A 57671-nucleotide genomic window follows, 5' to 3' on the forward strand; every position below is an offset into this window, starting at 1 on the left:
TTAGCCTTGGCCACCTAGCCTAACAGCTTCAAACCTGTTATCAAATGAAATCATCAACTTACTCAAACATAGTGAAACATCTAATTCTTGACTAAGGTAAGGTGGCTAACTTCATTATAGAACTTTCATTCTGAGCGATTCGAAAAAAAATTTTAAAAAATTGCACAAAAACGCTTGACATGATTTTGAGCACATGCTAGAATAATGTCAGAAAGTTAATCAAACAACTTTCGCCCCTACTATACAAGGAAAGGGGGTGAGGCTCTTGAAAAGGCAAAAGAAAAGAGATGTTGACCATCTCAAACTGATTGAACTTGCTACTGCAATAGCTAGATTCTTTCAAATCGTTGCCCAAATCATTTTGGAGATAATAAAACATCTCTAAACCTCACAAAGCAGGCGGAACCTCTTCCGCTTGCTATCCTTGTAAATATTATATCATAAGAGGTAAACCAATGCAAGAAAAGAAACGACCAAGAGGACGACCTGCAACAGGAAAGGTTAGAAATAAAAATATAACCATTGCAGTCACGGAACAAGAACGTGAAACTATTAAAGGATACGCTAAAGAAAAAGGCATATCTCTAACAGATATATTACTAAATGCAGTAAATAAAAAAGTCTAGCAAGTGCTCCATCGCCAAACTTTGCACAAACTAGACTGAACACCTCACACGCTAAGCATGTAAGATACTAATATTGTATCATGCGTGCTTGGTCTAGTCAAGTACGCTTTTTGCGCACCTCAAAAAGAGAAAGAAGGTACAAACTATGAAACATTTAACAAACGCTATCAAAGCAAAAGAAAACTTCTACAACCTAGCAACAGAACATAGAGATTATCCTGTAAAACAAATGCTAACCACTTATTTCGAAACATTTGACAACGAAATGAAAGCCTATTTTGATGAAGTTGCTGACCACGGCAACGAAGAGGAACTACTTGAAGAGTTCTATGCATATCTAAGAGATTTATCACAAATGGCTAAAGCACTATACGCATAAGAAAGAGGTAAATATCATGACAAACTTAACAGCCGAATTAATCGCAATGAACGAACGTATTAAAGCATTTAACGCTAAACATCAAACTTGAGGATAAAATCAAGGAGCTTGAAAAAGATAAGAATGATGTTCTCAAACGTGAAAGCAATACACGAGCTGGTTTTGTTTACGTTATTTCCAATATAGGTTCATTCGGTCAAAATGTCTACAAAATAGGTATGACAAGAAGATTAGAACCGATGGACCGTATTAATGAATTAAGTAGCGCTTCTGTTCCGTTTCCGTTTGATGTCCATGCTCTGATCTTTAGTGAGGACGCTCCTGCTCTAGAGAATACGCTTCACAATTATTTCAGAGACAAAGAAGTGAATAAAGTTAACCCACGTAAAGAGTTCTTTAAAGTTGACTTGCAAGAAATTAAAGAACTTGTACATAAAGAATACAACAATACCGTACATTTTACTGATTTAGCAGTTGCGGAACAGTATTACGAAAGCATAAAATTAAATTCTGAATAACAAAAAATCCCCACACTTCCAACCGACCAAAGCCGAAGTGCAGGGTAACCTAATAAGCAAAGACCAGCTATCAGCCGGACCTTTTGCGTACTCTATTATATCATATCAAAGGAGGTGATGCCAACATCCTAGCAGTAAAATTCCTTGTCCAGAGGGTAACAAACTGAAAGGAAATTAAAAATGAAATACAATAAAACAAACTACCCAAATATCTTTTGGTATGAAACTGCCAAAGGGAAAAGATACCACATCCGCCGTGGGTATTACCTAAACGGCAAGAAAAAAGAGGCCAACAAAAGCGGTCTCAAGACGATTGCTGAAGCTCGTGCAGCGCTTGCCGAAATCGAACGGCAAATTGCTGAGAATGAGTTTGACATCAACAAAAACCTTACTTGCGACCAGTATTGGGAAATATACTGCGAAAACAGGCTGAAAACTGGTCGTTGGGGACCAGATACTGAATATGTTAAAAATAATGTGTACAACTATCGGTTTAAGCCACGCTATGGCAAAACGAAATTGAAAGACATAAATAGGAATGAATACGAGGAATACATTAACTCGCTATTGAACGACCTTAGAAAACATACAGTTGTCCAACTTCATGGTATCTTTAATGCTATGATGAACCATGCAAAGAATAGTAAAATCATCAATGACAATCCTATTGACAAAATTGATATTGGATCAAGTGCGAAACAACCCAAAAATAAAAGACTCCCGTTGGAAAAATTTAAAATTTGGGATAAAACAGCAAGAGAAATTTGCGATGATTATCAATATGCGATAATCCGCGTCACCTACCACGGATTACGTCGTAGTGAGGATACCGGAATCCAACTCGGAAGATTAACCAAACGTGAGGACGGGCGTTACTTGCTTGAATTAAAAGAATCTCGTACTGAAAAACGCCCAAATGGTGGTGGCATGAAAACCGAGAAATCAAGTCGATATTGTCTATTTGACTTGGAAACTTCTCAATATTTAGACAAAGCTATTACAGAATCACACCGAATCGCCAGAAAGCACGGTCGGATATTAGGCCCTGATGATTTTCTTTTTATTTCCGACTATAAATGGGGGAAATCACATCTTAAAGGTAAGCCAATCCGTATCTCATATGTAAATAATTTATTCTCTAGAGTTAGTCAAGTTTGTGGCATCCATGTCACACCTCATATGATGAGGCACTTCTTTACGACCCAGGCACAAATTGCCAAAGTACCCATTGAACACATGGCCGCCGCTCTCGGCCATTCAACTAGCTATATGACTCAAAAGTACACCCATATCCAAGACGAGGTAGCAGAAAGTATTTCCGATAGCTTCATGCGGGCAATAAAATAGCCGGGAAATTCCCCGACGAATTCCCCGACTGTTTTTGATTTTAGATACATTTAGATAAATATTCGACCTCTAAACCACGATTACAATAACGGGAAAACGTTGATTTTATCACATCTGAGCATATCTAAAATTCTTAAATCTATTATAACACATTTCTATATAAAACCTTTCCGAAACTGCACATTTTTTGGTATAATAGAGGTTGCGTTAACGCAACAAAGATAAAAGGAGGGCAAAGATATGAAACAAATTTTTCTATCAACCATGACTGATTTAGAAGAAATCCAAACCTTTGAACCAGGGGCTTGGATTAATTTGGTCAACCCCTCCCAGAGCGAGTCTATGGAAGTGGCTGAACACTATAAGATTGACATCGCTGACCTGCGAGCACCGCTCGATGCGGAAGAATCCTCTCGTATCACCGTCGAAGATGACTATACACTCATCCTGGTCGACGTCCCAATTCTTGAAGAACGAAACAACAAGACATATTATATTACTATTCCTTTGGGAATTATTCTAACAGATGATGCGATTATCACGACTTGTTTGGAACCACTGCCACTGTTTGAGCAGTTTATCCATCGTCGTCTACGGAATTTCTTCACTTTCATGAAGTCTCGTTTCGTTTTCCAAATTCTCTACCGCAATGCTCAACTCTACTTGTCAGCCCTACGGACCATTGACAGAAAGAGCGAAGAGATTGAGAAGCAACTCCATGAGGCTACTCGAAATGAAGAATTAATTGTACTCATGGAATTGGAAAAAACCATCGTCTACTTCAAGGCTTCCCTCAAAACCAATGAGCGTTTGGTCAAAAAACTTGCTAGTTCCTCACGTCTACTCCGTAAGTATGAAGAGGATGAGGATTTGCTTGAAGATACCTTGGTCGAAACCCAACAGGCCATTGAGATGGCAGACATCTATGGTTCCATCCTGAACTCTATGACCCATGCCTTTGCTTCTATCATTTCTAACAACCAGAATACCATCATGAAAACCTTGGCATTAGTGACAATCGTTCTCTCTATCCCAACCATGGTCTTCTCTGCATACGGTATGAACTTTAAGGACAACATCATTCCTTTTAACGATATTCCCTATGCTTTTTGGTGGATTATCCTCTTCGCATTTGCAATCAGCCTATCACTTACCTTCTACTTCATCCGTAAGAGATGGTTTTAACCTAAGGAGATTAACATGTCATTTACAGAAATCAACGGATTAACAAAAAAGAACCAAGAATTTATCCATATTGCGACCAACCAACTGATTAAAGATGGAAAGTCTGATAGCGAAATCAAAGAACTCTTGGAAGAAATTTTACCAACTATCATTGAAAAGCAAAAAACCGGCGTGACTGCCCGCAATCTCTATGGAGCACCAAGTGAGTGGGCTGCTAGTAAGACAATTTCTGAACAGGAAAAGAAAGACCAAGTGGAATACAATGAAAATCCATGGTTGATGTGGCTAGATTCTAGTCTTGTCATGCTTGCAATTATTGCTGGTATCAATGGTTTGATGAATCTTTTTGGCCAAGGTGCACAGTATGGGCTATTAACCTTATTTGTCATCGGTTTCGGTGTTGGTGCAGGGATGTACTTGATGTACCATTTCGTTTACAGAGAACAAATTAAAACTGGGCAACGTCCTAAATTGCTGAAAGCTATCGCTTTTCTTGGACTTGCTACGCTGGCTTGGTCAGTCGTTTTCATTCTAGCAGCACTGATTCCAGCCGCATTTAACCCAGTTCTCCCTCCGCTTGTTACTATTCTTATCGGAGCTGCTGCTTTCGGTGCACGCTACCTCTTGAAAAAGAAATATAACATTCGCAATGCTATGTCCCCAGTTCAATAATAAAACAAAGCGATTGGAATATTCCAGTCGCTTTGTTTATCTATACAGTCCAGCTATCAAATCGCCCGAGAACTTTATTCGATGTCACTTGTCTATGCAATCTACTGAAACAGTCAATACTGTTATTGCGCTTTTCGCATTTCTAGAGCGCAAGAAAAAATCGCCACACAGGGCGATTTTTTTAATCTTCGTTTACGAATGGTAAAAGAGCCATAACGCGAGCACGTTTGATAGCTGTTGTTACTTTACGTTGGTTTTTAGCTGAAGTTCCAGTTACACGGCGTGGAAGGATTTTTCCACGTTCAGAAATGAAACGGCTAAGAAGCTCAGTATCTTTGTAATCAACATATTCAATTTTGTTAGCTGCGATATAGTCAACTTTTTTACGGCGTTTGAAACCGCCACGACGTTGTTGAGCCATGTGTGTTCTCCTTTATATTATTAGTTTCAGACCTAGAATGGTAGGTCATCGTCTGATATGTCCATTGGATTACTTGTTCCAAATGGACTTTCTTCTCGAGCGAAGTTTGGTGTAGATTGTGCAGGCGCTTGATAAGGCGAGTTATAGTCATTTCCTCCAGCAAACGAGTTGCCAGCTGAATAGCCTCCACCTTGACCTTCACGGGCAGTACGGCTTTCCAAGAGTTGGAAACTTTCTGCAACTACCTCAGTAACGTAGACACGTTGCCCTTGCTGATTGTCATAGCTACGAGTCTGGATACGACCTGTAACACCAATCAGAGCACCTTTCTTAGCCCAATTCGCCAAATTCTCAGCTTGTTGACGCCAAATGACTACGTTGATAAAGTCCGCTTCACGCTCACCATTTTGATTTTTAAAATTGCGGTTAACCGCCAAAGTAAAAGTCGCAACAGCTTGATTAGACGGAGTATAACGAAGTTCTGCATCACGGGTCATACGACCAACCAATACTACATTATTAATCATACAACACCTTCTTACGCGTCAAGTTTGACAATCATGTGACGAAGAATGTCGCCGTTGATTTTTGACAAACGGTCAAACTCTTTAAGAGCTTCATCGTTGTTAGCTTCAACGTTAACGATGTGGTACAAACCTTCGCGGAAATCTTTGATTTCGTATGCAAGGCGACGTTTTTCCCATGCTTTTGATTCAACGATAGTTGCACCGTTGTCAGTCAAGATAGAGTCAAAGCGTGCTACCAAAGCGTTTTTAGCTTCTTCTTCAATGTTTGGACGAATAATATAAAGAATTTCGTATTTAGCCATTGATATGTTCCTCCTTTTGGTCTAATGACTCATGGTCTAGCCACGAGTAAGTGAGGGATACTCACAGAAAATAATTATACCATAATATAGAAAATGTGCAAGAGAAAACAGTTTTCCGAAAACATTTTCACAAAAAATAAAGACTGCCCAAACAAAGGGCAGCCCTATGGATTAAGCTACAATCGCTTTTGCTACTTCTTCTGTTGTCATGCGTGAGAAATAGTGTGTTGTATCGATTTCTTGGAGTTTCGCTAGGACATCTGCGTATTCGTAGCGAGTGCCTACCAGCAAATCTTCAATATCCGATACATCACCAATACCGAAGAAGTCTCCATAAATCTTGATAGATTCTATGACAGATTTTTCAGCCTTGATGTAGGTTGTGATTTTACCAGCTGGGTAACGTACGCTACGCTCCACAGTGTATTCTGGTGTTTGACCGTAGGTCCAATCCCATGTCGCAAACTGGGTATCACGGATTTCTTGGATACGAGCCAAATCATCATCAGTCAACACATATTCATCCATTTCTGGATATTCTTGCTTCATCTGATTGAGGATAGCGTCCTTGAACTCCAAGACTGTCATCTTCTCTGGTAATTCGTTGTTGATGTTGGTTACGCGGGCACGGACTGACTTGACACCCTTGGATTCAATCTTGTCCTTGCTGACCTTGAGGGCACTTGCGAGGACTGACATATCCACATCAAAGAGCAGGCAACCGTGGTGCATCATGCGACCTTTGGCATAGGCTTGGGCGTTACCACAGATTTTCTTGCCGTCGATTTCCAGGTCATTACGACCAGTAAAGTTAGCCTCTACGCCGAGTGTTGCAAGAGTATCGATAACGGGCTTAGAGAAAGTTTTAAAGTCAAATGCACCTTCTTCAGATTTATTTGAAATAATGGTGTAGTTGAGATTGTTTAAATCATGGTAAACCGCTCCACCACCGGACAAACGGCGAACGACATGGATACCATGAGCATCTGTATATTCCTTGTTAATTTCTTGGATAGCATTCTGATGCTTACCGATAATGATGGCAGGCTCATTAATCCAAAGGATAAAAATTTCGTCGATATCTGTTAATTCCTTGAAGGCATAGGCTTCTAAGGCAATGTTGTAGGCTGGGTCATTGCTGTTATTTACAATATATTTCATGCAAAACTCCTTTATTGTTAACTAATTTTTATTATAGTGGAAACGATAACAAAAGGCAAGTATTGAAACTCTTCTTGTCCATTCTTGAATTTTCTAAAAAATGATGGTAGGCTAGGGAAGGAGGTTAACATGAATAAACGCTTAAAACTATTCTGGCAAATTTATATTATCTCAAGTATCTTGGTTCCTTTTATGTGGATAATCAATCTTCCCATCATTTGCTTTATCCTTCCTCTTTATTTGACCTGGAAAAACATCTGTCATTTTATGGCACTCTTGAAAAAGCAATTAAAAGAATACGTTTTCTGGGTCAATGATAGCTTGATATTCTTTTTTGGAATCGTACTGAGTTGGCTAGCTCTTGATGAAGCCCAAGTTGTTTACGTCGATTGGACAGAAACCTTAGTTAATAGACAGATCCACAGCCCCATTCAAACAGAAGCCTGGTCAGGGCAGTTCTTCCTGCTTCTTATGGGTCTTTTAGCTTATTTAGTGCTGAACATCAACCAAACTAAGCTCCTCTCCCCTCTCCTAACGGCCCTCCTCATCAGCTGCCTGTATCCAAGTTTTGTCTTTGCTATTTTGTGGACTATTCAACTTTCTAGTTTGATCGAAACAGATTTACTCACCTACAGCTATCTGTGTTTGGTCCCCTTCAATATCTGTCTTATTTACAGTCGGACCATTTTACAAACCATTCAATTATGGCAAGAAGATTTAGCCAAGCAGTGCAATCCACGCTTTCCTAGACTTTCTGTTCTCCTGCAAAGAAGCCTTTCTCTGCCAATCTGGTTGCTCTTCTTCAGCCTGCCCTATCTTGCAGTTCTTGGCTCTTATCTCATTCTCTTTGGTCAAAAACCTGACCAGCTGCTTCAAATGTGGTCAGAAACCAGCGATTGGGCCTTATCGGAAAAAGTCTCCCCACCAAACACCTTCTATGACGAACACTACCTTTGTACAGTGGGGGCCGCTGGACACCGCAAATTGGTCAAACCCATTCGCATGGGAGAACGCCATGGTCATCGTGTGGTGGTCAACCGTCAGCTACAAATTGCCAATGCCTTTGAACAAATTTTAGAAGAAAGATGTCCACGCCTGCATCGATGTATCCGTTCTAACTACGATCGATATGGCTATCCCATTTCCAAACATATTCGCACAGCCTGGCAGGCAGATCTGATCTACTTGATGATGAAGCCAGCCGAATGGCTATTCCTCATCGTCATCTATCTGCACGATCGTAAGCCAGAAAATCGGATAGCACGTCAGTATTTACCTATAAAAAAATGAGAAGCTGAAGATTATTCAGCTTCTTTTCAATAAATTTTATCCCACATCCGCCCCGTTTGTAGCGATGACTTTTTTATACCAATCAAATGATTTTTTCTTAGAGCGTTTGAGAGTGCCATTTCCCTCATTGTCCCGGTCAACATAAATGAAACCGTAGCGTTTTTTCATTTCGCCAGTTCCAGCAGAAACTAGGTCAATACAGCCCCAAGTGGTGTAGCCCAAGAGCTCCACACCATCTTCGACAATGGCGTCGCGCATAGCTAAGACGTGTTGACGGAGGTAGTCGATACGGTAATCGTCTTCCACATAGCCATTTTCATCTGGCGTGTCAACTGCTCCCAGACCATTTTCCACCACAAAGAGTGGCTTTTGGTAGCGATCCCAGATAGAGTTGAGGGTAATACGGAAACCAAGCGGATCAATCTGCCAGCCCCATTCCGATGCGTCTAGGTAAGGATTTTTAATGGAAGCAAAGATATTGCCTGCTGTTTTTTCCTTCTCTGCTGGATCGCCAGATGCAACACGGCTAGAGTAGTAAGAGAAGGAAATGAAGTCCACCGTATGCTCTTTCAGGAGGGATAGGTCTTCGTCGGTCATTTCAATCTCAATGCCTGCACGTTCCCATTTCTTCTTGGCATAGTTTGGATAATAGCCACGCGCCTGAACATCGATGAAGAAATAATTTTCACGGTCTTCTTGCAGACCTTCCCAGACATCACGTGGGTGACAGGTGTGTGGGTAGTATTGACCTGCGGCCAACATACAGCCAACCTTGTTTTCTGGGTCAATTTCATGGGCCAATTTTGTGGCAATGGCAGAGGCAACAAGCTCGTGGTGGGCAGCTTGGTATTTGACCTGCTCCACATTTTCACCTTCTTCAAAATAGAGACCCGCCCCCATAAATGGTGCATGGAGAATCATGTTGATCTCATTGAAGGTCAGCCAATATTTGACCAAACCCTTGTAGCGTGTGAAGAGGGTACGGCACAGGCGTTCGTAAAATTCAAGCATCTTACGATTGCGCCAGCCACCGTAGGTCTCAATCAAGTGCATTGGACAGTCAAAGTGGGTAATGGTCACAAGGGGCTCAATGCCGTACTTGTGGCACTCCTTGAACAAGTCTTCGTAGAATTGCAGGCCTTTTTCGTTCGGCTCTAGCTCGTCTCCCTTAGGGAAAATACGGGACCAGGCGATGGATAGACGATAGGTCTTAAAGCCCATTTCACCAAAGAGGGCAATATCCTCCTTGAAATGGTGGTACATGTCAATGGACTCTTTGGCTGGGTAGAAATAGCCATCCTCAAAATCAAACATCTTCTTACGACCAGTGATAATAGCACCACGGTCTTCACCAATTGGAACTACGTCAACATTGGCAAGTCCACGCCCGTCCACATCATAGGCACCCTCGCATTGATTGGCAGCTGTTGCACCACCCCATAAAAATCCTTCTGGAAATACTTTTGTTACTGTCATCTTTTCTCCTTTTCCTAGCTTTGCTGTTGATAAAGAACCTCTCTGTTTACAGGGTCAACGACACTGACTAGGTCATACTTTCCATCTTCATAATCAAAGGTCAATATAGCACAATTACGCATCCGAACTTGCGGATAATCTGTCAATACCTGTCTGAAAAATTGGGCTATGGCAGCTCCATGACTAACTACTAAAACAGACTGATTGTCAGCTTCTTTCATGATGCCCCCAATGGTTTCGACCATTCGTTGTCGGACATCTTGATAAGATTCTCCTCCAAAGGTGACAAAGTAATCACCGTAGCCAATATCTCCTTGGAGAGGAGGGTTAAGATATTCCTGTTGACCCTCGAAGGCTCCAAAATCTTGTTCTTTCAAGCCTTTCAAACGAATACAATCCGTCCTTCCAGATACCAATTCGGCTGTGTCACAGGCACGTTCTTGGGTTGAAGAATAGATTTTATCGAACTCAATCCCTTGCTCTTGAAAATACTGGTGAGCAGCTAGTGCTTGCTCTTTTCCCAGTTCTGTCAAGGGAGAATCACAGGCCCCTTGAATCCGACCTTGTTGATTAAACCGAGTTTGTCCATGGCGCATTAAGTACAATTTTGTTGCCATTTTCCTCCTCCTTACAAATCAATCACTTGATTGAGGACAGGATTGATTACTTTGACTAAGCGAATCTGGTCCCCATCGCATTCTAACTGGCAAATGGCACAGTTGCTAAATCGGAAATCAGCTGGAAGTTCGATTTTGTGGTGCAACATAAAACCCCACATGGCTGCACCATGACTGACAGCCAACACCGTTTTTTCATCCTGTTCTGACACCGTCTCTTCTACCGTCTGAGCTACTCGTTGTCCGACTGTACGAATATCCTCACCTCCGAAAGGCACCAAGAGGTCTTCAAATGAATTGGCTCCTCTTCGAAACTTGGGCAAAAGCATTTCAGGTTGTGCTTCGAAAATGCCGAAATCCATCTCTTTGAGCCCTTTTAATTGCTGGACATTCTCCTGACCTGACACAATCTTGGCAGTATCTGTCGCACGTTCCTGTGTGGAAGAATAGACTGCACCAAACTGGACACCTTGCTCAGCAAAGTAATTCTTAGCCGCCTGTGCTTGCGCTCTGCCATTTTCCGTCAAAGGAGAATCGCAGACGCCCTGTACACGACCTTGGGTGTTAAAAAGTGTTTCCCCATGGCGCATCAAATAGATTGTTTTTACCATAGAACCTCCTAGTCATTCAAAATGCTTGCTCCATTACTTGCGATAAGGTCCTTATACCAGAAGAAGGAATCCTTCCGTGAACGGTCAAAGCTGCCATTTCCTTGGTCATCCGCATCTACATAAACAAAACCGTATCGTTTGGACATTTCTGATGTTGAAGCTGAAACCAAGTCCGTGCAGCCCCACCAGGTGTAACCCATGAGTTCTACCCCATCTTCGATGGCTTCATACATTTGTTCCACATGTTTGCGAAGGTAATCAATCCGATAATGATCGTGAATTGAACCATCCTTCTCAACCGTATCCAAGGCACCTAGGCCATTTTCAACAATGAAGAGAGGAACTTGGTAACGGTCGTAGAGTTTATTGAGTGTGAGACGGAGGCCGACAGGATCAATCTGCCAACCCCAGTCGGAGGCTTCCAGATATGGATTTGCTTCGCCTAGAATCAAGTTTCCTGCTGTCGCTTTTTGCTCTGGCGTTTGATTATTTGGATGACGGGTAACAGAGGTCATATAGTATGAAAAACTCATGAAATCCACGGGATGTTGTTTCAAAATCGCTTCATCGCCTGGTTCAAAGTGAATGGTGATATTATTTTCCTTAAAGAAGCGATTCATGTAACGCGGATACTCCCCACGCACTTGAACATCCGAGTAAAAAAGGTTAGATTGGTCTTTTTGTAGCGCGTGCATCATATCATCTGGATGACAGGTTGCTGGATAGGCTTCCATACGGGCCAGCATACAACCAACCTTGTTTTCTGGATCAATCTCATGAGCAACTTTTGTTGCTAAACTAGAAGCGACAAACTGATGGTGGACTGCTTGGTACATTTCGTCCAAGTGCAACTGACCATCTTCAAATAGCAAGCCGCCTGATAAATAACCAGTCATACCAAGGATATTGATTTCATTGAAGGTTAGCCAATACTTGACCTTGCCCTTGTAACGATTGAAAACTGTTTCTGCATAGCGAACGAAGAAGTCAATCACTTTGCGGTTCTTCCAACCGCCATATTCCGTCACCAGATGAACTGGGAATTCATAATGCGAAAGGGTCACCAATGGTTCGATGCCGTATTTATTGAGTTCATCAAAGACCTTGTCGTAGAATGCCAAGCCTTCTTCATTTGGCTCTAATTCATCACCTTTCGGGAAAATACGTGGCCAAGCAATTGAAAGTCGGAAGGTTTTAAAGCCCATCTCCGCATAGAGTGCAATATCTTCTTTATAACGATGGTAGAAATCTGACCCCCAGCGTTTAGGATAGAGCCCTTCCGTATCATTCATTGCAAATTCGAGCTTTTCTCGATTCATCGGAGTAGTGAACTCACTCCCCATCGATTTACGCTCCTCTGGTGAAACCGCACGGGATGTATCGGAAGTCGCAAAGCCACGCCCTCCTTCTCCGAATCCTCCCTCAAACTGATTGGCTGCTGTTGCACCTCCCCAAAGAAATCCTTTTGGAAATTGTTTTTCTGACATTACTTGGTTCCTTTACACTGTTAACTCAATTTGAACACCTTCAAATCCCAGCACACACGATTCGTAGTAACCATCTCCAGTTACTCTTGGCCCACTGAGAAGTGGGTAATCTGCTGCAACGAGTCGCTCTGTCAACTCATTCACAGCTTCCTCACTCCCTAGACTAAAGGCTAGATGAATGAGACCTAGATGATTGAGCTGGCTTGGTTTGTCTACCACATCGTCTCTGGTCATAATTTCCAAACGAGCCCCGTCTTCAAAGGTAAGAAAATAGGACTTGAAACTGGTTTTCTGATTATGGTAGAGTTGATTCGATTGAGCATGGAAATAGGTTTCAAAGAAATTACGCATACCTTCCAAATCCTGAGTGTAGATTGCTACATGTTCGATCCTCATGTTGTACTCCTTCCTTAAAGAAAAACGGCACATCGCCGTCTTTCCTATTCCACATCTTCACCATTGCTGGCAATGACTTTCTTGTACCAATAGAATGAATCTTTTGGTGTTCGGTCAAGTGTTCCATTTCCAGCATCGTCCATATCCACGTAGATAAAGCCGTAGCGTTTGCGCATTTCACCTGTTCCTGCTGATACTAGGTCGATACAGCCCCAAGTGGTGTAGGCAATCAAGTCTACGCCGTTGGCAATAGCATCTGCCATGGCATTAACATGGGCACGATGGTAGTCGATGCGGTAATCATCATGGATAGAGCCGTCTTCTTCCACCGTATCAAAGGCTCCCAAGCCATTTTCCACAACCATGAGAGGAATTTCATAGCGGTCGTACATTTTTTCAAGGTAGTATTGGAGTCCAGACGGATCGTGTGCCCAGCCCCAGTCAGAGTAAGTCAAGTAAGGGTTTTTGGCACCTGCAGAGAAGTTGCCTGATACTGTATCATCTGACTGGTGAGTGGTGACAACGGTTGACATATAGTAAGAGAAGGTGTACATATCGACTTTCCCTTTGGCCAGAACTTCCAAGTCGTCCTCCGCCATTTCAACTACTACATTGTGTTCTGCCCAGAGACGTTTGGCATAGGTGCCGTATTTTCCTTTGGCCTGCACATCGCCACAATAGTAGATGTTTTGCTCCCAAGCGTGTTGGTTGGCAAGAATATCTGCTGGGTCACAGGTGCCTGGGTAGAAAGTGATACCACAAATCATGTTTCCGATTTTATTTTCTGGGTCAATCTCATGCCCGATTTGAACAGCCTTGGCAGAGGCAACAAACTGGTGGTGGAGGCTTTGGTAAGCATCTTGGTAATCCTGGTCCGTCATATCATCACCAAAAAGGTCCAAGAACATGATGCCACCGTTGATTTCATTGAAGGTCAACCAGTATTTAACAAGGCCCTTGTATTCCTTGAAAATGGTTTCCGCATACTTGACATAGAAATCAACAAGTTTGCGGTTTTTCCAGCCACCGAAACGTTGTTCTAGGCTAAGCGGTGTGTCAAAGTGCCAAATGGAAACCAGCGGCTCAATACCGTACTTGCGGCATTCTTCAAAAACAGAACGGTAGAAATCAAGACCTGCTTGGTTTGGCTCTGCATCATCACCATTTGGAAAAATCCGTGCCCATGAAATCGACAAGCGGAAAACAGAATAGCCCATTTCAGCGAAGAGCTTGATGTCTTCTTTGTAGCGGTGATAGAAATCCACAGCCTTGTGGTTTGGATAATAATGGTCTTCTAGGACTGCATAGGTTGCCCCTTCTGGCAGATGTCCGCCAGCATGCCCCATAGAAGCATACTTGCCTGGCTTGCCATCCTTGTCAATGTAGGTTGTATAGCGAGGGCTGTTAACAGAACCTCCTGTTGTAACGTCTGTCTGGACCAAACCGCGTCCGTCTACATTATAGGCCCCTTCTGCCTGGTTGGCTGCAATAGCTCCTCCCCAGAGGAAATTTTTTGGAAATCGTGACATAAGTTTCTCCCTTATCTTTTTTCTGATAAATATAGTATAAACAGATTTGAAACCCTTTTCTTCTCAAATAATATGCTATAATGATACTATCCTATGAATTGGAGAATTGTATGCAACCACCATTGACGGATAACAACTTCAAACACGCTGTTGACTATGATAGTCAATTATTGCCTTACAAGTTTTATCACACCAGTGTCATGAACGGGATTCCTGATGTTCTTTTTCATTGGCATAATGAATTTGAAATCAACTATGTTTACGGAGGGACAGCTCGCTACCATATCGACTACGATTATTTCAATAGTCAGGCTGGTGATATTATCCTTATTCGGCCCAATGCTCCGCATTCCATTCACCCGATTGAGCAACGGGGGCACGAGACCGATACCCTCCTCTTTCATCTGGATATGCTGGGGGCTTCTCACTTGGACAAAACCAGCATGCTCTATCTCCAACCCCTGCAGACGGATGTCTTCAAGTGTGTTCCACGCATCCAAGCCCAAGACCCAGGCTATGCAGAAATCAGACAGTGCTTACTAACCATTTTCGAATTGGTCAGACACCAGCCACCCTACTTTGAACTACCACTCAAGAGCCGACTATTTGACCTCTTCTACCTACTCTACCGCCACCGCTACATTGTCCGAAAAAATACCGATGATATGTATCGGAAGAATGAAAAATTACGGTTGTTGATTGAGTACATCCAGCAACACTATGCGGACAACTTAACCATCGAACAACTGGCAGACCGAATGGGCTATACCAAAACTCACTTTATGACAGTCTTCAAGCAACAAACTGGAACTTCCTGTATGGAATTTATCATCCAAATCCGACTGCGAGCCGCTACCGAGCTCCTGACTAACACCCTCAAACCAGTACTAGAAATCGCCACCGAAGTTGGATTCAATAACCTGTCCAACTTCAACCGCCAGTTCAAGCAATACTACCACACCACCCCTAGCAACTACCGCAAACAATTGCGGAAGAATAGGGCCTATACCAATTTTGATAAATAATAGAAAGGACTAGGGCCTCCGTATTTGGTTGAACTGAATACGGGCTACGGACTGGGCCAAAAAGATAAACGAGAACTGGACGCTTGCGTCGTCGTTCTGTTTCCTACGTCATTTAGTTTTTCTTTTATTACTTCGTTAATTCGCTTTGCCGTACTTCAGTACTGCCTACAGCTCATTGCCTAGTACTAAAAGTAAACTAAAAGACTATATTTTATCTGTGTCCGCTTAACGCCCTTTATATCTTAGATTATGATCACCATGCATCTGTACTATACTGGACCAGCTGACAATGCGCGTGCCTTCGCTCAGGAAATGGAATCTCGTGGCATTGCAGACCACATTCGCCAACAGGCTGGCAACCTGCGTTACCAATACTTTGCTCCGCTCGACGATCCCCATTCCATCCTCTTGGTTGATAGTTGGACGGACCAAGCCGCTCTGGATATCCACCATGCTTCCCCTATGATGCAGGAAATCCTAGACCTGCGCAGCAAGTACCAGCTGACCGTGACAGCAGAACGCTATAGCAGTGATGAAGATGGGATTCCGGAGCAAGATAAGGAGTTTCTTAATCGCTAAATAAAATTCAAAAATAAAGCGGTCGGCACAATTGCCAACCGCTCTATTTTTATTTCACAGTAGTTAGGAGGTAATCACCACTGTTGATCTGGCTTTCTTGGGTTACCAAGATGTCCTCGTAGTCAGCTGTGTTGGTCACGATAATTGGAGTGATGACCGGAAGATCAGCTGCTTTAATTTGGTTGAGGTCAAATTCTAGTAGTTTCTGACCTGCTTCTACCACATCTCCTACTTGGACAAAGGACTCAAATCCCTTACCTGCAAGAGAAACGGTATCCATACCAATATGGATAAGAAGCTCTGCTCCATTTTCAGTACGAAGACCAATAGCATGTTTAGTTGGGAATACAAGAGTTACTTCAGCCTTGGCTGGAGAGACTAAGATGCCATCCAATGGATCAATTGCAATCCCTTTGCCCATAGCTCCTGAAGCAAATACAGCATCTGGAACATTTTCCAATTTCACAACCTTACCAATCAGGGGACTAGCAATAATTTCTTGCTTGATTTCTTTTAATTCTGGGATAGATTCCTTAGTTGATTCAACGGACTTTTTTTCAGTTGGCTCTCCGTACAAGTAAGGAACTGGAAGAGCCATTTGGATAGCAAATGAAGCGACGATAGCTGCTACTGTTAAACCGATTGCAGCAATCATTCCTGACATATCTCCGTTGGTTGGATTAACAAGCGATGGATACAAGAAGACCCCCATACCTCCGATTGAATAACCCAACACATTAAAGAACATCATCGCAGCTCCGATTATACCTGAAACAGCACATGAGATAAAGAATGGAGTCTTCATTGGAAGAGTAACACCGTAAATAGCTGGCTCAGTGACACCAAAGATAGATGACGCGAAGGCTGGCATAGCTACTGTTTTAACTTTGGATTCTTTTGTCTTCAACATAATAGCTAGAAGAACACCTGTTTGAGTAAAGTTTGGAAGCAAGGCTGGAACAAGAATTGCAGACATACCGTTTGAAGCTACTTGCATGATTGCCAATGGTACTACTGCCCAGTGCATTCCAAACATAACCAAAACTTGCCACGCTGCTCCAAGAACCAAGCCGTAAAGAATTGGGCTGAAATTCATGATAGCTGTGAAGGTATTAGATAGAATATCAGAGATAAAGTTTGCAACTGGACCTACCACTAAGAAGGTTAATGGAACTGCTACCAAAATGGTCACAAATGGAACTACAAAGAGTTTGACAACGTCTGGTGTGACTTTACGGATATTTTTCTCGATAATAGATGCCACCCAAGTTGCGAGAATAGCTGGAATAACTGTTGACAAGTAGCTACCTGCTGTTGGCAAAACAAATGGAATACCAAACACATTATCCAGTCCAGCTTCCTTCAATGTTGCAAGTGAGCCCGGTAAGGTTGGGTAGATCAAGGCCATACCGATTGCTAGGGCAGTAAATTCATTCATCTTGAATTTACGTGCTGAAGTTAGTGCAACTAGCAAAGGTAAATATTGGAAGAATCCGTCGCCCGCTGCGTTTAAGATTGCATAAACTGCGCTGTTATCACTTGTCATGCCTCTGGAAGCCATGATAGCAACAATACCTTTGATGATACCTGCTGCTGCAAGAGGACCTAGGAAAGCTTGAAAAATACCAGATAGGAGATCAACAAATCTCTCAAAGAGATTTCCTTTCGGTCCGTCGCCTTCGTCAATATCCAAAGCACCGTCCCCTGAAATCCCAGCAACTTTTTGCACCGCTGCATAAACATCTGGTACATGGTTACCGATAACGACTTGGTATTGTCCACCAGCTTGTACAACTGTCACAACACCATCACGCGCCTTCAAGTAGTCTGTATCTGCCTTGCTCTCATCTTTGAGACCAAAACGAAGACGAGTCACACAGTGCTTGAGACTGCTGATGTTTTCTTTTCCTCCGACATGAGCTACTATATCTGTAGCTAAATCTGTATAATCCTTTGCCATTTTCCGGCTCCTTTCTTTTCTGGAAAAACAGAAAAACCTAAACATATACCAAACACTACCTCTTGACCCAAGCCAAAAAGAGTATCTTGTATATATTTAGGTTTTGCCTGCTTACCAGTAACAATCCTTTTGTTGAGATTATAATAACACATTGCAAAATTTTTTGCAAGCGTTTTCTGAAGTTTTTTTTGACTTTTTTCTAACTTGTTTTTAAACGCTGGATATGAATAGTCAAATAGACTTGTTCATCTTTTGACATCTCAAATTGATAAACCTCCGCAATATGCTGACGAATCTTAGTCGTACAAGCAAACGAGTCAGGATAGTTAGCCTTTACCTGTTCATACAGAAAGGCATCATTTTGCCCCTCTATAACACCATTGGCCACACGTTGAGCAAAATACTGGATATGTGTTACAAATCGATGATAACTTGTATCTTCTTCATAGCTGACAGAGCCAAAATGCAAACGGACAATGTCTAAAATTTGTGTGACAATCTTACTGATGATTTGAGTCTCTTTCCCAAACGCACCATTTTTCTGAGCATTTACCAGATGAAGAGCGATAGACGAAGCCTCTCCCTTTCCTAGTTCCAAGCCTAAACGTTCCTGCACCAACTGCAAGGCTTCTAAGCCAATTTGGTATTCCTTCGGATAAAACTTACGTACTTCCCAAGATAGCGGATTCTCAATAAAGATACCTTCACGGCATCGCTGAAATACAAAATGTAAATGGTCTGCTAAGGCTAGATACAAAGACAAATCAAACTGAACTTCTAAGGTTTCTTCTGCCCTATTGATAATGGCATTGACTACTTCGACTTCACTGCTCTCCATTTGCAGGTACAGACTTGATAAATCTGATTGTTGATAGTCATTTTGTAGCACAAAGGTTTTCTCGATTTTACTGGTGTCTAATTCTTCCCCTGCTTTTTTCTGAAAACCTAATCCTTTCCCCATGACAATCAACTCACGGCCCTGCTGATCTATTGCTTGAATGACATTGTTGTTATAAACTTTTTCAATCTGCATCTACTTTACCGCCTCTTTATTCAACTGAAAAAAAAGAACCTAAACACATAGCAAATAAGACTGTCGCCAGACTATTCACTATCTGCTTAGGTTTTGCCTGCTTATCAGTAACAATCCTATATTTATCTTATCAGATTGTAAGCGGTTTTGCAAGGGGTATTCAGGATTTTATAAGCCTGCATGATTCCTAAATATTACTATTAAAACTACCATGTCCCAAAGCAAACTGATAAAGAGAAAAAACAGGCATAGCAGTCCTATACCTGTTCATTCTACTATTAAGCCAAGCCTTGCTCTTCTTTGTAGAGTTTTTCATCGTACATTCTAATGAATGGAAGGTAGACAAGGAAGGCTACAAAGGCACATACAAGGGCTACAACAGCTGCACGCCAGTCACCACCTGTACCGATAAAGGCACCAATACCTGCTGGTGAAGGCCATGGCATTTGAGCAACTACTGGATTACATAGACCCAATTTGATTGCAAAGTAACCAACTGTTGCGGATGCCATTGGAGCTAGGAAGAATGGAATTGCGAGAGCAGGGTTGTAGATGATTGGTAAACCAAAGATAATTGGTTCGTTGATGTTAAAGATAGCTGGTGCAATAGAAGCACGGCCGAGCATTTTCAACTGCTCTGCTTTTGACATGTAAGCCAAATAGATAATCAAGCCGAGAGTTGCTCCTGATCCACCCATTGTAACGAACATATTGCTAAATTCACCTGCGAGGGGAATGTTTGCTCCTTCGTTGTTAGCTGCCATATTGACAAGTGCGATAGGAGTTACAAAGGCAAAGATAATGTTTGCGCCGTGGATACCTACAATCCAGAGTGATTGAACAAGGAAGTAGATTACCATAAGACCGAGCCATGAGTTCGTAATATTGGCAACGAATCCAAACGGAATAGCAACAACTTGGAAGATGTCTGTCCCAAGACCAACAAAGATACCGTTGATGATTAAAACTGCAAATGCTACTACAAAGGCTGGAATCAAGGCAGTGAAACCACGTGATACTCCTTCTGGAACTGAGTCAGGCATTTTAACAACCCAGTTTTTCGCTACACACAGACGATACAATTGTACAGCTAGAACAGCCATGATGATAGCCGTAAAGATACCGACAGAGCCCAAGCGGTTTACACCAGAGCCTCCGATTGCCCAGCCGTTTACAATTGCTGCTTCTGCATCATTCACAAGAGAGATTGCTCCTTCTTGGAAAACCAACTGTGGCAAGGTCATGAAGAATGCAAACATAGAGAGAAGCGCACCGTTGAGCGGGCTCAAGTTCAATCCCTCTTCTTCTGCGTAGATTTTGGTAAATTCATAACCAAGAGCTAGGTTAAAGTAGAGGGCCAAAATTCCCATTGTTGCCCCGTTAGCCAACATATAAAGATCTGAGAATTTCGCAAAGGTATTGTTAAAGAATTCTACAAAAGCTGGATGTGAGAAGGTTAATGGCAGAATATTAAATACCAAGAACATTGATCCTACGATTGTGAACGGAATACTTGCCATACCTGCTGCTGTAATCGCCCGCACAAACTTATACTGAGACAATTTCCCCATTGGTCCCATGAGGTACTTTTCTAAAAATTCAAACATAATTTTCTCCTTTTTTATTTTGTTTTCATGTTTGCAAGATAATGTTGGATACGGATGTATTGTTTGTCCGCACCTTGACTGATTCTATTTAACTTCTGAAGAAGTAAAATAGATAGACCTGAACCAAGTAAAAGCAAGAAAATCAATCCGATTCTCACTTCTTCCGTGCTAGTTAGAAAAGGGTAAAAATTCTGATACCGATCAATTAGGAGTAAGAAAAGTAAGAGACCATTCGCAATAAGCGTTGTCTGATAGAGGAAGCGTGTCCGTCGTGCTTCCTTCTGCTTTGTTGTAAACATCCGACTCTGTTCCCAAACTCCCAATGCCGCAACACAGGTGAGAAAGATTGGTAAGATAATTGCTAAACTGACAGAAGATACGATAAAGGACATGACCCAGTAAAGATTAACAAAGAATAGAGTGACTGTTGCATAGCGGATAAAGAAGTATCGGCTATAATACATCGTCTTCAGAGTATTCTCTTGTCGGTATTCTTCTAATTTTTTATACTCTTTTTTTGCCATATCCTTCACATCCTTCTTAGTCCATTCGTTTGTACAATTCAAGCATTTCTAAGGCTACTTCGCGCAAGGTCATGGTTGTCATTAAATGATCTTGAGCGTGTACCATAATGATTTCGATTTTAATTTCAATACCACTAGCATAGTCCTGGAGTAACTTGGTTTGGGCATGGTGTGCTTCTACCAATTCCGTATTTGCTGTTTCTAATTTTTCACTGGCTGTTTCATAATCACCTGCACGCATAGCAGCAAAGGCTTCATGCACTTCTGTTCGTGCTGTACCACTATGCAAGATGATTTGAAAGGCCACAACCTGTAGTTCTTCCTGATTCATCTTCTTCTCCCTATTTTCAAAAATAATTCTCTAAATTCTGCAAAAGAGTGACAAGCTATCATTGCCTCTTGCAAGTCCTCTTCTTCTAATAATTCAACAATCTGCGAGGTCAGTTGCCCCATTCCTTCATTTTCGTAAATAGAAGGGGAAGGTAGGAAAACCAACCGAATATTGTCAACGTGTTGATCCCATGTCAAACCTGCTGGAAGGATAGCTACCGCAATGCGATGTTGCTTGGCGATTGGCTTGATAGGGTGGGGAACTGCTATACTGTTACTAAAAACAACCGAACTCATCTGTTCCCTCTGGGCCATGTACTCTAGTAAGAGTTGGGAAAAACCTGCATCTTCTCCCTGAGAAAGTGCCTGAGCTAGCTGACCTAGGACCTGTGATTTATTTCCTTCGTCTAAGCGGATGAAACACGTTTCTGAGAAGTAATCCTCGAACAACCTTTCCATATCCCTAGGGTGTTTTGGCTCAAATTGCCGAGAAGGCCGAGCTAGAAAACGCATCTGTTTGACAGATTGCTTAATCTGTCTTGCTTCATCAGCAGTAAAGAAGACACTGACCGTAAAGACAGGAATACTGAAGACCAAGTTCGATAGATCGATTGAAGAGATAATAAAATCAATATTCTCCAACCGTTCATCGTTCAAGTCATAGTAGCCGATAACATCTTCTATATGCACGGTATTGCCCAATTCACGTTCAATACGATTGCGGAGGAGCTGTGCACTCCCGTAACCTGTTGCACAAATGACTAAGATACGGTATTTCTGCTTTTCTTTTAGGCGTTCCATAGCGGCCATAAAATGTAGTGCTACGTATGCCACCTCATCATCAGAAATAAGATAGTTTGAAAAGATTGGCATTTCCTGCACTATCTTTCGCGTCATATCAAAGACACGCGCATATTGCTGACGAATTTCGTCTCTCAAAGGATTTTCAAGGTGAACCTTGGTCTGTAGTCGAACAAGCATCGTCGTCAGGTGGGTTATCACTCCCTCTAACAATTGGGAATCCTGTTGAAATTGATATTCTTCCGCACTTGGCGAGGTCTCTAAGACCCTAACTAATTCCTGACGTAATTGTTGGCTATCATCTCCTCGTTCCCCTTTGGTAGTAGCACTTCCTTTAGAAACAAAATGAAGGGTGATATAGTCTGCTTCTTCTTTAGGACAAGAAATTCCGGTTGCCTTATCAATTCGTTGCAAGATTTTTCGTGCTGTTTCTTGCTCTGTCTGATAGAGTTCCGAGTTTAACTCCTCAATTGGAGCCATTCTAAACCCTTCCTGAATACGTCTTAAGGCTAAGGCAATATGAACAACCAAGTTTTGAATGACAAAATCTGACAGTTTCAACTCGGCCTCACGACATTCATCTAGGACGATTAAGGTTAATTCTTCCAAGCTAATAATTGATTGAGTCACATCTCCGTCAATGTAGTTGTGCATACTCTTAAAAAAGTTATCTCGGAAAAAGTAATCCATAATGAAGCGTCGTTTGTCCCGCTCATCCCCTGAGATGTAGACACCCTTATTTGCCTTGCTTTCAATGACCAGATGATACCTATCCAAATCCTGACGAATTTTCTTGAATTCATGGGACAGGGTAGACCGACTGACAAATAATTCTTCTGCCAAGTCATCAAAATAGACTTCTTCTTGCTCAAACAATAGCTTGTTCAAAATATAATTATAACGATCATGACTGTCATTCAAGCTAGAATTTGTTTCCTGCAACAACTGTTGTAGTACACTATTGTTGCTAATTTCCAAACGATAGCCGTAGCCTTGTTTGGAGCAAATACTGGCACCAGAATCGGATAAGGTTTCTAGATAGTGGATCAGTTGTTTCAAATAGGTTCTCACTGTTCTATCTGAGCAAGAGAGGTAATCAGCCAGTTCTTTACTGGTTGTATAGGAATCTCTTTTTTCAATCAGATAGTGAAGAATTTGCCGTTCCTTTTGACTTAGCATTGATATCCCCCGATTTTTATGATATCCCTATTGTAACATCTATTTGTAAACTTACCCGATATTTTCAGTGATTAAAGCAGCCATTTTTTCAATTCCCATTGGGATTGGAATATAGGCCTGTGGCGGAATTTGAGCAATGTTTTTTCCAACTTTTTGAGCAGCTTCTTCAAACTGTTTGTAGAACATTTTCGTTTGAGGGCTAACTAAGTACAAATCGAAAGCACCACTTGCAATAGCCTTGCCTCCTTCTGTTGCATTAATCGCATCAACTTCAATGTCAACTCCTTGACTCTTGAATAACTCTGTTGTTTTTTTAGCCATCAATGAAGATGACATCCCTGCTGCACAGATAATAAGTGCTTTTGCCATAATAATTCTCCTTTGTTTTTGATAGTCTTATTGTAAAAGAAAACGCTGTCATTTTCCATGGGATATTTTTCCGTAGTACAACGGAAAGAAACAAAATACCACTATAATAAATAGTAAGTCACAACCCTAGAATATCTTATGGTAACAAGCACATACAAAAAGAGCTTGGACTTAGTCTTAGCTCTCTTCACACTTTTATTGGAACATAGCCACTGGATTTTATTGGACCGTTTTAGAAGATCTACTGATCATTTTTCGACCCTAGGCTTCTTTCCTCCCCTACCTTATTTATACTTGATCTTATAGAATAGGATAATCCCAGATAGGATAAAGGACATCCCATTTGCTAACATCAAGGCTAAATCACCAATGATGACACCATGGATCAGCCATAGTCCAATCCCAGCAACAGACATACTGTACATCCCCAAAGAAATGGCCTCTGTATCCTTCGTCTTTACTACCTTAATTACCTGAGGTAAGAAACCAAAGGTGGTCAAACAAGCTGCTACAAAACCAATCATATTATTTCCTCACTTTTACCTTTATCTCATTTTTTTGTTATTGGAGCGACGGATGAGGGCTAAAGTCAAGCCCAAATCCACTTTTCAACTTTGTAATGTCATCTCACCCAGTGATTGCTTGGCGTTGACACCTCGGCAACTGTCAAAACTCCTCATTTTTTTGAAAGAAACCGCGTTCTCTTTCTCTAAGATACGAAAAGCCCCACTCAATGTGAGGCTTTCCACCAAAAATTACCACGGCATCAGGAAGAAAGGTGGTTTCACTACGCTAACTTCCTTATTTCCTAACTGATAATGATTTTGGATATGATTCAAGAGTTGTTCCCCATTCATAGCGGTCAAAAAACTATAATATTGTTTACCTTTGAAAACAAGTTCATAGTCCTTGGTTGATTGAATGTCTGGTAATGCTGTTGAATGAAACTGTATCCAAACAACAGCCTTATCATTTTTCTTCGCCATCTGAATCATCAAAAATTGAAATCCCTTAATGAGAGCATAGATTACAAAAGCAACTGCCATTAAGGTGAAGAGCATTTGAAAAATGTTCATTTTATTCCTCCACTATCTGTAAGACAAATTTACAAAGTCGAAAAATTACTGACTACATTTTAGACACCTTCTTTTCTTTGGTGATTCTGATTATACTCTTTTTTTAAGCCTTTTCAATACTTATTTTTGTTTTTTTTTTAGAAAAATCTTCCCTTGAAACAAGGGAAGAAACTTAGGGGGCTAGTTTATAATTTCTCCATTCGTTGCAATCACATTCTTGTACCAAGCAAAAGACTTCTTCGGACTCCGTTGGTAACTACCCTTGCCTTCATCATCTTTATCGACATAGATAAATCCATAGCGTTTGCGCATTTCTCCTGTCCCAGCCGATACCAAATCGATACAACCCCACGGTGTGTATCCCATTAAGTCAACACCGTCCTCTACAACTGCTTTCTTCATTTCTGCAATATGGGCTCCTAGATAATCAATCCGATAATCATCATGGACCATGCCATCTGCTTCCAGCTGATCAATCGCTCCAAAACCATTTTCAACAATGAAAAGTGGTAGGTGGTACATATCTGTAAACCAGTTGAGCGCATAACGAAGACCCTCTGGATCAATTTGCCAATCCCACTCAGATGCCTTTACATAATCATTTCGGACCAAATCTTCTGTTTCCAGATAGTCATAGTGTGGATTTTCTCTATGGTAGCTAATCGCAAAGGACATATAGTAACTAAATCCGATATAATCTACACAACCGGCTAGTAAGTCTGCTTTATCTGCCTCTGTCACATCAATGGCAAATCCTTTACGTTCCCAATACTTAAAGATGTGTTCTGGATAATAACCATGCACGTGTACATCAGCAAAATAATAACGTTTCTGCATAGCTTTCTGTGCAAGTAGGATATCCTTCGGATTACAAGTTGCAGGATAAATTGGACACATGGCAATCATACAACCAATTTGGAAGTCTGGATTAATTTCATGACCTAGCTTGACCGCACGAGCTGAGGCTACTAGCTCATAGTGAGCCGCCTGATACATAATCTCTTCACGATTGTCTCCTTCTTGGTAAACAATTCCAGAGTTTGTGAATGGAGCAAAATCTTCTTGATAATTGGCTTGGTTATTAATCTCATTGAAGGTCATCCAATACTTGACCTTGTCCTTATATCGTGTAAATACGACTTCTGCAAAGCGAACAAAGAAATCAATCAACTTCCTATTCTTCCAACCACCATACTCAGTAACCAAATGATAAGGCATTTCGAAATGAGAAAGGGTAATGACAGGCTCAATGCCATGTTTCAAACACTCATCAAATAAGTCATCATAGAATTGTAAACCTGCTTCATTTGGCTCCAATTCATCTCCTTTTGGAAAAATCCGTGTCCATGCAATAGAGGTACGGAAGCATTTGAAACCTAATTCTGCGAAGAGGGCGACATCTTCCTTGTAACGATGATAAAAATCAATCGCTTCATGATTGGGATAGTATTTCCCCTCTAACACGCCGGGTGTGATTTCACGTGCAACTCCATGTCGGCCAGCAGTCATGACATCTGCTACGCTGATCCCTTTACCTCCAGCCTGCCAACCACCTTCTAACTGGTGAGCTGCAACTGCTCCACCCCATAAGAAACCTTCTTTAAATGTAGACATAGTCTATCCTCCTGATAATGATACCTGTATTATACTGGTCTTTCTAAGAAATGTTAATCGCAATTTCTTCCTTACCACTACGGAAAGAATTCATAATTTAGAACGATAACGTGTTATATGACGAAAAGGTTATTTCTCCAACAAGCCTAATTTTTCAAAGGCATTATAGAGACCGTCATGCTCCACATCGTCTGTGATTATGTCTGCCATAGCCAATATTTCCGCTCCGCCATTTCCCATAGCAACCCCAACCGCACAATACTCTAGCATAGGGATGTCGATCTTGGCGTCTCCAAAGGCAATGGTGTCCGCCTGGCTGGCACCCAAGTGGTCCAGCAAAACGGAAATAGCATGAGCCTTGTCGATGTCTTTCACTCCCAAGTCACCAAAGAGAGCTGACTCTCCGCGGCCACCCCAGGTGTTTGCGACCAAGTTAGGAAAGGCTGCCTTAGAATCCAAGTGGTCCTGGTAGGAATCGAGCACAAAGCTGACCTTGTTGAGATCGTCTCGGTAGAGCTGACCGTCAAAAATCATGCCGTACATGAGATCGTCTACTTCCTGATTGGCCACTTCTTCTGCTGTTTTCCCCTTGTTCATGGAATAGATGCGGAGGGTTTCACGAGCACGTTCACGGAAATTTTCACTGGCAAAGAGGCCATTGTTGCTTTCCAGGTAAAATTCCAGACCGCGTTCATGAAGCCAATCCACAATCGCTCGGCTATCCTCTTCTGATAAGAGTTGGTGCATGATGACCTGACCTTGATGCTCGACATAAGAGCCGTTGCCACCAATCATTCCGTCCAAGCCAATTTCCCATAGTTCTGGCTGCATTTCCGCTCGGCTCCTACCAGTACACACATAGACCAAATGCCCATTTTCTCTAGCCTGCCGAATAGCACGAATAGCTGATTCGGGAATCCGATTGTGGTAGTCTACCAATGTCCCGTCAACATCTAAAAAAATAATTTTTGACATCATTCGTTCTCCTTCTTAGTTTATAGTGCTATTATAATTTGTTTTACTCTATAAAAACAGGCCTAAACTGCGATAGACTGATACTATGCTATGAAAATACAAAAAAAGAAAGCCACGTGGACTTTCTTTTCATTTATCATATTATTTACGTTTTGGTGGGTTGTGAATCGCCACACCAAGAACATCAAGGAAGGCTTCGTACATAACTTCTGAGAAGGTTGGGTGACCGTGGATAGATGCTGCCACGTCGTCAACTGTCAACTCAGATTCCATGATGGTTGCTGCTTCGTTGATCATTTCAGCTGCAACTGGACCGATAATGTGAACCCCAAGGATTTCATGGTATTTCTTATCAGCGATAACTTTTACGAAACCATGTGCTTCGTTAGAAGCGATTGCACGACCGTTACCAGTGAAGCTGTTGCGACCGATAAGGATATTTTCTTTACCGTATTTCTCGATCGCTTGGTCTTCTGTCAAACCAACCATAGCGATTTCTGGGTGTGTGTAAACCGCTGCTGGTGTGAAGTCCAATTTAGCTTTGTGGTGGTTACCATGGATTGCGTTTTCAGCTGCCACTTCACCCATACGGTAAGCAGCGTGGGCCAACATCTTAGTACCGTTGACATCACCTGGTGCGTAAATACCTGGGATAGACGTTTCTTGGTATTCGTTGACCTTGATGCGACCGCGGTCCAATTCAAGGTTGAGATTTTCAAGACCAGCCAATTGTGGTACACGTCCGATTGAAAGAAGGGCTTTTTCAGAAACGATTTCTGAACCGTCGTTCAATTTGATTGTCAATTGGTTGTTGGCTTCAACGATTTCAGATACACCAACGGATGTCAAGAATTTCATACCTTTCTTAGAAAGGACTTTTTGCAATTCAACAGACACTTCGCGGTCCATACCTGGAATGATACGGTCAGCCATTTCAACAACTGTTACTTCTGTACCGTAGGATGCGTAAACCAAACCAAGTTCCACACCGACTACGCCACCACCCATAACAGTGAGTGACTTAGGAATTTCACGCAAGTCAAGGATATCATCAGAAGTCAAGACCAACTTAGAATCAATACCTGGGATGTTGATGCGTGATACTTTCGAACCTGTTGCAAGAATAATGCTGCGACCTTTGATGACTTTATCGCCAATGACAACTGTCTTGTCAGGGTTTACTTGACCAAGACCATTGAAGATGGTTACCTTGTTAGCTTTCAAGAGGCCAGCTACACCACCTGTCAAGGTCTTGACAACCTTGTTCTTGAAGTCAACTGTCTTATCCATGTCAACGGTGTAGTTGGTTGAAGCAAGGTTGATACCACGCTCAGCCGCAATCTTCAAGCCGTCAAGGATTTCAGCGTTTTTAAGGTAGGTCTTAGTTGGGATACAACCCTTGTTCAAGCAGGTACCACCAAATTCTGATTTCTCAACGATAGCGATTTTACCGCCTAATTGAGCACCACGAATAGCAGCGTAGTAACCAGCAGGACCACCACCGACAACAACCATGTCGTACTCGTCAGCTGCCAATTCAGCCTTAGGAGCTTGTGGAGCTGCTGCAGGAGCTGCAGGTACTTCCAAACCAGCTGCTTTCAAGTCAGCAGTTGCTTGAGCAACCTCAGCTGGAGCAGGTGCAGCACCCACTTCAACTGTTTCACCTTCTGCACCAAGGTAAGCAATGACTTCTGTTACAGGAACTGTTGCACCGTTACCGTGAACGATTTTCAAAAGAACACCTGATTCTTCTGCTTCCAATTCCATGCTTGTCTTGTCTGACATCATCTCCAAGATAACATCACCTTCGTTGACAAAATCACCTTCTTGTTTTTTCCACTCGATGATTTCGCCTTCTTGCATATCGACACCAAGTTTCGGCATAATAATTTCAATTGCCATGTTTAAGATACCAAGAGCGAAGAGAAAGCGACTGAAAAAATTAATAAATCGTAGAAAATCCTGATTTTCTAAACGAATTATCTATTTTTCCGAGCTTTCCACTCGGGTTCAATTGCTAAAACTCTCTCGCTCTTATTCCCTTTCTTTATTTTCTATTCAGAAATCTACATTCCTTTATTTTCGACCAATAAAAACCTTATCAGATCAATAATTCCAATGGGTTTTCCAGCAAGTTCTTCAAGTCAACCATGAACTTAGCACCATTCATACCATCAATGATACGGTGGTCGATGGTCAAGCAGAGTGCCATGATTGGACGGATTTTGATTTCACCGTCGATAACAACTGGTGTTTGAACAGTTGATGCTACACCAAGGATTGCTGAGTTTGGTTGGTTGATGATTGGGTTAAAGGTTTTAGTACCAAACATACCCAAGTTGGTGATAGAGAAGGTCGAACCTGACATTTCAGCCCCCTTCAACTTACCAGATTGAGCCTTCTTGATGACATCTTTCGAAGCCACCACAAAGTCAGATAAGCTCATCTTATCTGCGCCGTGAACAACTGGCACCACCAAGCCATCATCTAGACCTACTGCGATACCAAGGTTGACGAACTTGTGTAATTCGATTTCTTGTGCATCGTTAATCAAAGATGCGTTCATATAACGGTGTTCTTCTTTCATCAAAGTACGAACAACCGCAAGACCAATCAAGTCTGTAAAGGTTACTTTCAAACCAGTCTTGTTCATGATTGGCTCAAGGACTTGCTTACGAAGTGCCATGAGGTTGGTCATGTCGATATCGTAGTTAAGCGTAAAGGTTGGAGCTGTCAAGTAAGAGTTGACCATACCTTTTGAAATTGCCTTACGCATTGGGCTCATCTTAATGATTTCAACGCCTTCTGGCAATTCTTTAGCTGGTTTCTCTTCAGCTTTTGGTGCTGGAGCAGCAGTTTCTACAGCTGCAGGAGCAAGTACTGCAAGAACGTCGTCCTTAACAATCTTACCGTTGACACCTGAACCTGTAAGGGTTGACAAGTCAACACCTTGGTCTGCTGCAATACGGGCTGCAAGCGGAGTTGCTTTGGGAGCTGCTCCCTTGAAGTCTTCGACGTCAACCTTGTGGACACGACCGTTAGCACCTGTTCCTGGAACAAGACCCAAATCAATTCCAAGCTCACGCGCCAATTTACGTGCTGCTGGAGTCGCACGAACCTTGCCACCACCTTGTGGTTTGGCAGCAGTTGCAGGAGCAACAATCACTGGTGTACGACCTGCAGGTACTTCTTCAATAGCCGCTGCTGGTTCAACGGCAGGAGTACTTCCAGCTTCAACCGTCTCACCTTCTGCACCGATGTAGGCGATAACTTCTGTTACAGGAACGGTAGCACCATTTCCATGAACAATTTTCAATAGGACGCCTGACTCTTCTGCTTCCAGCTCCATGCTGGTCTTGTCAGACATCATTTCCAAGATGACGTCGCCTTCATTGACGAAATCGCCCTCTTGTTTTTTCCACTCGATGATTTCACCTTCTTGCATGTCCACACCGAGCTTAGGCATAATGATTTCAATAGCCATAATTATGATACAAAGAACGTCCAAATGCGACCGAATTTTAGGAGTCCAACGCAGGATGCTTCACATCCAAGGCGGACTATCTAAATTCCGAGCATTTAGTTCGTGTTCTAATCCTTTCTTTCAGTTTCTTACCTTGTCAAGAACCAAACCAGACTTCGACAAGCGAAGTGGCTTAATTCTTTTCCAAGCATTCTTAGTCATGCTAGAATATTTTATTTCTAGCATATTAGGGTTATCGTCTTTCCGATTGCTTTTCTGACAAGTCAATTTGGTGCAGGTATAACTGACCTTAGACAAGCCAAATCAACACAGCCAGAAAAGATAAGCGAATGACGATAAGATTAACCCTTGTTTACTTGCTTGTAGATTGCCGCTTTGATTTTCTCTACGTTTGGCAATACTGCGTTTTCAAGAATGTTTGCGTAAGGAACTGGTACATCGTCTGAAGCGATACGGATGATTGGTGCATCCAAGTAGTCAAAGGCTTCACTTTCTGTGATGATTGATGCGATTTCACCGATGAAACCACCTGTTTTGTAAGCATCGTTAACCAAGATAACCTTACCAGTTTTCTTCACAGATTCGATGATCAATTCTTTATCCAATGGGATAAGGGTACGTGGGTCAACCACTTCTACGCTGATGCCTTCTGCAGCTACTTCTTCAGCCGCTTTCAAGGCACGTTCCAACATACGACCGTATGAAATAATGGTTACATCCGTACCTTCACGTTTGATTTCACCTTTACCAAGTGGAATGTAGAAATCTGGGTCCAAGTTCACTTCTTCTTTTTTACCGTAAAGAGCTTTTGGCTCCAAGAAGATAACTGGGTTGTTGTCAAGGATAGATGATTTCAAGAGACCTTTTGCATCGTTAGCTGTACCAGGTGCAACAACTTTGATACCTGGGATGTGAGTCAACCAAGCTTCAAGAGATTGTGAGTGCTGTGCCGCTGAACCGATACCTGATCCAGATGCCACACGGAAGGTTACAGGTGTTTTCAAGCCACCACCAAACATATAGTTGGTTTTAGCCGCTTGGTTAACAATCGCATCAAGGGCAATTGTGATGAAGTCCATGAAAGTCAAGTCAACGATTGGACGAAGACCCGTTTGAGCCGCACCAACCGCAGAACCAGCGATTGCAGCCTCAGAGATAGGCGTGTCGCGAACGCGTTTTGGACCAAACTCGTCCAACATACCAACAGATGTACCGAAGTCACCGCCGTAGATACCGACGTCTTCACCCATCAAGAATACTTTTTCATCCTTACGCATTTCTTCGCTCTGAGCCAAGTTAATCGCTTCACGCAAGGCCATTACTTTTGTTTCAGCCATTTTAAAATTTCTCCTACTTATATCAAAAATTTTCTTCAATCTGGACAGTAGATTAGTCTACGAAAACATCTTCGTAAGCTACTGAGATGTCTGGATCTGGGCTTTCTTGTGCGAATTTCACAGATGCTTCTACTTGTTCTGCAACTTGTGCTTCGATGGCATCCAATTCTTCGTCTGTCGCAATCTTGTTTTCTGTCAAGTATTTGCGGTATTTCTTAAGTGGGTCTTTTGCTTTCCACTCGTTAACTTCTTCTTTTGTACGGTAGACACCTGCATCGGCAGTTGAGTGACCAAACCAGCGGTATGACTCAACCTCAACCATTGCTGGTCCGTTTCCTGCACGAACGTACTCGATGACTTCTTGCATTTTTTCATAAACAGCAATGACGTCGTTACCATCCTCAACATAGTGACCTGGAATACCGTATGCTGCTGCACGTTGGTAGAGATGAGGAATCTTAGTTGAGTAAGAAATATCTGTTGAGATACCGTAGCGGTTGTTTGTAATGAAGAAGATAACTGGCAAGTTCCAAACTGCCGCCAAGTTCATTGATTCATGGAAGGAACCTTCGTTAGTAGCTGAATCACCTGAGAAGGCAATAACAATGTTATCTGTACCAAGGTATTGTTGCGTAAGGGCTGCACCAACTGCAAGGGCATAACCACCACCTACGATACCGTTTGAACCAAAGTTTCCTTTTTCAACGTTTGCCAAGTGCATAGAACCACCACGGCCTTTTGATGTACCAGTTGCCTTACCAGCAAGCTCAGCCATCATGCCATTGATGTCAATACCTTTTGCAATAACGTGACCGTGACCACGGTGATGTGAGAAGATGATGTCCTCATCTGTCAATCCAGCAATAGGTCCAACAGCTGCAGCTTCTTCACCGACTGAGAAGTGAGTCATACCTTGTACGAAACCGCGACGCACTAATTTATTTAATTTCATATCAACATCACGGATTTGTTGCATTTTCAAGAACATGTCCAAATGTTGTTCTTTTGTGATAGATACCATAATTTCCTCCAAAGTTTTTTCTCTTTCTGTACTATGATAGACCAATATTTCACAAATGGCAAGTAATTGAACCGTTTTCTTTTTACAGAAATTTTCGTGAAAACCTTGATTTAGTGCGTTTTTTCACAAATTCCAAAAAGATTTATCCTCCTTGTTTGAAACTTTTTTCACAAACTTTAACATGAGCTTGCACGCCGTCTTTCTTTCTGTTAATATAGGTACGGAGGTTCTTATGGAATTCGATTTATTTCTTATGATTTGTAACTACGTAGGCACTATCGCATTTGCTGTTTCGGGGGCCGTAAAAGGATTTAAGAAAAAGTTAGATATTTTTGGAATTAGCTTGCTCGGCATCATTACCGCCGTTGGTGGGGGAATTATTCGAGATACGATGGCCAATCGCATTCCTACTGCTCTGACCGATCCTACAGCCATCTATTTATCTCTCGGAGTAGCGATTAGCATGTACTTGATTGTTATCAATCTAAAGCAGGACAAACCACTTGATAAGAAGATGATTCATTTCCTTTCCCAGACAAACCTTATCTTTGATGCAATCGGTCTAGCCATCTTCGCCCTCATTGGAGCCAGTACTGGCATCTCTCTCCAGCTAAACGCTCTAACCAGTGGTATTCTGGCAGCTTTGACAGGTGTCGGAGGCGGAATCGCCCGTGATTTACTCGTCAATGAAACACCTATTGTTCTTAAAGAAGATGTCTATGCTGTCCTTGCATTTTTCTCAGGAGTCCTCTATCATCTTTGCGTTGTAAATTGGAAATTACCACAAATTCCAACCTTCATCACTATTTTTACCATTTCTTTAGTCATTCGATTATTGGTAATTAAATACAAAATCAATCTTCCAAATATGGAAAGCAAACGAAAGGTCTGAGTTCGTCAACTCAGACCTTTTTGTATTATTATTGATTACCAGCCACCGTGACCTCCTGAACCTGGTCCTGTTGCTGTGATTTGAGTAATCTGCTCACCGTTAACTGTCACAGTACCTCCTGTCAATTCAGCAGTTCCATCGAAGTCAAAAGCAGATTGAGCTGTTACATCGATTGTACCACCGGAGATATAAATGTCTCCATTAGCATCAAAGGCATCCGTATCCCCACTACCTACAGCCACTTTCAAGTCACCGCCAGTTACCTTGATAAAGATATCTGATGAAGTTGTGCTCGCTGCATTAATGGCATCATCTGAACCGTAAACATCTAAGGTACCACCATTGATGGTAATATTGGTTCCTTCAAGTGCTTCTACTGATTCTGGAACTTTGATTGTCCCACCGTCAATGGTCAAGTTTGTCTCGGCCTTGATGCCATCGTCACCAGCCTTAACTGTGATTTCACCACCTGTAATCGTTGTGTAACCTTTTGTCGTATCTGTATCATTGGTTGACTTGATACCATCACCACCTGCTGTTACATTGATTGTACCACCATTGATTGTCAATGAATCCTTACCACGGATACCATCATCCACTGCAGTGACGGTAATGTTTCCTGAATTCACGACAAGGTCGTCCGTCGATACAATACCATCTTGGAAGTTCCCCTCAACTGTCAAGCTACCATTACCAGTGATGGTCAAATCTGCTTCAACATGGATAGCCCCCTCAATATTGGTGTCTGTATGATTGCTGGTATCTTTCACTGTATTCGTCGTACCATCTTTGATTTCCAATTCAACATTATCAGCATTAATAACATTGATTGCTGCAGTATCTGAACTTGAAATCTCAGCACCTGCTAGAATGATGCGAACATTGGCATCTGTTTCAACCGTTACACCAGCTGTTGTTGAACCAGTCAAAATATAGGTTCCTCCCTCAGTAATTTTCAAGCCATCATTTGAAAGCGTCACTTCTGTCGTTGGAAGGGCTGACCAGTCAATAGATGACGAGCTCGAATCTGATGAAGTGCTATTATTTGAAGTTGTCGCTACACTTGTCTGACTAGTTGCTGCTGAGCTTGCAGTCGTCGTTGAACTTGAAGTAGATGAACATGCTGCTAAGACACCAAGACTCATAAGAGTAACACCAGAGTAAAGTAATTTTTTTAGATTTATTTTCATAATAAAGATTCCTTTTCTTTCTTTAGGAAGTCGTATCCCTTCCTGATATGCTCCCAGTTTACCTTTCCTTCCTAAAAGAAAGATTAAAGATTGCCAAAAGAAAACTTAAAGTTCTTAGGAACTACAAAAGGCCGGGAAACCCAGCCTAGGAATAATCATTGATAAAATCTATAACTTAACCCAATGCAAGCTTTTCAACTCAAGCAAGGGAGAAGTTTCAGGATTGGTATCTGATTCAGAAATGCGTTTTAAACCTGGAATCATCGCATTGTATTGATAAATGCGAAAAACACCATCTCCTTCAAATAAGTATGTTCCATCCTGTAAAGGACGAAGTAGGGCGTCCGGTCCAATTTCAAATCCAAGATTGCGGAAATTATCCACCAAACGTAGACTCTCATCGGCAAGCTGAGTATAGAGGTCAATTAAGACATATTCTCCCGACTTGTCCAAAGCTAGAAGCAGCTCCTCTGTACCATCATGGTTGACATCATACAAACTATAAAATATTCCACTATATTCTTGCCCCTGGCTAGTTAATAAGCTCAGATAGCTACTGACCTCATCCTGATTGATTGCCTCAGCAGGCTGCCCCATATTCGCTTGATAACGATCAATAACTGATTGGTATACCTCACTTAGCTCAGGAGTGGTCGCTGAGGATGCTTGCGTCTCGGAGCTAGATGCTATTGTTGACGCTTGCTGCAAACTAGAACTATCTGAAACTTGGCTTGAAGTACTAGAACTAGAACTCTCACCACCTTTTACCTGATTAGACTGACAAGCAGCTAATAGTACAACCGTGGACACTAACATCAGTTTACTAATAAATGTTTTCATAACTTCCTCCTGTGCTCTATCTTTGGTCTTAGTATAACATCTTTCCGAAGGCTTGTAAACGCCACCATATATGGACAAAGCATCCAATCCAAAAAAAGCCGAATGTTTCCATCCGACTTTTGTTGTTAATCTTTCTGATCAAGAGCACGCAACATTTGGTCAATTTTATTACCGTACTCAATTGATTGGTCTTTTTCAAAGACCAAATCCGGAATTTTATAAAGAGTTAACTTACGACCAAGTTCTCTCTTAATGGTTCCCGTCGCTTTTTCAAGACCCGTTTGTGCTTTTTGATTATCGGATGCCAAATTACTCATGATTGTGTAGTAAACCTTGGCCATTGACAAATCGCCGACCATCTGAACATCTGTAATGGTCACTCCCTGCACACGTGGATCACGAACTTTCTTTTGCAAAATCTCATTGACTTCGCGCTTGATTTCCATCCCGACACGGTCTGTACGAAAATGATTCGCCATATTCTTTCCTTTCTTAGATGATAGAAAAGCTGAGTTTCCCCAGCTTGAATAATCCAAGTAGATTAAAAACTATTGCTTTAAAACCTACTAAAATCTATTAAATTGTCACTTCCTCGACAAAATCACTTGTCTATGATTTTGACAGTGAGAAAATATTATTTTTTGATTTCTTCCATGATGTAAGCTTCAATGGTATCATCAACTTTCAAGTCGTTGTAGTTCTCAATCATCAAACCACCCTCTTGGGCATTACCAACTTCTTTCACGTCATCTTTATAGCGTTTCAAACTAGCTAGTTTACCATCAAATACTACAACACCATCACGGATAACTCGAACACTTGAATCACGGGTAACTTTACCACGAACAACCATGAAACCACCGATCGTTCCAACTTTGGATACCTTGAAGGTTTCACGAATGATTGCCTCACCAATGATTTTTTCTTCATATTCTGGGTCAAGCATACCTTTCATGGCATCTTCCATCTCTTCGATAACCTTGTAAATGATGCTGTGAAGACGTACTTCAACATCATCTGCTTCAGCTTGGTTACGTGCTTCAGCTGTTGGACGAACGTTGAAACCAATCACAAGAGCATTTGAAGCTTCCGCAAGAGTAATGTCTGATTCGTTGATGGCACCAACTGCAGAGTGGACGATATTAACACGTACTCCCTCTACTTCAATCTTTTGAAGCGATGATGCAAGTGCTTCAACTGAACCTTGTACGTCAGCCTTGATAATCACATTAACTGACTTAACCTCACCTGCTTTAAGGGTATCAAAGAGGTTTTCAAGACTAACTCGTTGCGTTGCTTGACGCTGTTTAAGAAGAGCACGTTTAGCACGTTCTTCACCTGCTGCACGAGCTGATTTCTCATCCTCGTAAACTGCAAAGTGATCGCCTGCCATAGGAGCTTCGTTCAAACCAGTAATAGATACCGGTGTAGATGGACCAGCAGTTTTAACACGACGACCAAGGTCGTTTGTCATGGCACGAACACGTCCGAAGGTATTTCCGACAACGATTGGGTCTTGAACATTAAGTGTCCCTTGTTGAATGAGGAGGGTTGCAACCGCACCTTTCCCTTTATCCAAATGCGCTTCGATAACTGTACCAATCGCACGAACAGTTGGGTCTGCCTTCAGTTCTTGAATTTCAGCAACCAAAAGAACAGTTTCCAACAATTCATCAATGTTTTGGTTAAACTTAGCTGAGATTTCTACAAATTCAGATTCTCCACCCCAAGCGGTTGAGATAACACCGTGCTCAGCCAATTCACCGATGACACGCTCTGGGTTTGCACCTGGCTTGTCAATCTTGTTGATAGCTACAATGATTGGCACATTAGCTGCTTTTGAGTGGTTGATAGCCTCAATTGTTTGTGGCATGACACCATCATCTGCTGCAACGACTAGGATGGTCAAGTCGGTAACAGATGCTCCACGTGCACGCATAGAAGTAAAGGCCGCGTGTCCTGGAGTATCCAAGAAGGTAATTTTCTTACCAGCTTCCTCAATTTGGTAGGCACCGATATGCTGTGTGATACCACCAGCTTCTCCAGTAGCAACACGAGAATTACGTAGGGTATCCAACAAGGTTGTTTTACCATGGTCAACGTGTCCCATGATAGTCACAACAGGTGGGCGTTCTGTCATCTCTTCTTCATTGAGGTAGCCCTCTTCTACGAAGAAACGCTCAATATCTGCGTTATCGACCTCTACCTTTTCTTTCGCTTCAATACCATAATCAACCATGAGGAGTTCGATAGTATCTCCATCCAAAGATTGGTTTTGAGTCGCCATAACTCCCATAAGGAAGAGTTTTTTCACAATTTCAGCAGGTTCACGTTTGATCCGTTTTGCAATTTCTGCGACGGTCATGCCAGCAGTATATTCAAATTCAGTTGGCAATTCGTGGAACTTGCGTTCTGTGACAGGTTTGGCAGGTTGGTTAGCCTTGCCTTTTTTATTTTTCTTGTTGTTATTCCAGTTACTTGTTCTTTGATTTCTCACTTGATTTTGACTATTTCGATTTCTTTGTTGTTTCCGTGGACCATCTTCTTCGTCACTATTAAAGTCACGTTTTTTATCTGGTCGAGCTTGTTTCTTACGACGGGTATCTACAGTAGTTTCTGCAACTTGCTCTGGTACCGATGCAACAGGTGCTGGCTTCACAAATGGTTTGCTTTCCACAACCGGTTCTTCAAACTTAATTTCTTTTGGCTTCTTAGGTTGCTTCTTAGCTTCCTGAGCCTGACGAAAACGTTCTTCACTAGTACGAGCATACTCCGCATTTTGTTCTGCTTTCAAAGCAGCAGCACGCGCTTTGAAGTCAATTTTAGGTCCTGCTGGTTTTGCAGCCTCTCTTTGTTCAAAGCGAGCTGACTGACCTGAACGGTTGTCCTGACGACGGTTGTCACGATTATCGCGACGATCACCAAATCGGTTGTCTTTCCGCTCTTCTGAACGCTGGTCACGACGATTGTCGCGTCGATCATTTCGCTCATTGTTTGAACGTCCCTGACCTTGTTGACGGTTATCACGACGGTCCTGACCAGATTTAGCTTGACCACCTTTTCCTTGACCCTGAGCTCGCTTAGCTGCCTGCTCTTTGGCACGTGCTTCACGTTCTGCCTTAAAGTTTCGACTCTGTGGACGATGTGGAGCTGATTGTACTGCACTTGTCGCAACTTCTTCTTTTACTACTGGCTGTGTTTCCTTAGCTTTTTCTACCTTGGCTGTTTCCACTTTTGGAGTTTCATCAACCTTCTCAGGCTTGCTAACTTTTGCCGCAACTTTAGTTGCCTCTGATTTTTGTCCACCAAAGCTTTCTGCAAGGCGTTTAGCACTTGCTTCATCTACGCTTGAAGCATGGCTCTTGACTTCAAAGCCCAATTCTTGAGCCTTAGCAACAACTTCCTTACTGCTTACGCCTAATTCACGGGCTATTTCATTCAATCTCTTCTTAGACAATGCCTTGTCCTCCTGTTCTATTCCATAATAGACCTCATCTTCTTTGTAAATCCAGCGTCTGTCACTGCAAGAACTTTTCTAGCCTTGCCGACAGCTGCACTCAATTCCAGTGTTGAAAACACTGTTACAACTTCTACTTGATAGGTATGACTTTTATCTGTTACTTTTTTACTTAAATTTCCAGCAGCATCTTCGGCTAAAAACACCAACTTTGCCTGCCCTTTTTGAATAGCTTCAACAACCAGGTCCTCACCCGAAACCAGGCGACCAGCTCGCTGGGCCAAACCTAATAAATTTAAGATTTTCTGTCTCTTATTCGAGTCCAAGTTCTCTCCTCTTGATCTTATGATCAACGTAGGCAATTAATTCATCGTAAAATTCTTCGGCCACTTCCATACTAAAGGAACGATCGAAGACACGACGTTTCTTAGCTTGGCTTGCCTCATCATTATCAAGCTTGATATAAGCCCCACGACCATTTGCCTTGCCTGTTGGATCGATAAATACTTGACCTTCTTTATTTTTTACAATACGGAGCAAATCCCGTTTGTCGATGATTTCACCGGACACCACAGACTTGCGCAAGGGTATTTTTCTAGCTTTTGCCATGGTTGCTCCTTTTGCCTTATTCTTGTTCTTCTTCGACTTCTTCTACAACTTCGTCTGTTGCATATTGAGTTGCTTCAAAAGCTTCATACTCCGATGCTGACTTGATGTCGATACGGAATCCTGTCAAATGCGCTGCCAAACGAACGTTTTGACCACGACGACCAATTGCCAATGACAACTTATCATCTGGTACAACGACTGTAGCATGTTTCCCATCTTCCGTGTCAAACAATACTTGGTCAACTTCAGCAGGTGCAAGGGCATTGTAGATAAATTCCGCTTCGTCAGCTACCCACTCGATAACGTCAATATTTTCCTCAGTAGGAATCATACGGTCATTCTTAGCATCATAACGAGCTGGATGGAATTTGCTAGTGATTTTCTTGATATTTGAACCACCACGACCAACGATAGTACCGATGGCATCCACGTTTGGATTATGGCTACGAACAGCCACTTTCGTACGGTCTCCAGCTTCACGGGCAACACTCATGATTTCAACTGTTCCATCGTATACTTCTGGAATTTCCTGCTCCATGAGACGTTTAATCATTTCTGGATGGCTACGGCTGACAAATACGTTAACCCCACGACCATTGTCTTCTACCTTGTAGACATAGACTTCGATGCGATCATGAGATTGGAAAACCTCACCAGGAATTTGATCCTGTTTTGACAACTGTGCTTCAATCGTACCAAGGTTGACATAGATAAAGCGATTATCAAAACGCTCTACCGTACCTGACATAATCTCATTTTCATGTTGCTTGTAGGTATTGAAGGTAATGGCACGCTTTTGTTTGCGCATCTTTTCCATGATGGTCTGTTTAGCTGATTGAGCAGCTACACGTCCAAATTCCGCTGGGTCTTCTTGGAATTTAATTTTGTCACCCATTTCATAAGCTGATGAAATAGCCAAGGCATCTTTTAGACTAATTTCTAGTCGGCTATCAAATACTTCATCTACTACTTCACGAACAGTAAATACATGGAAATCGCCTTTTTTCTCGTCAAATTCAATCACTGCTGATTCTGATTGACCATAACGGCGTTTATAAGCTGAACGAAGCGACTCTGTAACTGCATCAATGATATCCGCTTTGTTAATACCCATGTCTTCCTCTAAAATACGGAAGGCTTCTAGCATTTCTTTACTCATGTTGTTTTCCTTTTGCGCTCAAAAGGTCCTTTCTTAAAGTCTAATATCTTTTAAAATACTCATGAAAGAGCATTATAACTTAACAGCCAAACGGGCCTTAGCCACCGTCTGGTAAGGAATAGTCACTTCCTTCTTACGAGTTTTATCCATATATTCCATAATCAAGTCTGTTCCATCAAAGGAGAGCAAAGTTCCTTCGAAAACCTTGATTTTATCAATTGCCTGATAGAGCTTGACATGGATGTACTTTCCAACTGCCTTTTCAACAGCATCTGCCGTTTTTAAAGGACGTTCCAAACCTGGACTTGTTACCTCCAGCATGTATTGGTCTGGAAATGGGTCTGGTTTGATAGTGTCCAAAATCGGACTGATCTTTTCGGATAAATCTGCCGTATCTTGAAGGGAAATTCCACCCTCCTTATCGACAAAAATCGATAGGACATAGTCACCGCCCATTTTACCATATTCCACATCTACCAACTCGTAAGGAGTTTGAATAGCGGGGGTAATTGCTGCTGTGACCAATTCAATAATTGATGACATAAACACCTCCTACTTTTACAGTCGCTAGAAATACATTACTCAAATAGTTCGCACTATCCAGGACTCTCTATTTCCTTTGACAGTAAACTCCCTTGTACTATCATTCATTCTATATACAGAAATCCGTGTACAGGGAAAGGGTTGACTGACGCCAACCCCTTTTCTCATTATTCACTTCCATTATTCTATCATATCTATCCCTATTTGTAAAGGAAAACGATGGATTATAGTCATTTAGTTTATTCGACAAAGGAAAAAGGTCTCTGCTAGACCTCTCCTCATTTTCCACTAAGGGAATTATTAAAACTGTGCTTCCACACGATAGATAACTTGACCCTTGTTTGAGAATTTCTCCTCATACTCTGTCATAACGTTGCCTTCCAAACCATCAGCATGCAAATCTAGCCAAACTTGCTTCAAGACCATGCCATATTGAGAAAAACTAGCCAGGCTATACTCAAACAGACCACGATTATCTGTTTTGAAGTGGATTTCTCCTTTCTCAGGCAGGATTTCCTTGTAGGTATCCAAGAATGACTTGTAGGTCAAACGGCGTTTCTCATGACGTTTCTTAGGCCATGGATCTGAAAAATTCAGATAAAGCTGATCTATCTCTGCCGGTGCAAAATAGTTGGTCAAACTCGAACCATCCACCTGCAATAATTTTATATTTGGCAAGCCAGCTTCAAGCACACGGTCCAAGGCATAGCTTAACACGGTCATCTGAATATCAATACCAATATAGTTAATATCTGGATTTTGCGCAGCCATACCAGTGACAAAGCGACCTTTACCAGAACCAACTTCTATGTGGATAGGATTATTGTTTCCAAAAATCTCTGCCCATTTCCCCTTACATTCCTCTGGATTGGAGATAACATACTGGGGATTGTTTGCTAGAAGCTCACTCGCTCCCTTACGATTTCTAACTCTCATACTTCCTTATAGAAACTCTGACGGAATTGCCGTAGAGCGTAAATTTCTTTATTTGCAGCCAAAACATTGTAGCTTTCTACATGCTTAGCAATTTGGTTTAGATAGCCAAGCTGGCCATACCAATAAACCTTATTTAATACTGTGCTGTTATATTTGTAGCCATAAGCCCGAAGCCACTCTTCCCAGGACTGACGAGGAATATAATGCGTCAAAATATAGGCAACATCCAACATCCGATCCGTTACACAAGCGGTCTCCCAATCTGTCAAATACACCAAACCAGACGTCGTTTCTACCCAGTTACTATGATGCAAATCTCCGTGAACAAATGTTGCCACCTCTTGACGGAATCTTGGTAGATTATTCAATAAATCTTGGCAGATAGATTGCAGATAAGAATTCTGTCCCAATCTAGTTGGCGCCTCTTTTTGCCAACGATAAACCAAATCCTGAGGTTCCATATAGGTATAATTCATCTGCAAAGCCTGATTGAGTAAAATACGAGAATAGTGCATTCTCACCAGTATTTGACGAATCTGTTTACTAGTCATATCTTGACGCTCCAAGGTACGACCATTCAACCACTCCTGCTCTACACGATGCCCCATTCCTACTTCACGATTTGCTGACAAAACGGGTGGTGTAATTTGCTCACGCGCAAGAGCAGACACTATCGGAGGCATCTCATACTTCACAAAGACTGGCGTTCCGTCTGACCGTAGGCCTTTAAACGCTTTGCCACTATTTCCTGCAATAGACTGTAATTGTAGCCCACTGGTATCAAACTGCATGCCTTTCCTCCTTTAAAAATTCCTTACTATTTTACTAATTTTCGTCTATTTAGTCAATCAATTTTTTTAATTTTAGAGGCAAATATATTTCATGCAGGAAAATCCCCACGAGAAGTAAGACGACTACCATCGTATTCTCTTTAGAAAATAGCAGAGCAAAGCCCAATTCCACCAGTAATAGACTGTATAAAATCACTCTAAGCAAATTCTGAAGACCGATTTTCTTGGAATCTTTCTCCAAAGGATACAGTTGTGTTACATATTGATAATCATAATGCTTGTAAAGCCCCAACAACTGGAAGACAAGCAAATAATGAAAGACTAAAACTAGGCCGATGGATAACCACGATTCTTCGATGGCAAATAGAGACAAAATCGCCAACAACAGTAGACGTATCGTCAAGCCCAAGTAGTCTCCTGAACGCAAGAAAGCCCGTAAGTAGAGATAAAACCAAGTCTGTCTCGACTTGACAAGACGCAAGATTCCATTGAGATAGCTTCTCGGTCTAACTGTAGCGCTGATGCCTTTAACCGTCGTAAACAAGGCAAAGAAACGTAAAATAGACTGTTTCCTTTTTTGTTCATCTTGAATAGCCTTAGACCAGTCCAATACTCCCTGTGACTGATAAGCCACTAATTGGCGCTTGACAAGAAGACATTTTAAAACCAACAAAGTAAGAAGGCCAGCTACAATCATCCACACCGGTAAACCCAGTTTCAAATAGATTGGTAACAAAACAAGCTGAACCACCACCTGTATAGAGGACCAAAACAAGACCGTGCGTCTGGCTGCAACCTCGAGTCCTTGCAGAATGTCTTTTTCCTTGGTCAATAGGAAGATTTGATCAGCTTCTTCTAAATAAGTCGCAATTCTTCCGGACAATAGCACCAGTAGACTGATTGCAATAACCACCAAAACAATCGGCAACGGATTCTCAGGGAATGACAACAATAATTGACGGTATTGCAAACTCAAAAAGCCTAATAAAACCATGAGAACCAAAACAAAATGGTCATTCAGAACATAGCGCAGATACTTGGAACAACGATTTAAAAAATCTAGTCGGCGTTGTTGAAACAATTCTTTCATCCAGCCACTCCTTCTTGCGTCAAGGCCAGATAAATTTCGTTCAGACTTGCACCATCCATACCAAATGCGCTTTGTAGCTCCTCCAAATTTCCAGTTGCACGGACCTGTCCCTGATGTAAAATCACAAAAGAGTCGCACATTTTCTCAGCTGAGTCAAGAACGTGAGTGGACATGAGAATGGAAGTGCCCTTAGATTTTTCTTCTTCCAAAAGAGCGATCAAGTCAGAGATAGCCACAGGGTCTAATCCCAGAAAAGGCTCATCAACAATCAGCAGACTCGGCTCCACCATAAAAGCACAAATAATCATGACCTTCTGCTTCATTCCCTTTGAAAAATTGACAGGAAACCAGTCCAATTTTTCATCCAAGCGAAACAGTTTTAACAAGTGCTCAACACGTCCCCAAGCTTGCTCCCAGGATAAATCATAGGCCATTGCTACCACTTCCAAGTGCTCTTTGAGGGTTAGTTCTTCATACAAACTTGGTGTTTCAGGAATAAACCCAATCTTCTTCCGATAATTTTCAGCCCCTTGTAGCAAAGTTAGGCCGTCAATTGCAATCTGTCCTTGATAAGGTGTCAAAAGACCGATAATTTCCTTAATAGTCGTTGATTTCCCTGCACCATTTAAGCCAATTAGACCAACTAATTGACCATCCTCAACCGTAAAAGATACATCTTTCAAAACCGGGATATTGACATACCCTCCAGTTACATTTTTTACTTCTAACATACATTTCTTCCTACAATTTGATATAATTATTATAACAAAAATCCCAGAAAGAGGTTGCCATTATGTCGGATTGTATTTTTTGCAAAATTATCTCTGGAGAAATACCAGCTTCAAAAGTCTACGAAGATGACCAAGTATTAGCCTTTTTAGACATCACTCAGGTCACAAAAGGACACACATTGGTCGTCCCTAAAAAACACTACCGAAACGTGCTTGACATGGATGAAGAAGCTGCGGCCACACTCTTTTCTGTTGTGCCATCCATCGCCCGTCAGTTAAAAGAAAAACTTGGAGCTAGTGGTCTAAACATCGTTAATAACAACGAGGAGGCCGCTGGACAAACCGTCTTTCATACACACATCCATCTCTTACCACGCTTTAACAATCAAGATGGATTGAACATTCAATTTAAAGCCAACGACCCTGACTTCCCAGCCCTGGCTCAACTGGCACAAGAGCTCTATCTAGGAGAATAATATGAAACTTCGTAATATCATTTTAGCCGTAAGCGCCGCTACCGCCAGCTTCCTTGCAGTCACGCATCGGGATAAAATTGCTAAAGAAGTACAGGAAACTAAACAACTTCTATCAGATATTCAATTGAGCAAGGACAATATTCAGGAACAACTTGCCATTATCCAAAGTTTTCAAGAACCTTTGCAGGAAATGGCTTCTGACTTACAATATAAGACTCGAGTCTATCAGCAAAGCATTGCAGGAAACTTGGAAGAAATCCAACAGATTCTCAAAAAATACCAGAATGAGAATAACACTCCCTAACATAGGGAATTTCCAAATATCGTCATTTAGTTTTTCTTTTATTACTTGGACGTAAGAGGAAACTCTGTTTCCTTATTTCCAACTTCAAACACTCCACTGGATTGTTTGAACTCGCCTTGCCTAACTTCAGTTATGCCTGCGGCTTTTGATGTGAACATCGTTCACTTTATCCCCAGTCTCCAACTATCTCCCAGATAGTTGGAGCGAGTACTAAAAGTAAACTAAAAGCCTATAAAAATATAAAAAAATGAAGAAGTTTGCAAAAGATAGCAAGTCATTAAACTCTTAGAAACATTGATATTTCGACGTTTCTGAGAGCTTTTTTATTTTCAACATAAAGAAAAAAGATTGAAGAAAATTGTCCAAAATGGACTTTTTCTTCAATCTGAGAGGTTGCAAACGACCTCTATTTTTATAGGCTTTTAGTACTCGCTCGTCAAAGTAATAAAAGAAGAACTGAATGACTACATTATTGTGACCCGTTTTCATCACCGAGTACTGGCTCTGTTGAAAAATCGGTTACCTGCTCTTCTGTTGTCACAGTCGTAGTAGCCGATGGACTCCCTATTTCCGGATCCAAGCTTTCTGCCCATGGACTTGCTTCTAACAGCAAGAGATTTGTATATACATCATAAACGTTGATTGGACTTGGTAATCCCATCTGTCCTTCGTAGACCTTCACGTTTGTGACTAAGTCGGTCTTTTCTTCTAAGCCGATAGATTTTTTCAAAATATTTTGCATTTCCAATAGATGTTCACTGGTTGGTAATTGATAATAGATTTCATCAACCATTTGGTCCACACCGCGCAACTGATAGGAATTCAACTTAGAGACCGAGTCTTTATAACCCAAGAGGCTTGGAATTGTCGCAGGACTAATCTCAATGTTGGTTCGCATATTATTGGAGATGGCGGTCAGAATCTTCTTATACTGGGTCAAACCATCTAACTGGAGGAGTTTTTTTATAATAGCCGTGATAACTTCTCGTTGGCGTCTCTGACGTCCGATATCACCCTCAGGATCATCATAGCGCATCCGAGCATAAACCAGCGCCTGATCCCCATTTACCAACTGTTTCCCCGGCTGAACAATAGAGGTGTAGGCAGGCTCATGTTCCGAAATGGATATAGGGAAGCCAAGAGTATTGTTTACCTCAATACCTCCAACCGCATCAACAAGCTCAATCAGACCATCCATATTTATTTCGATATAGCGGTCAATGTTAATATCCATCATCTTTTCGATCGTGGCAATGGCCATCGGTGCCTGTCCGTAGCTATAAGAATGATTTAGTTTTTCAACCGTTCCTGAAGACTCCCCATTCGCTTCTGCAATCTCGACCATAATATCACGAGTCAAGCTCATCATATTGGTTTCCTTAGTCTTAGGATTAACAGTTACCAAAATCATCGAATCACTACGACCACCCTCCCAATCTCCCCCACGGGTTGCTTGGTCCATATCCACCCCCATCAGTAGGATGGTTAGGGGCTCTGTCGCATCAATAGGAGTGATTTCTTTTTCTCCATCTAGCTGCTTATAGGTTTTTGAAATAGTACCTGTAGAAAAATTTAACAAGCTGGCTCCATATATTAAGCCGGCACCTAGTGTTAAACCAACAATAGCCAAAGACATTAAGAATATTTTTTTTCCAATTGTCATACTTCACCAATTAACTTGCCCATATAATAAAGATCAAGCCATTCTCCTTCATCTGTTCTAGCCCCACGTACCTGGGTTCCTTCAATGTTGAATCCTAGTTTTTGGTATAAATGTACTGCCGCCTGATTGCGAACCTGAACCGTTAATTCCAAACGTTTCAATACATCCATTTCCTCTGCCCAATGCAATACTTCCTCCAGTAAAATCGTCCCTAGACCGTGACCCCAATAGGCTTTTTTTACTGCAATAAAAATATTTCCGATATGGCTAATGCGAAACTGCTTAGAGGACTTAACAGAAATTGCGCCGACGACTTCCGAACCAACCTTAGCCAGCAGGCACAATTCACGAGGATTTTCGATTCCTGCTTCGAAGATGGTCTCCATTTCATCAACACTAAATCGAAAACCAGTCTCATCCATGACCAGATAATCCGTTTCTCTAGCAACTTGATTCATAAAATCAATAAAAGCTGCTGCATCAGCTGGTTCAGCTTCACTAAAATACACTTCTTTTTCAGACATTTTGGAACTCCTTCGCTAAATCGCTACTTTGAGCCCCATGAGATTCGACTGTCAATCGTCGACCATCTCCCTCTTTCTCTATACGAATGAGCAAATAGTCATCAAATAGACTGACATCCAGTAATTCTCCCCACTCGATAACCGTTAGACCACCTCCATAGAGAAAATCATCCAAATCAATCGAGTCAGGATCATCTCCAATTCGATAAACATCTAAGTGATAGAGTGGCATGGTCCCCTCATACTCTCGAACAATCGTATAAGTAGGACTCTTAATCATCTGTTCAATTTTTAAACCCTTGGCCAAACCCTTGGTCAGAGTTGTTTTCCCAGCACCCAAATCCCCTGATAATACTAGAACTTGATTTGGCTTACAGGCTTTTCCAATTCTCTCACCAATGGCAATCAATTCATTTTCATTCTGACTATACATGTCTTTAATTATACCATAGCCCCAGTAGTTTGTCATAGGTCTACTGGAAATTGTCGACAAGTCGACAGAAAAAATCGCAAGCCAGAGCCTGCGATTTTGTTTATTCTACGCTGAAAAGATATGGGTAGACTGGTTGATTTCCTTGATGGATTTCGACCTCGACATCTTCAAATTGTTCTTCTAGCTGTTCAGCAAGAGTTTGAGCCAATTCTTCATTACCATCTTCACCGATATAGATTGTCACGATTTCGCTATCTTCATCAAGCATTTTCTCAAATGTAGCGACAAGTGTTTCCATCATATCTGGATTAGAAACCACAATCTTGCCATCAACCATACCAAGGTTATCATTCTCATGGATTTCAAGACCGTCAATGGTTGTATCGCGGACCGCAGTTGTCACGCTACCGCTTTTCACCTCTGCAAGCGATGCCGTCATCGCTTCAAAGTTGCTTTCCAAATCACGACTTGGATCAAAAGCAAGCAAGCTAGTGAACCCTTGTGGCAGGGTCTTGGTTTCCACAACCTTAACCGCAACTTCTGCAACCTCAGCAGCCGTCTGAGCCGCCATCAAGATGTTCTTATTGTTTGGCAACAAGATGACATTACGGGCATTGACCAATTCAATAGCATTGACAAAATCTTCTGTTGATGGGTTCATAGTCTGACCACCTGAAATCACATAGTCAACGCCTTGTGATTTGAAGATTTCTGTCAAACCTTCCCCAGCAGCTACCGCAATAATAGCATACTCTTTTTGTTCAGCCGGTTTTTGGAAACTTTCTTCTTTCTCAACCTGAGCTTCATGTTGCTCACGCATATTATCCACTTTTACCTTGACCAAGCTACCATATTGAAGACCCGCTTGCATGACCAAACCTGGATCTTCTGTATGGACATGGACTTTAACGATTTCATCATCGTTGACCACAAGGAGGGAATCCCCAAGGTCGTTAAGGTAGTTACGGAATTCTTCATAATCAAAGTCCTTGACATAAGTAGGACCCTGGCGAAGAGCCACCATGATTTCGGTACAATAACCAAAGGTAATATCTTCAGTCGCTACATGACCTGCAACTGACTTGTGGTGCTCAGCATTGATCATTTCAGACATAACAGCAGGTGTCGCCTCAAAATCTTCCGAAGCAATATACTCACCTGTCAAAGCTGACAAGAAGCCTTCATAAATGTAAACAAGACCTTGTCCACCTGAATCGACAACACCAACTTCCTTCAAGACTGGAAGCATCTCTGGCGTTTTCTTAAGAGCACGATTAGCACCGTCAAGAGTAGCACGCATGACCTCAACCGCATCATCAGTCTCTTCTGCCTTTTTCAAAGCAGCAGTGGCTGCCCCACGAGAAACAGTAAGAATTGTACCTTCAACTGGCTTCATAACGGCTTTATAAGCCACTTCTACACCATGTTGAAAAGCTTGCGCCAAATCCTTACCGTCCAATTCAACCTTGCCTTTAACAGATTGACCAAAACCGCGGAACAATTGCGACGTAATAACACCTGAGTTTCCACGAGCTCCCATCAACAAGCCCTTAGAAAGAATTTGTGCAACTTCTCCAACAGTAGAAGCAGATTTATCTGCTACTTCTTTAGCACCATTGGTAATAGTCATCCCCATGTTGGTACCAGTATCCCCATCTGGAACTGGGAAAACATTGAGTGAGTTCACATATTCGGCTTGTTTATTCAGACGAGTTGATGCTGCCTGCACCATTTCTTGAAATAAACTAGTTGTAATTTTAGACACAATTATTCTCCTACGACTTTGATATTTTGGATAAAGACATTGACGGCATCTACAGAGATACCTAGTTGATTTTCCAAGTTGAACTTAACGCGTTCTTGGATATTGCGAGATACTTCACTGATCTTTACACCGTAGCTCATCACAGTATAAACATCGACTGCAATGCGACCATCTTCCAAGGTCTTGATTACAACACCTTTAGAATAATTTTCTTTTCTCAAAAGTGCTTGAAAATTATCCTTGATCGCAGACTTACTAGCCATCCCAACAACACCGAAAATCTCAGTCGTAGCACCGCCAACAACTGTGGCAATCACGTCATCAGTCAATTCGATTTGGCCGTCTTTAGTATTGATTTTAACAGTCATAATTCGTTACCTCAAATAGTTTTATCACTCCATTCTACCACATTTTCTGCTTTCTGTAAAAAACAAGCTTGTTACATCGGATTTTACAAAAAAAGAGCTCCCAAAGGAACCCTTTTCACAATTAACCTAAACGCTGCTTAGCATCTGCTGCACGTTGGAAAGCTTGTCCGACATAGTTGATACAGAGCATCATCACAAGGATGAAGATGGCTGCTGGCAACCAAATCCATGTCTTGTTTTCCAAAATATCTGCATTGCGGGCATTGGCAATCAAGGTACCCAAACTTGGTACTGTCGATGGTAGACCGAAACCAAGATAAGTCAACGAAGTCTCGATACCGATATTTCCCGCAAAGTTCAAGGTCAAGTTAACGATAATCAATGAACTTAAGTTTGGTAAAATTTCACGGAACATAATCATGAAGTCGCTTGTTCCCAATGTTTTTGATGCATTGACATAATCCAAGCTTGCCTCTGACAAAGTCCTTGTACGGAATAGACGAGCCTTGGCCGTCCAATAAAAGGCACTCATGATGAGAATGAAGTGATAGATCGTATAGTTCTTGATAACTGTCACGAAAACAATGATCAACATAGTCACCGGCAAAATCATGATGAAATCGACAATACGCATCAAGAATCCGTCCAAACGACCACCGTAATAACCAGAAATCAGACCGATAGAGATACCAACGATACTAGTAATAATCGTAATGGTAAAACCGATAATGATCGAGTTACGAGCACCGATAATCAACTGACCAAAGATATCTTTACCACCTTCATCTGTCCCCAAGATATAGCCGTTAACACCTGGTTCCAAGTAACGTCCCAAAAGGTTGACTTTCATAACTTGTTCTTGATCCAACAGAAGCGCTCCGATAAAGACTGCCAAGAGAACCGTCACTAATATAATTAATGAGGTCAATGCAAGTCGATCCTTCATAAACTCCCGCGCGATGACACGGAAGCCACCTGGAGGAGTTGAAGTAGATTGTACTTGTTTTTTATTTTCTTTACTCACCTTACTCCTCCTTCTATTTCACACGGATACGTGGATCCACGATACTCATGATAATATCTGAAATCAATGTCCCCAACAAGGTACCCATACCAAATATCAACAACAAAGCCAAGATGACACTATAGTCACGACTAGAAATAGAGTTGAAGAATAACTGACCGATACCTGGATAAGTGAAAATATTTTCAATAAAGATAGAACCACCAATCAACCCTGTCAATTCATAGCCCAAGAAAGATGCAATTGGCAAGATAGAATTACGGAAGATATGACGGTTATAAACAACTCTCTCAGGAACACCTTTGGCACGAGCTGTACGAACATAGTCCTGGCTCTTCGCATCGATAATCCCCGTACGAAGATATTGAATAGTGACTGTTGTTGACAAAATTGCCATTGTAATCGCTGGCAGAATCATGTGGTGTAAGCGACTGAGAATGGCTGCAAATCCTGCTACACCACCGTCAATCGACCCACGCGTTGGGAACCAACCCAAACTAAAGCCAAACATCCAAAGCATAAGGATGGCAAAAACGAAAGTTGGAGTTGAAAATGTCAAGAAGTTATACACGCCAATGATTTTATCTGCAAGCGAGTTTTGGTAACGACCTGCAATCATCCCCAATGGAAGGGCAATCAAATAAGTCAACACCATCGTCAATAAAGACAACCAAATAGTGTTGTTTAAACGTTGCATGATAACATCAACAACAGGTTGCTTGAAGAGGATACTTTGACCAAAATCCCCCTGCAAAAGATTACCAATCCAACGGAAATACTGAACAGGGATTGGGTCATAGTAACCTGCCGCAATCCGTTTTTGTTCGATGATTGCTGGATCGATATTTGGGTCAATCAATCCTGTAAAGGGATCCCCCGGCATCATCTTCGCAACAAAGAAAGCAATGATGCTCAAGATAATAATCTGCGGAATCATCATGAGTAAACGACGTAATACTGTTTTCCACATCTTAGTTCTGACCTCCTTCTGGAAGGGCTACTTGATGAGTTTCTGAGAAGGATCTCAAATCGTACACACGACCGTTTTCATCATAGTATTGACCTTGCATTTCTTGATACTCTTTTTCAGCAGCCAAACGTTTTTCTTTATTCTTCAAACGGTTGACTGGGTCAATCGTTGGAATCGCAGACAACAAACGTTTAGTGTAAATATGTTGTGGATTATTATAAATATCGTTCTTATTTCCTGTCTCTACGAAACGTCCGCGATACATGATGAACAATTCATCACACATGTGTTGTACAACACCGAGGTCATGGGAAATAAAGAGATAGCTAAGCTTGAACTCATCTTGGATACGTTTCATATAGTTCAAGACCTGTGCCTGAACAGACAAATCCAAGGCAGAAACCGGCTCATCAGCAATAATCAAACGAGGGTTACTAGCCAAGGCACGAGCAACACCGATACGTTGGCGCTGACCACCTGAGAATTCATGAGGATATTTAATCAGGGCTTCTTCATTTAGACCGATTGTATCCAATAGATGAAGAACCTTTTTCTTTTCTTCATCTGGAGATAAGCGGTCAAAGTTACGGATTGGTTCCGCAATGATGTCCAAAATACGCTTTTTCGGGTTAAAACTTGAAAGAGAATCTTGGAAAATCATTTGAACATCACGATTAAAGTTTCCTTTTTTACCACGTGATTTGTTGGTTACATTTTGTCCCTCATAGATAATCTGACCAGAAGTGGCACGCTCTAAACCGATAATTGCCTTACCAATGGTCGATTTCCCAGAACCTGACTCACCTACCAAACCATAGGTTTTTCCTTCTTCAAACTCAATATTAACGCCATCGACAGCATAGACATGATCCGTCACACGGTTAAAGAAGCCACTACGAATTGGATAATGGACTTTTAAATCTTTTACTTCAATAAATCCCACTATTAGGCCTCCCCTTCAAAATAGAATGTCTCATGGCAGGTACAACGAACAAAGTGATTTGGACCTACCTCGTGCATGCTCGGATTCTCTTCATGAGCCTCTGCTCCAATCCACGGAATACGTGGAGCAAAACGGCAACCCTTACGAACCATTTTTGTAATCGGCGGCACAATACCTTCAATAACATGAAGATCGCCTCCTTCGCTACCTGATTGAGGATTTGACTTCAAGAGCGAACGTGTATATGGATGTTTTGGATTGGTAAAGAGTTCTTCTACTGGTGCCACTTCAACAAACTGACCACCGTACATGACAGCCACACGATCAGCAGTTTCTGCAACCACTCCCAAGTCATGGGTAATCAAAATAATACCCGAACCTGTCTCCGCTTGAATATCATTTAAGAGATCCAAGATTTGTGCTTGAATTGTAACATCCAAGGCCGTTGTAGGTTCGTCCGCAATAATAATTGGCGGTTTACAAGACAAGGCCATCGCAATAATGATACGCTGACGCATACCACCTGAAAGCTCATGTGGATACTGTTTAAATGTCCGCTTAGGATTTGGAATACCTACCTGAGCCAAGAGTTCCAAAACTCGCTCTGTACGAGCATTGGCATCCAAATCAGTGTGATAGAACAGCGCCTCATCAATCTGTGCACCAATCGTCATCAATGGATTCAGAGAAGCCAAGGGATCTTGGAAAATCATACCAATATCATTACCACGTACCGTATTGTACTTGGCTTCATCCATGCCAATCAATTCCATATCGTTGTACTGGATGCTTCCTGTGATTTTGGTATTCAAAGGGTTATGCAAGCCCATAATGGTCGTTGCCAAAGTTGATTTACCACAACCAGATTCCCCTACAATTGCCAAAATTTCATTTTTTTGCAATGAGATGTCAACACCGTCAACAGCGTCAAAATAATCATCTCCAATACGGAAACCGACGTGTAAATCTTTAATGTCTAAAAGCGGTTTTTCGGTAGCCACGCTTTTTCCTCCTTTATGTGCCAGCTAATCAAGCTCAATCAATTCAATATCCTTACGATTATCAAGTTCATATAATGTTTGATTAACTGACTTTATATAACTACTCTAGAATAACATATTTCTATCAATTATCATTTGATAGCGATTACCCAGAAGTAAAAAATGTACGTATATCCAATCATAAATCAAGACCATCCTATTACTGACTCAATTAGAAATTGAGTAGGTTAATGTGATCCATCTTGAGTTTTTGTTAGTAGGGACTCATTTTTTGTGTACTGAGTCTACTATACCACAATTATCTGAAAATTCCAATAGCAATCTGAAAAAAGCCAACCAAGTTGGCTTTTTCAAATTCTATTGTCTTCTTGCAGACTATTCTGCTACACCTTTATCAGCTGTAAGTTCGATACCCTCATAAGCAATACCATTTCCTGAAGCTGAACCATAGTTAGTGTCATAGTTTTTCACACGTTTGTTAAGTGCTGTAACCTTTTCAGATTCAAATGTTGGAATAGCAAATGCTTGTTCGTAAGCATATTTTTGCCAAGCCTTATAGTTCTCAACATTTTTCTTATCGTCAAATGATTCTGTTGAGCTAATTGCATTCAACAATTTAGTGTTTTCATCAGACACGAAGCGTGACATGTTGAAGGCAGCGATAGGACCCCAAGTACCTGTTGGGTTTGGATCATAACCTGTTGACCAACCACCAGCGTACATATCGATAGCAGGATCATTTGCTTGAACAGCTTCGTAGAATGTATTGATTTCAACTGTACGGCCTGTGTACAATTCAACGTTCAAGCCGACTTCTTTCCACCAAGCAATGTACTGTTGTACAAGCGCTTCGTTAGCTTCAGTACGTTTACGAGCAGCAAAGGTAATCTTGAATTCCTTACCGTCTTTGCCTTCACGGATACCATCGCCATCTACGTCTTTGTAACCAGCTTCATCCAAGAGTTTTTTCGCTTTTTCAGGATCGTATGAATAACCTTCCAACTCTGAATCATGAATATCGCCGAAGAATGAGATAATCAATGATTTTGCAGGGTGGTAAAGACCATTGTACAATGACTCACCAGCTGTCTTGGTATCAATCGCATAGGCAATCGCTTGACGAAGTTTCACATCATTCATCTTAGCATTTTCATCCATGACGTTCTTCTCAGCAGACTCGTCATATTTACCAAGGTTGAATGAGATATATTCATAAGCTGAGTCTAACTGACCAACGATATTCAAGTTAGAAGCATCCTTGTATGAATCCAACTGGTCAACAGGCATCTCAGCGATGTCATAGTTACCAGCTTTCATCTCAGAAACGATTGTATCTGGAGATACAATATCAACCTTCAATGAGCTTGTTTTTGGTTGTCCCTTGAAGTAGTATTCGTTTGGTACGTAAGTGATAGACTCACCGTTTACGATTTCCTTGATTTTCCAAGGTCCCATACCAACAAGTTTAGCTGTACGTGAGTACTCGCTCTTTTCCCAGTCTGCAACAGGGATGTCTTTATAGATGTGTTCTGGTTGGATATAGGCTGGGACATCACCACCCGCATACATCATTGAAGGTGACATTTCTTTTACAGTCAATTCCACTGTGTAGTCATCAATTTTCTTAAGACCAGAGATGTCAGAAGCTGTTCCAGCAACAAATTCTTTCATACCTTCAATGTTCAAGAATTTATCATCAAAACGAACACCTGTATAGTCTTTGCTTGCCATTGACTTGATAGTAAAGATGTAGTCATTGATAGTAAATGGCTCACCATCTGACCACTTGTAGTCCTTACCTGTCAAGCTAACTGTAATTTTCTTACCTTCTACATCAAATTCAGCTTTAGCAAGACCAGAATCATCCAACTTACGATTTCCATCGAAACCGAACAGTGAGATATCAACAAAACCACCAAATGTTGAGTCAGTTGTATTTTCAGTCAACTCGTCAATCAAGAGACCTGATGAAGTTGTTGGTGATACCCATGCGTATTTCAACTGAGCATCAGACACTGCTGTTCCATCTTGTTTTACTTCAGATGGGAATGACAATTCCTGTTTTGCTGCACCTGATTGTTTTGAACCACATGCTGCAAGAACAGATGCTGAAAGGAGAGTCACACCTGCAAGTGCAAAAAGTTTCGTTGTCTTTTTCATAAAACACCTCTGTTTTCTTTTTGTTTGACACTTATTACTATGTCTTATAAAAATCATTATATCATAAAATTTTCTTAAATAAAGTCTTTTTGTCAGAAAATTTTGTAAAAACATATTTTTTCAGCATTTTCTCATTTTTTACATATTTTTTCCAAATTTTTCTCACATTTCTTGTGATATAATAGAATAAAATAACAGCCAAAGGAATGATTATGCGTAAATTTTTACTAACACTCACTACAGTTATTGCTCTTTTTTTCACTTCCACACCTATTTTGGCAGAAGATTTTTCTGTTGCAGCCAAGCATGCTATCGCAGTTGAAGTAAGTAGCGGCAAAATCTTG

59 protein-coding genes and 1 pseudogene (1 of these 60 running past the window's edge) are annotated in these 57671 nt (G+C 41.6%); 13 read left to right on the plus strand and 47 right to left on the minus strand.

All coding sequences use genetic code 11. The features are described from left to right. Positions 1-455 precede the first annotated feature (455 nt). The 6 genes and pseudogenes from K5Q34_RS08050 to K5Q34_RS08075 all read left to right on the plus strand — a co-directional run bounded on the left by K5Q34_RS08050 (position 456) and on the right by K5Q34_RS08075 (position 4727). Complete coding sequence (locus tag K5Q34_RS08050) at positions 456-626, plus strand: hypothetical protein (protein ID WP_171993035.1); 171 nt, start codon at positions 456-458, stop codon at positions 624-626. A gap of 145 nt (positions 627-771) precedes the next feature. Continuing rightward, a complete protein-coding gene (locus tag K5Q34_RS08055) occupies positions 772-1005 on the plus strand; it encodes a hypothetical protein (protein ID WP_172115646.1) in 234 nt (77 codons plus the stop codon). Between the two features lie 83 nt (positions 1006-1088). Continuing rightward, positions 1089-1523 (plus strand): annotated as a pseudogene (locus tag K5Q34_RS08060) (GIY-YIG nuclease family protein); the annotation flags it as partial. Between the two features lie 180 nt (positions 1524-1703). Beyond that, positions 1704-2870 carry a site-specific integrase gene (locus tag K5Q34_RS08065; RefSeq protein ID WP_172115647.1) on the plus strand — a complete coding sequence of 389 codons (1167 nt, stop codon included), beginning with the start codon at positions 1704-1706 and terminating at the stop codon, positions 2868-2870. Between the two features lie 240 nt (positions 2871-3110). Further along, complete coding sequence (locus K5Q34_RS08070; RefSeq protein WP_002939248.1) at positions 3111-4055, plus strand: magnesium transporter CorA family protein; 945 nt, start codon at positions 3111-3113, stop codon at positions 4053-4055. 15 nt (positions 4056-4070) lie between these two features. Further along, positions 4071-4727, plus strand: coding sequence for a DUF1129 domain-containing protein (locus tag K5Q34_RS08075; RefSeq protein ID WP_221864820.1), 657 nt, complete (start codon positions 4071-4073; stop codon positions 4725-4727). A gap of 181 nt (positions 4728-4908) precedes the next feature. Here K5Q34_RS08075 and rpsR read toward each other — a convergent pair whose 3' ends face one another. The 4 genes from rpsR to K5Q34_RS08095 form a co-directional block, all read right to left on the minus strand. Then, positions 4909-5148, minus strand: a complete 240-nt coding sequence (gene rpsR, locus K5Q34_RS08080) for a 30S ribosomal protein S18 (protein WP_002939250.1) — start codon at positions 5146-5148, stop codon at positions 4909-4911. A 32-nt stretch (positions 5149-5180) separates the two neighbouring features. Further along, complete coding sequence (locus tag K5Q34_RS08085; RefSeq protein WP_015647334.1) at positions 5181-5675, minus strand: single-stranded DNA-binding protein; 495 nt, start codon at positions 5673-5675, stop codon at positions 5181-5183. 11 nt (positions 5676-5686) lie between these two features. After that, the gene (gene rpsF / locus K5Q34_RS08090) at positions 5687-5977 is read right to left on the minus strand and encodes a 30S ribosomal protein S6 (protein WP_002942403.1); all 291 of its coding nucleotides are present in this window, start codon (positions 5975-5977) and stop codon (positions 5687-5689) included. Positions 5978-6148: 171 nt separating this feature from the next. Further along, positions 6149-7138, minus strand: a complete 990-nt coding sequence (locus K5Q34_RS08095; RefSeq protein WP_208498130.1) for a lipoate--protein ligase — start codon at positions 7136-7138, stop codon at positions 6149-6151. A 129-nt stretch (positions 7139-7267) separates the two neighbouring features. On the opposite strand from K5Q34_RS08095, the gene K5Q34_RS08100 reads away from it, so the two are divergent. Then, positions 7268-8428, plus strand: coding sequence for a DUF6688 family protein (locus K5Q34_RS08100; protein ID WP_221864821.1), 1161 nt, complete (start codon positions 7268-7270; stop codon positions 8426-8428). 36 nt (positions 8429-8464) lie between these two features. Here K5Q34_RS08100 and K5Q34_RS08105 read toward each other — a convergent pair whose 3' ends face one another. From K5Q34_RS08105 to K5Q34_RS08130, 6 genes are read right to left on the minus strand one after another with little or no spacing between them, the layout of a single operon-like run. Continuing rightward, the gene (locus tag K5Q34_RS08105; protein ID WP_221864822.1) at positions 8465-9904 is read right to left on the minus strand and encodes a 6-phospho-beta-glucosidase; all 1440 of its coding nucleotides are present in this window, start codon (positions 9902-9904) and stop codon (positions 8465-8467) included. Positions 9905-9918: 14 nt separating this feature from the next. Continuing rightward, positions 9919-10521 carry a histidine phosphatase family protein gene (locus tag K5Q34_RS08110; RefSeq protein WP_221864823.1) on the minus strand — a complete coding sequence of 201 codons (603 nt, stop codon included), beginning with the start codon at positions 10519-10521 and terminating at the stop codon, positions 9919-9921. 11 nt (positions 10522-10532) lie between these two features. Further along, on the minus strand, positions 10533-11132 hold the full coding sequence (locus tag K5Q34_RS08115; RefSeq protein WP_221864824.1) for a histidine phosphatase family protein: 600 nt from the start codon (positions 11130-11132) through the stop codon (positions 10533-10535). Positions 11133-11140: 8 nt separating this feature from the next. After that, positions 11141-12619: a 6-phospho-beta-glucosidase gene (locus K5Q34_RS08120; RefSeq protein ID WP_221864825.1), complete on the minus strand. Its 1479-nt coding sequence runs from the start codon at positions 12617-12619 to the stop codon at positions 11141-11143. A 12-nt stretch (positions 12620-12631) separates the two neighbouring features. After that, the gene (locus K5Q34_RS08125) at positions 12632-13015 is read right to left on the minus strand and encodes a VOC family protein (RefSeq protein ID WP_105134652.1); all 384 of its coding nucleotides are present in this window, start codon (positions 13013-13015) and stop codon (positions 12632-12634) included. Positions 13016-13059: 44 nt separating this feature from the next. After that, positions 13060-14544 carry a family 1 glycosylhydrolase gene (locus tag K5Q34_RS08130; RefSeq protein ID WP_202846749.1) on the minus strand — a complete coding sequence of 495 codons (1485 nt, stop codon included), beginning with the start codon at positions 14542-14544 and terminating at the stop codon, positions 13060-13062. 110 nt (positions 14545-14654) lie between these two features. On the opposite strand from K5Q34_RS08130, the gene K5Q34_RS08135 reads away from it, so the two are divergent. Both K5Q34_RS08135 and K5Q34_RS08140 read left to right on the plus strand, forming a co-directional pair. Further along, entirely contained in the window at positions 14655-15569 is a 915-nt protein-coding gene (locus tag K5Q34_RS08135; RefSeq protein ID WP_105119149.1) for an AraC family transcriptional regulator, read from the plus strand. 249 nt (positions 15570-15818) lie between these two features. Then, a complete protein-coding gene (locus K5Q34_RS08140; RefSeq protein ID WP_239514628.1) occupies positions 15819-16148 on the plus strand; it encodes a putative quinol monooxygenase in 330 nt (109 codons plus the stop codon). Positions 16149-16197: 49 nt separating this feature from the next. Here the strand turns inward: K5Q34_RS08140 and K5Q34_RS08145 are convergent, their stop codons facing one another. The 15 genes from K5Q34_RS08145 to K5Q34_RS08215 all read right to left on the minus strand — a co-directional run bounded on the left by K5Q34_RS08145 (position 16198) and on the right by K5Q34_RS08215 (position 33458). Next, positions 16198-18108 carry a beta-glucoside-specific PTS transporter subunit IIABC gene (locus tag K5Q34_RS08145; RefSeq protein WP_114866798.1) on the minus strand — a complete coding sequence of 637 codons (1911 nt, stop codon included), beginning with the start codon at positions 18106-18108 and terminating at the stop codon, positions 16198-16200. Between the two features lie 199 nt (positions 18109-18307). Further along, on the minus strand, positions 18308-19141 hold the full coding sequence (licT, locus tag K5Q34_RS08150) for a BglG family transcription antiterminator LicT (protein WP_029171013.1): 834 nt from the start codon (positions 19139-19141) through the stop codon (positions 18308-18310). 278 nt (positions 19142-19419) lie between these two features. Next, the gene (gene celB, locus K5Q34_RS08155; RefSeq protein ID WP_029743332.1) at positions 19420-20748 is read right to left on the minus strand and encodes a PTS cellobiose transporter subunit IIC; all 1329 of its coding nucleotides are present in this window, start codon (positions 20746-20748) and stop codon (positions 19420-19422) included. A gap of 14 nt (positions 20749-20762) precedes the next feature. After that, positions 20763-21272 carry a hypothetical protein gene (locus K5Q34_RS08160; protein WP_208498141.1) on the minus strand — a complete coding sequence of 170 codons (510 nt, stop codon included), beginning with the start codon at positions 21270-21272 and terminating at the stop codon, positions 20763-20765. 16 nt (positions 21273-21288) lie between these two features. Then, entirely contained in the window at positions 21289-21603 is a 315-nt protein-coding gene (locus tag K5Q34_RS08165) for a PTS cellobiose transporter subunit IIA (protein ID WP_024406570.1), read from the minus strand. Next, positions 21600-23582, minus strand: a complete 1983-nt coding sequence (locus K5Q34_RS08170) for a transcription antiterminator (RefSeq protein ID WP_221864826.1) — start codon at positions 23580-23582, stop codon at positions 21600-21602. Before K5Q34_RS08170 ends, K5Q34_RS08165 begins: the two co-directional genes overlap by 4 nt. A gap of 51 nt (positions 23583-23633) precedes the next feature. Continuing rightward, positions 23634-23951 (minus strand): PTS cellobiose transporter subunit IIB, encoded by a 318-nt coding sequence (locus K5Q34_RS08175; RefSeq protein ID WP_024406568.1) that lies wholly within the window; start codon positions 23949-23951, stop codon positions 23634-23636. A 284-nt stretch (positions 23952-24235) separates the two neighbouring features. Continuing rightward, the gene (locus K5Q34_RS08180; RefSeq protein ID WP_208498144.1) at positions 24236-24475 is read right to left on the minus strand and encodes a SemiSWEET transporter; all 240 of its coding nucleotides are present in this window, start codon (positions 24473-24475) and stop codon (positions 24236-24238) included. Positions 24476-24706: 231 nt separating this feature from the next. After that, on the minus strand, positions 24707-25027 hold the full coding sequence (locus K5Q34_RS08185; protein WP_221864827.1) for a hypothetical protein: 321 nt from the start codon (positions 25025-25027) through the stop codon (positions 24707-24709). Between the two features lie 180 nt (positions 25028-25207). Next, on the minus strand, positions 25208-26641 hold the full coding sequence (locus K5Q34_RS08190) for a 6-phospho-beta-glucosidase (protein WP_105136333.1): 1434 nt from the start codon (positions 26639-26641) through the stop codon (positions 25208-25210). 129 nt (positions 26642-26770) lie between these two features. Further along, on the minus strand, positions 26771-27616 hold the full coding sequence (locus K5Q34_RS08195) for an HAD family hydrolase (RefSeq protein WP_208498146.1): 846 nt from the start codon (positions 27614-27616) through the stop codon (positions 26771-26773). Positions 27617-27757: 141 nt separating this feature from the next. Next, positions 27758-29518: a dihydrolipoyl dehydrogenase gene (gene lpdA / locus K5Q34_RS08200; protein WP_002942398.1), complete on the minus strand. Its 1761-nt coding sequence runs from the start codon at positions 29516-29518 to the stop codon at positions 27758-27760. A 199-nt stretch (positions 29519-29717) separates the two neighbouring features. Then, on the minus strand, positions 29718-31100 hold the full coding sequence (locus tag K5Q34_RS08205; protein ID WP_221864828.1) for a dihydrolipoamide acetyltransferase: 1383 nt from the start codon (positions 31098-31100) through the stop codon (positions 29718-29720). Between the two features lie 341 nt (positions 31101-31441). Further along, on the minus strand, positions 31442-32437 hold the full coding sequence (locus tag K5Q34_RS08210) for an alpha-ketoacid dehydrogenase subunit beta (RefSeq protein WP_002942393.1): 996 nt from the start codon (positions 32435-32437) through the stop codon (positions 31442-31444). A gap of 52 nt (positions 32438-32489) precedes the next feature. After that, entirely contained in the window at positions 32490-33458 is a 969-nt protein-coding gene (locus tag K5Q34_RS08215) for a thiamine pyrophosphate-dependent dehydrogenase E1 component subunit alpha (protein WP_013730549.1), read from the minus strand. A 232-nt stretch (positions 33459-33690) separates the two neighbouring features. Here K5Q34_RS08215 and K5Q34_RS08220 point away from each other — a divergent pair, with 232 nt between their 5' ends. Next, complete coding sequence (locus K5Q34_RS08220; RefSeq protein ID WP_024401072.1) at positions 33691-34350, plus strand: trimeric intracellular cation channel family protein; 660 nt, start codon at positions 33691-33693, stop codon at positions 34348-34350. A gap of 35 nt (positions 34351-34385) precedes the next feature. Here the strand turns inward: K5Q34_RS08220 and K5Q34_RS08225 are convergent, their stop codons facing one another. The 12 genes from K5Q34_RS08225 to K5Q34_RS08280 all read right to left on the minus strand — a co-directional run bounded on the left by K5Q34_RS08225 (position 34386) and on the right by K5Q34_RS08280 (position 45696). After that, on the minus strand, positions 34386-35540 hold the full coding sequence (locus tag K5Q34_RS08225) for a carbohydrate-binding domain-containing protein (protein WP_105136332.1): 1155 nt from the start codon (positions 35538-35540) through the stop codon (positions 34386-34388). Between the two features lie 168 nt (positions 35541-35708). Next, positions 35709-36380 carry a colicin lysis protein gene (locus K5Q34_RS08230; RefSeq protein WP_105134832.1) on the minus strand — a complete coding sequence of 224 codons (672 nt, stop codon included), beginning with the start codon at positions 36378-36380 and terminating at the stop codon, positions 35709-35711. A gap of 125 nt (positions 36381-36505) precedes the next feature. Further along, on the minus strand, positions 36506-36859 hold the full coding sequence (gene rbfA / locus K5Q34_RS08235; protein ID WP_002942382.1) for a 30S ribosome-binding factor RbfA: 354 nt from the start codon (positions 36857-36859) through the stop codon (positions 36506-36508). Positions 36860-37014: 155 nt separating this feature from the next. After that, on the minus strand, positions 37015-39837 hold the full coding sequence (infB, locus tag K5Q34_RS08240; RefSeq protein ID WP_105151100.1) for a translation initiation factor IF-2: 2823 nt from the start codon (positions 39835-39837) through the stop codon (positions 37015-37017). A 17-nt stretch (positions 39838-39854) separates the two neighbouring features. Further along, complete coding sequence (locus K5Q34_RS08245) at positions 39855-40163, minus strand: YlxQ-related RNA-binding protein (RefSeq protein WP_002942377.1); 309 nt, start codon at positions 40161-40163, stop codon at positions 39855-39857. Further along, positions 40150-40446 (minus strand): RNase P modulator RnpM, encoded by a 297-nt coding sequence (gene rnpM / locus K5Q34_RS08250; RefSeq protein ID WP_002942375.1) that lies wholly within the window; start codon positions 40444-40446, stop codon positions 40150-40152. The genes K5Q34_RS08245 and rnpM overlap by 14 nt, the downstream gene beginning before the upstream one ends. Positions 40447-40462: 16 nt before the next feature. After that, positions 40463-41605 (minus strand): transcription termination factor NusA, encoded by a 1143-nt coding sequence (nusA, locus tag K5Q34_RS08255; RefSeq protein WP_014638606.1) that lies wholly within the window; start codon positions 41603-41605, stop codon positions 40463-40465. 72 nt (positions 41606-41677) lie between these two features. Further along, the gene (gene rimP / locus K5Q34_RS08260) at positions 41678-42148 is read right to left on the minus strand and encodes a ribosome maturation factor RimP (RefSeq protein WP_002942369.1); all 471 of its coding nucleotides are present in this window, start codon (positions 42146-42148) and stop codon (positions 41678-41680) included. A 300-nt stretch (positions 42149-42448) separates the two neighbouring features. After that, positions 42449-43084: a tRNA (guanosine(46)-N7)-methyltransferase TrmB gene (trmB, locus tag K5Q34_RS08265; protein ID WP_053864083.1), complete on the minus strand. Its 636-nt coding sequence runs from the start codon at positions 43082-43084 to the stop codon at positions 42449-42451. After that, positions 43081-43875: a cell cycle regulator CcrZ gene (gene ccrZ / locus K5Q34_RS08270; protein WP_002942360.1), complete on the minus strand. Its 795-nt coding sequence runs from the start codon at positions 43873-43875 to the stop codon at positions 43081-43083. Before ccrZ ends, trmB begins: the two co-directional genes overlap by 4 nt. A gap of 49 nt (positions 43876-43924) precedes the next feature. After that, positions 43925-44965 (minus strand): ABC transporter permease, encoded by a 1041-nt coding sequence (locus K5Q34_RS08275; protein ID WP_221864829.1) that lies wholly within the window; start codon positions 44963-44965, stop codon positions 43925-43927. Next, the gene (locus tag K5Q34_RS08280; RefSeq protein ID WP_002942356.1) at positions 44962-45696 is read right to left on the minus strand and encodes an ABC transporter ATP-binding protein; all 735 of its coding nucleotides are present in this window, start codon (positions 45694-45696) and stop codon (positions 44962-44964) included. The genes K5Q34_RS08275 and K5Q34_RS08280 overlap by 4 nt, the downstream gene beginning before the upstream one ends. Positions 45697-45758: 62 nt before the next feature. On the opposite strand from K5Q34_RS08280, the gene K5Q34_RS08285 reads away from it, so the two are divergent. Together K5Q34_RS08285 and K5Q34_RS08290 are read left to right on the plus strand one after the other, a co-directional pair. Then, the gene (locus K5Q34_RS08285) at positions 45759-46172 is read left to right on the plus strand and encodes an HIT family protein (protein ID WP_024411979.1); all 414 of its coding nucleotides are present in this window, start codon (positions 45759-45761) and stop codon (positions 46170-46172) included. A gap of 1 nt (position 46173) precedes the next feature. Further along, on the plus strand, positions 46174-46476 hold the full coding sequence (locus K5Q34_RS08290) for a hypothetical protein (protein WP_024383569.1): 303 nt from the start codon (positions 46174-46176) through the stop codon (positions 46474-46476). A gap of 469 nt (positions 46477-46945) precedes the next feature. Here the strand turns inward: K5Q34_RS08290 and K5Q34_RS08295 are convergent, their stop codons facing one another. The 10 genes from K5Q34_RS08295 to K5Q34_RS08340 form a co-directional block, all read right to left on the minus strand. Continuing rightward, on the minus strand, positions 46946-48139 hold the full coding sequence (locus K5Q34_RS08295) for an LCP family protein (protein ID WP_024379502.1): 1194 nt from the start codon (positions 48137-48139) through the stop codon (positions 46946-46948). Next, positions 48136-48663, minus strand: a complete 528-nt coding sequence (locus tag K5Q34_RS08300; RefSeq protein WP_024406553.1) for a GNAT family N-acetyltransferase — start codon at positions 48661-48663, stop codon at positions 48136-48138. The genes K5Q34_RS08295 and K5Q34_RS08300 overlap by 4 nt, the downstream gene beginning before the upstream one ends. Further along, positions 48656-49096: a tRNA (adenosine(37)-N6)-threonylcarbamoyltransferase complex ATPase subunit type 1 TsaE gene (tsaE, locus tag K5Q34_RS08305; RefSeq protein ID WP_024376437.1), complete on the minus strand. Its 441-nt coding sequence runs from the start codon at positions 49094-49096 to the stop codon at positions 48656-48658. The genes K5Q34_RS08300 and tsaE overlap by 8 nt, the downstream gene beginning before the upstream one ends. Before the next feature lie 100 nt (positions 49097-49196). Beyond that, a complete protein-coding gene (locus tag K5Q34_RS08310) occupies positions 49197-50861 on the minus strand; it encodes a DAK2 domain-containing protein (RefSeq protein ID WP_014638614.1) in 1665 nt (554 codons plus the stop codon). Between the two features lie 2 nt (positions 50862-50863). Further along, positions 50864-51229 carry an Asp23/Gls24 family envelope stress response protein gene (locus K5Q34_RS08315; RefSeq protein WP_002939192.1) on the minus strand — a complete coding sequence of 122 codons (366 nt, stop codon included), beginning with the start codon at positions 51227-51229 and terminating at the stop codon, positions 50864-50866. Positions 51230-51350: 121 nt separating this feature from the next. Beyond that, entirely contained in the window at positions 51351-52253 is a 903-nt protein-coding gene (locus K5Q34_RS08320) for an ABC transporter permease (RefSeq protein WP_105151097.1), read from the minus strand. 13 nt (positions 52254-52266) lie between these two features. Then, the gene (gene opp4B / locus K5Q34_RS08325) at positions 52267-53223 is read right to left on the minus strand and encodes an oligopeptide ABC transporter permease (RefSeq protein ID WP_074391669.1); all 957 of its coding nucleotides are present in this window, start codon (positions 53221-53223) and stop codon (positions 52267-52269) included. Between the two features lies 1 nt (position 53224). After that, positions 53225-54166, minus strand: coding sequence for an ATP-binding cassette domain-containing protein (locus K5Q34_RS08330; RefSeq protein ID WP_029694475.1), 942 nt, complete (start codon positions 54164-54166; stop codon positions 53225-53227). A gap of 2 nt (positions 54167-54168) precedes the next feature. Next, on the minus strand, positions 54169-55167 hold the full coding sequence (locus tag K5Q34_RS08335) for an ABC transporter ATP-binding protein (RefSeq protein ID WP_002942324.1): 999 nt from the start codon (positions 55165-55167) through the stop codon (positions 54169-54171). Between the two features lie 375 nt (positions 55168-55542). Next, positions 55543-57327, minus strand: a complete 1785-nt coding sequence (locus K5Q34_RS08340; RefSeq protein ID WP_105142167.1) for an oligopeptide ABC transporter substrate-binding protein — start codon at positions 57325-57327, stop codon at positions 55543-55545. Between the two features lie 212 nt (positions 57328-57539). Here K5Q34_RS08340 and pbp3 point away from each other — a divergent pair, with 212 nt between their 5' ends. Continuing rightward, on the plus strand, positions 57540-57671 hold the start of the coding sequence (pbp3, locus tag K5Q34_RS08345; protein ID WP_024406548.1) for a D-alanyl-D-alanine carboxypeptidase PBP3. The gene runs 1110 nt beyond the window's last position; the window shows 132 of its 1242 coding nt (coding positions 1-132); it begins with the start codon at positions 57540-57542; its stop codon lies beyond the right edge, outside the window.

Source organism: Streptococcus sp. 2018110 (genome assembly GCF_019754115.1).
In the GTDB taxonomy this organism is placed as follows: domain Bacteria; phylum Bacillota; class Bacilli; order Lactobacillales; family Streptococcaceae; genus Streptococcus; species Streptococcus hashimotonensis.

Bases quoted from the DNA above. Each gene is read 5' to 3' on its own strand.
- K5Q34_RS08185 (WP_221864827.1), bottom strand. From the start codon at position 25,027: ATGAACATTTTTCAAATGCTCTTCACCTTAATGGCAGTTGCTTTTGTA.
- K5Q34_RS08055 (WP_172115646.1), top strand. From the start codon at position 772: ATGAAACATTTAACAAACGCTATCAAAGCAAAAGAAAACTTCTACAAC.
- K5Q34_RS08195 (WP_208498146.1), bottom strand. From the start codon at position 27,616: ATGTCAAAAATTATTTTTTTAGATGTTGACGGGACATTGGTAGACTAC.
- rimP (WP_002942369.1), bottom strand. From the start codon at position 42,148: ATGTCATCAATTATTGAATTGGTCACAGCAGCAATTACCCCCGCTATT.
- K5Q34_RS08050 (WP_171993035.1), top strand. From the start codon at position 456: ATGCAAGAAAAGAAACGACCAAGAGGACGACCTGCAACAGGAAAGGTT.
- K5Q34_RS08175 (WP_024406568.1), bottom strand. From the start codon at position 23,951: ATGGCAAAAGCACTTATTATCTGTGCAGCAGGGATGTCATCTTCATTG.
- K5Q34_RS08140 (WP_239514628.1), top strand. From the start codon at position 15,819: ATGATCACCATGCATCTGTACTATACTGGACCAGCTGACAATGCGCGT.
- K5Q34_RS08340 (WP_105142167.1), bottom strand. From the start codon at position 57,327: ATGAAAAAGACAACGAAACTTTTTGCACTTGCAGGTGTGACTCTCCTT.
- licT (WP_029171013.1), bottom strand. From the start codon at position 19,141: ATGCAGATTGAAAAAGTTTATAACAACAATGTCATTCAAGCAATAGAT.
- K5Q34_RS08205 (WP_221864828.1), bottom strand. From the start codon at position 31,100: ATGGCTATTGAAATCATTATGCCTAAGCTCGGTGTGGACATGCAAGAA.
- rpsR (WP_002939250.1), bottom strand. From the start codon at position 5,148: ATGGCTCAACAACGTCGTGGCGGTTTCAAACGCCGTAAAAAAGTTGAC.
- K5Q34_RS08120 (WP_221864825.1), bottom strand. From the start codon at position 12,619: ATGTCAGAAAAACAATTTCCAAAAGGATTTCTTTGGGGAGGTGCAACA.
- K5Q34_RS08290 (WP_024383569.1), top strand. From the start codon at position 46,174: ATGAAACTTCGTAATATCATTTTAGCCGTAAGCGCCGCTACCGCCAGC.
- K5Q34_RS08160 (WP_208498141.1), bottom strand. From the start codon at position 21,272: ATGGCAAAAAAAGAGTATAAAAAATTAGAAGAATACCGACAAGAGAAT.
- K5Q34_RS08110 (WP_221864823.1), bottom strand. From the start codon at position 10,521: ATGGCAACAAAATTGTACTTAATGCGCCATGGACAAACTCGGTTTAAT.
- K5Q34_RS08135 (WP_105119149.1), top strand. From the start codon at position 14,655: ATGCAACCACCATTGACGGATAACAACTTCAAACACGCTGTTGACTAT.
- K5Q34_RS08095 (WP_208498130.1), bottom strand. From the start codon at position 7,138: ATGAAATATATTGTAAATAACAGCAATGACCCAGCCTACAACATTGCC.
- K5Q34_RS08085 (WP_015647334.1), bottom strand. From the start codon at position 5,675: ATGATTAATAATGTAGTATTGGTTGGTCGTATGACCCGTGATGCAGAA.
- K5Q34_RS08065 (WP_172115647.1), top strand. From the start codon at position 1,704: ATGAAATACAATAAAACAAACTACCCAAATATCTTTTGGTATGAAACT.
- K5Q34_RS08180 (WP_208498144.1), bottom strand. From the start codon at position 24,475: ATGATTGGTTTTGTAGCAGCTTGTTTGACCACCTTTGGTTTCTTACCT.
- K5Q34_RS08130 (WP_202846749.1), bottom strand. From the start codon at position 14,544: ATGTCACGATTTCCAAAAAATTTCCTCTGGGGAGGAGCTATTGCAGCC.
- lpdA (WP_002942398.1), bottom strand. From the start codon at position 29,518: ATGGCAATTGAAATTATTATGCCGAAACTTGGTGTCGATATGCAAGAA.
- K5Q34_RS08300 (WP_024406553.1), bottom strand. From the start codon at position 48,663: ATGTCTGAAAAAGAAGTGTATTTTAGTGAAGCTGAACCAGCTGATGCA.
- K5Q34_RS08170 (WP_221864826.1), bottom strand. From the start codon at position 23,582: ATGCTAAGTCAAAAGGAACGGCAAATTCTTCACTATCTGATTGAAAAA.
- K5Q34_RS08165 (WP_024406570.1), bottom strand. From the start codon at position 21,603: ATGAATCAGGAAGAACTACAGGTTGTGGCCTTTCAAATCATCTTGCAT.
- trmB (WP_053864083.1), bottom strand. From the start codon at position 43,084: ATGAGAGTTAGAAATCGTAAGGGAGCGAGTGAGCTTCTAGCAAACAAT.
- rnpM (WP_002942375.1), bottom strand. From the start codon at position 40,446: ATGGCAAAAGCTAGAAAAATACCCTTGCGCAAGTCTGTGGTGTCCGGT.
- K5Q34_RS08230 (WP_105134832.1), bottom strand. From the start codon at position 36,380: ATGAAAACATTTATTAGTAAACTGATGTTAGTGTCCACGGTTGTACTA.
- rbfA (WP_002942382.1), bottom strand. From the start codon at position 36,859: ATGGCGAATCATTTTCGTACAGACCGTGTCGGGATGGAAATCAAGCGC.
- nusA (WP_014638606.1), bottom strand. From the start codon at position 41,605: ATGAGTAAAGAAATGCTAGAAGCCTTCCGTATTTTAGAGGAAGACATG.
- K5Q34_RS08100 (WP_221864821.1), top strand. From the start codon at position 7,268: ATGAATAAACGCTTAAAACTATTCTGGCAAATTTATATTATCTCAAGT.
- K5Q34_RS08295 (WP_024379502.1), bottom strand. From the start codon at position 48,139: ATGACAATTGGAAAAAAAATATTCTTAATGTCTTTGGCTATTGTTGGT.
- K5Q34_RS08105 (WP_221864822.1), bottom strand. From the start codon at position 9,904: ATGACAGTAACAAAAGTATTTCCAGAAGGATTTTTATGGGGTGGTGCA.
- opp4B (WP_074391669.1), bottom strand. From the start codon at position 53,223: ATGTGGAAAACAGTATTACGTCGTTTACTCATGATGATTCCGCAGATT.
- K5Q34_RS08315 (WP_002939192.1), bottom strand. From the start codon at position 51,229: ATGACTGTTAAAATCAATACTAAAGACGGCCAAATCGAATTGACTGAT.
- K5Q34_RS08070 (WP_002939248.1), top strand. From the start codon at position 3,111: ATGAAACAAATTTTTCTATCAACCATGACTGATTTAGAAGAAATCCAA.
- K5Q34_RS08075 (WP_221864820.1), top strand. From the start codon at position 4,071: ATGTCATTTACAGAAATCAACGGATTAACAAAAAAGAACCAAGAATTT.
- K5Q34_RS08275 (WP_221864829.1), bottom strand. From the start codon at position 44,965: ATGAAAGAATTGTTTCAACAACGCCGACTAGATTTTTTAAATCGTTGT.
- K5Q34_RS08225 (WP_105136332.1), bottom strand. From the start codon at position 35,540: ATGAAAATAAATCTAAAAAAATTACTTTACTCTGGTGTTACTCTTATG.
- celB (WP_029743332.1), bottom strand. From the start codon at position 20,748: ATGTTTGAATTTTTAGAAAAGTACCTCATGGGACCAATGGGGAAATTG.
- ccrZ (WP_002942360.1), bottom strand. From the start codon at position 43,875: ATGCAGTTTGATACCAGTGGGCTACAATTACAGTCTATTGCAGGAAAT.
- tsaE (WP_024376437.1), bottom strand. From the start codon at position 49,096: ATGTATAGTCAGAATGAAAATGAATTGATTGCCATTGGTGAGAGAATT.
- K5Q34_RS08190 (WP_105136333.1), bottom strand. From the start codon at position 26,641: ATGTCTACATTTAAAGAAGGTTTCTTATGGGGTGGAGCAGTTGCAGCT.
- K5Q34_RS08285 (WP_024411979.1), top strand. From the start codon at position 45,759: ATGTCGGATTGTATTTTTTGCAAAATTATCTCTGGAGAAATACCAGCT.
- K5Q34_RS08215 (WP_013730549.1), bottom strand. From the start codon at position 33,458: ATGGTATCTATCACAAAAGAACAACATTTGGACATGTTCTTGAAAATG.
- K5Q34_RS08115 (WP_221864824.1), bottom strand. From the start codon at position 11,132: ATGGTAAAAACAATCTATTTGATGCGCCATGGGGAAACACTTTTTAAC.
- K5Q34_RS08145 (WP_114866798.1), bottom strand. From the start codon at position 18,108: ATGGCAAAGGATTATACAGATTTAGCTACAGATATAGTAGCTCATGTC.
- rpsF (WP_002942403.1), bottom strand. From the start codon at position 5,977: ATGGCTAAATACGAAATTCTTTATATTATTCGTCCAAACATTGAAGAA.
- K5Q34_RS08125 (WP_105134652.1), bottom strand. From the start codon at position 13,015: ATGAGGATCGAACATGTAGCAATCTACACTCAGGATTTGGAAGGTATG.
- K5Q34_RS08220 (WP_024401072.1), top strand. From the start codon at position 33,691: ATGGAATTCGATTTATTTCTTATGATTTGTAACTACGTAGGCACTATC.
- K5Q34_RS08210 (WP_002942393.1), bottom strand. From the start codon at position 32,437: ATGGCTGAAACAAAAGTAATGGCCTTGCGTGAAGCGATTAACTTGGCT.
- K5Q34_RS08280 (WP_002942356.1), bottom strand. From the start codon at position 45,696: ATGTTAGAAGTAAAAAATGTAACTGGAGGGTATGTCAATATCCCGGTT.